The following is a 57,671-nucleotide window of genomic DNA, read 5'->3' as shown; positions in this document are numbered from 1 at the left end:
CACCAGCGCCAGCGTCTCGCCGGCGCGGATGGAGAAGCTCAGGCCCTTCACGGCCTCATGCGCGCCGAAGGCCACTTTCAGGCCCTCGACGGCCAGGACCGGCTGTGCCTCCGGCGCGGCGGTCATGCTGCGGTCCGCCGGCGGGCGGCAAATTCGGGCAGGCTGTCGAACACCGGCATCACCGGCGTCCAGCGGTCCGCCGTCGGCGTGAAGGCAAAGCGCATCGGGTCCTTGCCCTCGACCTGCCAGGAGACGGTGTCGCCAAGCTCCAGGAGGCCGAAGGCCCCGGCCGGCTCTCCGGACGTGGTGAAGCTCTCGGTCAGCGACTGCTGCGTCATGTGGACGATGCCGTCGACCTTCGTGACCGTGTTCCAGTGCACATGGCCAGCCATGCAGACCACCGGCACCCGGGCCTGGGCCAGCGCCGCGCGGGCGCGCTCGGCATGGAGATAGGTCGAGGCGGACGGGTTGTTCTGGAAATAGTAGTTGCCGGTCTGGGCATGGCCGGAGATCGGCACGTGGCTCAAGACGAGCAGCGGCCGGTCGGCCGTCTGCGCCACGCGCGACAGCCACAGGAGATCGGCTTCCTTCAGCACGAAACCGGAGTGCTCCGGCGTGCGGATGATGCGGCTGTCGGCACGCCACAGCGCGATGCGCCAGCCGCCGATGTCGAGGGTCTCGTTTGCAAGGCTCTGGCCGAGGATCGCCTCGTTGTCGGCAACCTCCAGATGGTCGCGGTCATGGTTGCCGCAAATGTGGCGTACCGGCGCGGTGATCGGGGCGAAGGCTTCGGCCACCTCGCGCTCCAGCCGCAGGTCGGTATCGCGGTCTATGTCGGAAATCCGGTCGCCGAGATCGATGACCAGATCCGGCCGTGCGGCGTTGGTGAAGCGGGCGAACTCCTCCATCAGGCCAAGGGCGGTGTCGCCGCGCTTGGTGGCAGAGGGCGCGCCATGATGGATATCGGCAACGAGGGCAAGACGGACGGTCACGGCAAGGGATCCTTTTGGCATTGGGGGAAACCGGAGCGCTGCGAGGGGCAGCGCTCCGGCTTGATGTCAGGCTCAGTTGAAGGAGATGGAGCCGGCGCGGAAGTCGAGCACATACGGAATGTGGCCCGGCTTGGTCTGCCAGTTGACCGCGTTCTTCATCGCCCAGGCTTCATAGGGACGATAGAGCGGCAGCAGGGCCGGATCGGCCTTCACGCGGTCCATCAGCTCGGCATAGGCCGCGCGGCGCAGCTCGACGTCGCCGGAGAAGCGGAACTTCTCCCAGGCGGCGGCATAGGCGTCATCCGTGTTGAAGCGGCCTTCCGACTGCGACGGGCCGCCCGGCGCCCACATCACGCCGAAGGAGCCGAACGGATCGGCGAAATACATCGGGTTGGACCAGTTGCGGACCATCAGGTCCGGCGAGTTGCCGGTCCACTTGTCACCGACGTTGATCTTGCCCTTCACACCGACTTCGGCCCACATCTCCATGATCGCCTGGGTCGACAGCAGACCGTTGGTGTAATAGCCGGCCGCCGTGTCGAAGGTGATCTCGGAGCCGTCGTAGCCGGCTTCCTTGAGCAGTTCCTTGGCCTTCTCCGGGTTGTATTCGAAGGTCTTCAGCTCCGGCATGTAGAGTTCGCCGAACTCTTCCATGGTGTGCGACGCCGGAACCACGGCCTTGCCGAGCCACAGCGCCTCGTTCAGCGCGTCACGGTCGATCGCCAGCGACAGCGCCTGGCGGATGCGGGCATCCTTCAGCTTCGGATGGTTCTGGTTCATGATCATGACGTGGAACAGGGCGGTCGGCGCGCCGAAGGCCTTCATGTCCGGGTCCTTGTCGATCATGTCGAGCTGGTCCGGGGCGATGTTCGTCACGATGTCGGCTTCACCGGTCTTCAGGGCGGTGATGCGCGAAGCGGTTTCCGGCATGTGCTTGACGGTCACCTTGTCGAGCGGGGCCTTGTCGCCCCAGAAGTCGGCGAAGCGCTCCCAGACGATGGTCTGGCCCGGAACGAACTCGGACACCTTGTAGGGGCCGGTGCCGACCGGCTTCAGCGAGAAGGCTTCAAAGTCGTCGTGTTCCAGCTTGGCCGGGTCGCCGGCAAGGCTCATGGTGTAGGCGGCGGGGATGATCATGACCTGCTGCAGGTTCAGCAGCGTCTCCCACAGCGGCTCGGCGCGCTTGGCCTTGACGCGGATGGTCAGGTCATCGACCTTCTCGGCTCCGGCGAAGTTGGAGAAGCGGTCGCGGGCGCGCACCTGGTAGGGCGGGAAGTCGGCCTGGAACATGCGGTTCAGCGAGAACACCACGTCATCGGCGGTCATGGCCGCTCCGTTGTGGAACTTCACGCCGTCGCGCAGCTTCAGCTCCATCGTGGTGTCGTCGATCAGCTTCCACGAGGTCGCCAGCGCGGGAACCCATTCGGTCTTGGTGGTGTCGTGGTTGCGGCCGATCAGCGTGTCGAAGCTGTTGTAGTAGAACTGCGAGCCCACGTTGGAATGGTCGCGGCCCGGATCCAGGTAGGACGACACGTTGGCCGCGCCAACGGTGATCTCGGCGGACAGGGCGGAGCCGGCGAGAGCGGCGCTGATCAGGGCAGTGCTTGCAAGAAGTCTCAACATGAATGCCTCCACAAGAGGGGTGAGGTTAGGGAGTAGGGACGTCGGCCGTTCCGGCTTCTGTTGTTTCAGCGGCTGCGCAGGCGCACGTCGGCGCGGTCCCGGAGCCAGTCGCCCAGGATCTGCACGGCAAAGGTCAGGAGAAGGATCACCGCCGCCGGGGCGAGCACGATCCAGGGGGCGGTCGGCAGGTAGTCGCGGCCGATGCCGACCATCGACCCCAGCGTCGCGGTGGGCGGCTGCACGCCGAGCCCGAGGAAGGACAGGGTCGATTCCAGCAGCACGATGTTGGAGAAGCTCAGGGTGAACTGCACCACCAGCGGCGAGACGATGTTGGGCAGGATATGCCGGCGGGCGATACGCCAGGGGGAAGCCCCTGCGGCCCGCGCGGCCTCGATGAACGGCATTTGCTTGAGCTTGCGGACTTCGCCGCGGACGATGCGGGTGTATTGCTCCCAGCCGTAGAGACCGAGCACCAGGATCATCACGTCGAGCCCGGAGCCGAACACGGCCAGAAGCAGTAATGCCACCAGCGTGAAGGGAATGGCGATCTGCGCATCCACCAGCCCCATGATGAAGTCATCGATTGCTCCGTCGGCAAGGCCTGAGAACATTCCAAGAACAAAGCCGATGGCGAGGCCGATCACGGCACCGCAAAGCGCCAGAAGGAAGGTCAACCGCAGTCCGTAAAGACAGCGCGACAGGACATCCCGGCCCAGTTCGTCCGTGCCCAGCAGATAGGCGAGCTTCGCCCGTTCAAAGCCCACCGGTGGTCTCAGCCGGGACATCAGGCTCTGGGCATTGGGATCGAACGGGGCGATGAGCGGTGCAGCCAGGGCTGTCACCAGCAGCACCAGGGCCAGGATCATGGCCACTCGCTGCACGCCGTTCGCCTCCCGCCAGAAGGTCACAGCGAAGTCGAGGCGGGGCAGGGGGAACGGCAGCCGGCGTGGCTGGTTCCGGCCCGATGCGGCAATCGCGTGATCGGTCATGGGCTTATCCTTTCGCAAGGCGGATGCGCGGATCGGCATAGGCATAGGCAATGTCGATCACGGCGTTGATGACGATGACGGCGATGGCAACGGTGAGAACGCCGAACTGCAGCACCGGGTAATCGCGCAGGATCGCCGAGCGCACGAGCAGCTGGCCGATGCCGGGCCAGGCGAAGATGCTCTCGATCACCACGCTGCCGGCCGCGGCGAGCCCCGCCACCTGCAGGCCGATGACCGACAGCAGCGTGATCGAGGCATTGCCGAGGCCGTGCTTCAGGATCACCCGCCGTTCCTTCAGCCCCTTGGCCCGGGCCGTGCGCATGTAGTCCTGGCTGAGCACATCCAGCATGGCGTTTCGGGTGAAGCGGGTGAGGGCGGCGATCAGCAGGCCGGAGAGGGCGATGGTCGGCATGATGAAATGCGCCGGCGTGCCATTGCCCACGATTGGCAGCCAGTTGAGCAGATAGGCAAAGACCAGCACCAGGAGCGTCGCCAGCACGAAGTTGGGCACCGCCAGCCCGAGGAAGGCCACCGTCATCACGGCGCTGCCCACCCAGGACTTGCGCTTCAGCGCGGCCAGGATGCCAAGGGGGATGGACACCAGCAGCGTGAAGGCAGTTGCGCTCAGGATCAGCTGGGCCGTTGGCCACAGCCGCTCTGCCACCACATCGGCGACCGGCCGCCGTTCCAGGAAGGAGAGCCCGAACTGGCCGTCGACGAAGGCCGCCAGATAGCGCAGGTACTGCGTCCACACGCTGCCATCGAGCCCGTAATAGGTCGTCAGCAGCTCCCGGTCTTCTCTGGTAATGCCATCACCCAGGACGAAGTCGATGGGATTGCCGGAGAGGCGCGTGGCAAAGAACACCAGGGTCACGATGGCAAAAAGCGTAATGACCATCTTGATGAGGGTTCGTAGGGCATAGGCCAGCATCGGTCAGTCTCCCGTCTGGATGGCTGGTGCCAGCGATGCCACCGGATCGGCGGGGCCGCGTGGCACCGGGGGCAGCACATGCAGGAAGGCAATCCCGGCGCGCTGGGCGGCAAGTCCGTCAGTCAGCGGATTGTCGCCGACGAAGAGGGCATCTGCTGCAGAGACCCCCGCCCGGCGCAGGGCTTCACTGAGCAGTGCGGTCTGCGGCTTGCCGATGGTCTGGTAGGCGAGTTCCGGCCAGCAGGCGGACAGCGCTGCCAGCAGGGCTCCGGTCTCCGGCTCCGGCAGGCCGTCTGCGCCCGGATGCACCAGATCCGGATTGGTCACCACCAGTTCAGCGCCCGATGCCAGAAGCCGCACCATCTTCGACAGCCGGCCCAGCCCGAAGTCCGGGTCCCGGGCCAGCATCACCACATCCACATCGTTTGCCCGCTCCGGCGCCCGGAGGGGGATCAGCCCCAGTGCCCGCGCCCGTTGCTCCAGCTGGGCCGAGGCGGCAAGAAAGATCCTTGCCCCCGGCCGGCGCTGGGCGATGTCAAGGAGTGCATGTTCCCCGGCCAGCAGGATCCGATGCGCCGGGATCTGGAAGCCGAGCCTGACCAGCCGCTCGGACAGGCTCTGGCCTGTGTCTCCAGAGTTGTTCGAGACGATCCAGAGCCGGTCGCCGCAGGAGCGGGCGAAATCGAGGGCACCGGGCAGCGCCGTTTCACCGGAGACAAGGCAACCATCGAGATCGCACAGCACTGCGGCATAGGCATCCGCCAGTCCGCTTTCCAGTCTCGCTACGGTGATCGGTCCGGCTGCCTGCGTCACAGTCTGTGTTCCTGTCGGGTAAAGGCTCCCCGTTCACACGCGGAATACCGGTGCGGCCGTGGAAACCCTGAAGTCTTGTTTGAAGCGGCTGCCGGGGAGCGAGCCAGCCGCGTTGAGACAGACAGTGCCCGGCCACTGTGACGTGGCCGTTACAGACGAAGCTTAAGGTATGAGCCGATCAAACATCCGGTTTGGTCATGCGGATCTTGGAGCGATATGCCCTATGCCTCTTGTTATGCTCATGTGTCCGAAGCAGGTGCCTGACCAATGAGCCTCAGTCTTTCCTGCATCCGGGCCGTCAATGCGGTGGCCGCCGGCGGTTCCTATGCCGCCGCCGCCCGCGCGCTGGGCCTGTCCCAGCCGGCCATCTCCCGCCATGTGCGCGATCTGGAGACCGAGTTCGGCGTCCGCCTGTTCGACCGCAAGAACGGCCTGCTGCAGGCCACCCCTGTCTGTCTGGAACTGTGCGACGTGGCCGAGCGCATGGCCGAGGCCGAGCGCCACGCCATGCGCATCCTGATGCGCCACAACACGCTGCTGAATGGCCGCCTGACCATCGGCCTCGGCAATTCCATGCCCGGCATGGCGCTGATCGCCGCCTTCCACAAGCGCCACCCCAGCATCGAGATTGCTGTCGAGACCGGCTCGCACGAGGCGATCACCCGGGCCGTGCTGACCCGCGCCGTCGACATCGGCATCCTGCCGGACGTGCCGCGTGATGGCCGCTTCCGGCATGACCTGCTGATGCGCCAGAATGTGGTCGCCATCGTGCATCCCGCCAGCCCTCTGGCGGGCCTTGACAGCGTCAACTGCCAGCGCCTGTTGCAGGAGCCGCTGATCTTCCGCACACGCGGCTCCTCCACCCAGCGCGTCGTCGACCGCGCCTTCCGCGCAGCCGGCGTCGAGCCGGTACCGCTGCTGACGCTGGACACCCGCGATGCGGTCTATGAGGCGGTGGTGAACGGTCTCGGTGTCGGCTTCATGTGGCGCAACGGCACGGGCCGCACCGACATCGTCCGCCGGCTGACGGTCACCGAGATGAGCCGGGAATATGACGAGATGGTCTTTGCCCTGTCCGAGGAAAAAAGCGTCCTGCACGACGCCTTCTTCGCCACCGTCTCCGCCTTCCGCGCCGAACAGGACGGCGGGGCGGCGCTTGCCGTCTCGCGAAGGACGGTCAGTCCTGCCCGTTCAGGAGCATCGGGGCGATCAGGTGGCCGGTGGTCTCGCAGGCGGCGTCCGTGAGGACGACGCGGTTGCCCTCGAGCCGCGCCGTGCCCGAGGCAATCAGCGCCAGGGCTTCCGGGTAGATCCGGTGCTCGACCTCGAGCACGCGGGCGCCGAGCGTGTCCGGCGTATCGCCATCCAGGACCGGCACCGCCCCTTGCATGATGATCGGTCCGGCATCCATTTCGCTGGAAACGAAGTGAACGGTCGCGCCATGCAGTTTCACGCCGGTTTCCAGCGCCCGCTCATGCGTGTCGAGGCCCTTGAAGGACGGCAGCAGGGCGGGATGGATGTTAAGCATGCGTCCGGCCCAGCGCTCCACCAGCCAGGGCGACAGGAGCCGCATGAAACCGGCCAGCGCCACCAGCTCGATGCCGGCCGCCTGCAGTTCGGCGTCGACTGCCTTCTCGAAGGCATCGCGGTCGCGGCCGAAGGACTTGTGATCGACCACCGCCGTGGCAATGCCGAAGGCGGCTGCCCGCTCCAGTCCGCCGGCGTCCGGCCGGTTCGACAGGACCAGCGCGATCTCGGCCGGATAGTCAGGTGCCTGCGCAGCCCGGATCAGCGACAGCATGTTGCTGCCGCGACCCGAGATCAGCACGCCGACCTTCTGGCGATGGCTCATGCGCCGAGGTCCAGATGGTTGGTGTAGGCGACATGCGCCTCGCCGTCGCCCGAGCCGGCCTCGATGCGGCCGAGGGTGAAGACGGTCTCGCCGGTCGCTTCCAGCGCGGCCCGCACGGCGGCTTCCGCGCCGGCCTCGACCACGACCACCATGCCGACGCCGCAGTTGAAGGTGCGCAGCATTTCGCTTTCCGCCACGTTGCCGGCCCTTGCCAGCCATTTGAACACGCCCGGCACCGCGATCTTCGCGAGGTCAATGCGGGCAACGCTGCCCTTCGGCAGCACGCGCGGCAGGTTCTCGGTCAGGCCGCCGCCGGTGATATGCGCCAGCGCCTTGATGCCGGAGGTCGCCTTGAGGGCGGCAAGCAGCGGCTTCACATAGATGCGCGTCGGCGTCATCAGCGCCTCGCCGAGCCTGGTGCCGCTCTGGAACGGTGCGTCGGCCTCATAGGTGAGCCCGGAGACCTCGACGATCTTGCGCACCAGCGAATAGCCGTTGGAATGGACGCCGGAGGAGGAGAGGGCTAGCAGCACGTCGCCCTCCGTCACGTCGGGGCGCGGCAGCAGGTTCTCGCGCTCGACCGCGCCGACGGCAAAGCCGGCAAGGTCATAGTCGCCCTTGGAATACATGCCCGGCATTTCCGCCGTCTCGCCGCCGATCAGCGCGCAGCCTGCGATCTTGCAGCCCTCCGCGATGCCGCCGACGACGGCCGTGGCCGTGTCCACGTCCAGCGCGCCGGTGGCGTAATAGTCGAGGAAGAACAGCGGCTCGGCGCCCTGCACCACCAGATCGTTGACGCACATGGCGACGAGGTCGATGCCGACCGTGTCATGGCAGCCGGTGTCGATGGCGACCTTCAGCTTGGTGCCGACGCCGTCGTTGGCGGCCACCAGCAGCGGATCGGAGAAGCCGGCCGCCTTGAGATCGAAGATGCCGCCGAAGCCGCCGATGGCGCTGTCGGCGCCGGATCGGGCCGTCGCCTTGACCAGCGGCGCGATGCGCTTGACGAGCGCGTTGCCCGCGTCGATGTCCACACCCGATTGGGAATAGGTGAGGCCGTTCTGCCCCCCGCGGTCCTGCGCGCTCATGGGTCACGTCTCCGTAAGCCGGTTATGTCTGATGCCGCAGGGCAATGCCTCATTTTGTCAGGCCATGCAATCGGGAACGGCCGCCGGTGCCGCTTTTCCGGCGGATCTTGCCAGGGCGCTTCACCTGTCTGCCCTCCATTCGTCATGCCATGGCTCGACCATGGCATCCATGCCGTTGCCTTTCCGAGCGGTACTGACTGACAAGGGGGGCAACGGCTGCCGGCCGGAACGTGAGGTCACGGCATGACGAAGGAGGGGGTATTGACGACGGAGCCGGGAACGATGAAATCCCGCAATGAGCCCCCCACAGCTTCGGCACCCCATCCTCACGACTATTTTTCAACACTTTCGTCATGCCATGGCTCGACCATGGCATCCATGCCGTTGCCTTTCCGAACGGTACGGACTGACAAGCGTGCGTCCAATTACTGCCGGCTGGACCGTAGGGTCGCGGCATGGATGCCATGATCAAGTCATGGCATGACGAAAGAGAGGGGCATGACGGGGGGGAAATCGTAGAGCGAATGACCCGCTCCAGCGCTTTCGAGTTCAGCAAAAAGACCCAATGGCGCGGACCGGACGCAATGATGCGCGCTTGACCATGACGCTCGCGCGCTCCTATCTGGCAGCGAAGGGCCCAAGGGCCGCCCGTGGAGACCTCGCATGACCCTGCGCCGCCAAGTCCAGTTCTGGCTGCTGTCCCTGATTGCCTTCATCCTGTTCATGACGGTGTTCAGCGCGGTGCTGTTGCCCTTTGTCGCCGGCATGGCGCTGGCCTATCTGCTCGATCCCGTCGCCGACAGGCTGGAGCGCATGGGAATGAGCCGGCTGGCGGCAACCCTGTCGATCCTGTTCGCCTTCGTGCTGGTGCTTGGCATCGTCCTGATCCTGCTGGTGCCGGTGCTCGGCAACCAGATGCTGGGCTTCATCGACCGGTTGCCCGGGCTGGTCCGCTCGCTGCAGAGCCTGATCACCGAAAATCTCGGCGACCGGCTGACCAAGGTGTCCGGCCTCTCCGTCGCCGACCTGCAGTCTTCGCTCGGCGACATCATGTCGAAGGGGGCGTCCTGGCTTGGCGGGCTGCTCAATTCGGTCTGGAGCGGCGGACAGGCGCTTCTGTCCATTCTGTCGCTCTTCGTCATTACCCCGGTCGTTGCCTTCTATCTGTTGCTGGACTGGGATCACATGATCGAGCGCATCGACAGCTGGCTGCCGCGTGAACATGTCGACACGGTCCGCAAGCTGGCCGGTGAAATGGACCGCGCTGTCGCGGGCTTTGTCCGCGGGCAGGTCTCGGTCTGTGTCCTGCTCGGCCTGTTCTATGCCGTCTCGCTGGTGCTGCTGGGGCTCAATTTCGGCTTGCTGATCGGCATCGGCGCGGGGCTCGTCAGTTTCATTCCCTTTGTCGGCGCGGCGCTTGGCCTGGTCGCCTCCATGTCGGTGGCCATCGTCCAGTTCTGGCCGGACTGGCCCTGGATCGTTGCCGTTGCCGTGGTCTTCGGCGTTGGCCAGTTCATCGAAGGCAACATCCTCCAGCCCAAGCTGGTCGGGGCGAGTGTCGGCCTGCATCCGGTCTGGTTGATGTTTGCGTTGTTTGCCTTTGGATATTTGTTTGGATTTGTGGGTATGCTGGTGGCAGTTCCCGCTGCTGCCATTGTGGGCGTGCTTGCGCGCTTCGCCCTGACGCAGTACCTAGCAAGCTCATTGTACCGGGGGACTGGCGACGGCGACAGTCAGAGGTCCAGCACCCAAACCGACGAGTAACGGCACCTGCCATGGCCGAGTTCCCGCGCCAGCTTCCCCTGATCCTGCCGCATGAGCAGGCGCTTGGCCGCGATGACTATCTTGTGGGCGAGGCCAACCGCGCGGCGTTGGATATGATCGAGAGTTGGCCCGCCTGGCCGGCCCCGGTCACGATCCTCGCCGGGCCCGTCGGCAGCGGCAAGACGCATCTGGTCGAGATCTGGCGTCGCCTGTCCGGCGCGACGGTCCTGGAAGCGCGAGAGCTGACAGAAGACACGGTGGACCGCCTTGTCGCCGCCGGACCGGTCGCCTTGGAAAATGCCCATCGCGGCGTCAATGAAACGGCGCTGTTTCACCTGATCAACGCCCTGCGGCAGGCGGACAGCAGTCTGTTGATCACCAGCCGCACCTGGCCGGCGGCGTGGAACCTGACGCTGCCAGATCTCATCTCGCGCCTGCGTGCGGCAACGCCGGTCGAGATGCCCGAGCCGGATGATGATCTCCTGCGCCGTGTGCTGGTGAAGCTGTTCTCCGACCGCCAGGTGATGATCGATCCATCGGTTGTTGATTTTCTTGTGGTACGCATGGAACGGTCACTGGGTGTCGCCGGCCGGGTTGTAGAGGCGCTGGATGCCGAGGCTCTGGCCGGAGGCTCCCGAATCACGCGTTCTCTGGCGGGTCGTGTGCTGGAGCGGCTGGAAAGCGGTGCCGAGTGACGTACAAGTTGAGGCTCTGGGCCTGCCCGGCCGATGATGAGGCGGCCGCCTGATGGCCATCGATAAGGAGACTGCCGTGCAGGACAAGTTGGAGGTGTCGCAGATTGGCGCCGGAGTTGCGGTTTCCGCCGGCATTGCCCCCGAGGTCAAGCTCGGTGACCCTGTAGCTGTGCTCGAACCGGCTCCTGCCGTAGCTGTGAACCATGAACTGATGCAGTCGCCGGCCCGATTCATGAACCGGGAACTGTCCTGGCTGCAGTTCAATCACCGGGTTCTTGAAGAGTCCGTCAACAAGGATCATCCGCTGCTCGAGCGGCTTCGCTTCTTGTCTATTTCCGCCAACAACCTCGACGAATTCTTCATGGTCCGCGTCGCCGGCCTGCGTGGTCAGCAACGCGCCGACGTGACCCTGCGGTCTGACGATGGCCTGACGCCGAGCGAACAGCTCGAGCGCATCACCTCCGCCTGCCAGCGCCTGCAGAGCGAACAGCAGCGACTGTGGCGGCAGATCCGCTCCGAGCTGGTCCAGACCGGCATCCGCATCTTGCTGGCCCAGGATCTGACGGCGGACGAGCGCGCCTGGCTGGAGAACCACTTTCTCGGCCATATCTTCCCGGTGCTGACGCCGCTGGCCATTGATCCGGCCCATCCGTTCCCGTTCATCCCGAACCTCGGCTTCTCGGTCGTTTTTGAACTGGCCCCGATCCGCGGCGGGCGCGGCATGACGGCGCTCCTGCGTGTGCCAAGCCACATGGACCGCTTCATCCGCCTGCCGGACATGGGACAGGGCGAGGTCCGCTTCATTACCATTGAAAAGGTCATCAGCCTGTTCGTTGGCCGGTTGTTCCCGGGCTACGAGATCAAGGGCAAGGGCGCCTTCCGCGTCATCCGCGACAGTGACATAGAAATCGAGGAAGAGGCCGAGGATCTTGTTCGCCTGTTCGAAAGCGCGCTCAAGCGCCGCCGGCGCGGGTCGGTGATCCGGCTGGAAATCGACGGCGCCGCGCCGGCCTCGCTGCGCGCTTTCGTGACCCATGCGCTCGGCGTGACCGATGCCGAGACATTCCTGGTGGATGGCCTGCTCGCCCTCGACAACCTGTCACAGCTGGTGGGGATCGACCGGGACGACCTGAAATTCGAGCCCTACACGGCCCGCTTCCCCGAACGCATCCGCCAGCATGGCGGCGACTGTCTGGCCGCGATTCAGCAAAAGGACCTGATCGTCCATCACCCTTACGAATCCTTCGACGTTGTGGTGCAGTACCTGCGCCAGGCCGCGCAGGATCCCGATGTCGTCGCCATCAAGCAGACGCTGTACCGCACCTCGAAGGACAGCCCGATCGTCAAGGCGCTTGCCGAGGCGGCGGAAGCCGGCAAGTCGGTCACGGCCCTGGTCGAGCTGAAGGCGCGGTTCGACGAGGAAGCCAACATCCGCTGGGCCCGCGATCTGGAACGGGCCGGTGTTCAGGTCGTCTTCGGCTTCATCGAGCTGAAGACCCACGCCAAGCTGTCGATGGTGGTCCGGCGCGAGAACGGCGAGCTCAAGACCTATGTTCACATCGGCACGGGCAACTATCACCCGATCACCGCCCGCGTGTACACGGACCTGTCCTATTTCACCGATGATCCGGACATCGCGGCCGATGCGGCACGGGTCTTCAACTTCATCACCGGCTACGCCGAACCGGCGGAGCTGAAGCGGCTGGCTGTCTCACCGATCAGCATGCGCAGCCGCATCATCGAGCTGACCGAGGCCGAGATCGAGCACGCCAAGGCTGGCCGTCCGGCCCAGATCTGGATGAAGATGAACTCGCTCGTTGATGCTGGCGTCATCGATGCGCTTTACCGGGCGAGCCAGGCCGGCGTGCAGATCGATCTCGTCGTGCGCGGCATCTGCTGCCTGCGGCCGGGCATACCGGGTCTGTCGGAGAACATCCGCGCCAAGTCGATTGTCGGCCGTTTCCTGGAACACAGCCGCATCTTCTGCTTCGGCAATGGTCACGGGCTGCCGTCGCCGCATGCCCATGTCTATATCGGGTCGGCTGACATGATGCCGCGCAATATCGACCGCCGTGTCGAGATCCTGGCGCCGATGATCACCCCGACCGTGCACGAACAGGTTCTCGACCAGATCATGGTCGCCAATCTCAAGGACAACCAGCAAAGCTGGCGCATCCTGCCCGATGGCTCGCACGAGCGCATGGCGCCAGCTCCGGGCGAGGAACCTTTCAATGCCCATCGCTATTTTATGACAAACCCGTCCCTGTCCGGGCGCGGCAAGACGGTGACCACCGAAAAGCCCCGCCACTTCAAGGAGCGACCGCAGCGTGCCTGACGCCAGCGCCAAGCATCCCCCCGCCCGGGGCCGCCTCAGCGGGTCCGGGCCTATCGCCGTCATCGACATCGGCTCAAACTCCGTGCGCCTTGTCGTCTATGAGCGCGAGGCCCGTGCGCCGACGATCCTGTTCAACGAAAAGATCCTCGCAGGGCTCGGGCGAGGTCTCGCCACGACGGGCGAGTTGATGCAGGAGCCGGTCCAGGCCGCGCTTGCCGCCCTGTACCGGTTCCGCTGCCTGTGTGAGCATATCGGCGTCCGGGCCATGCATGTGCTGGCAACCGCCGCCGCCCGCGATGCCAGCAACGGGGCCGCCTTCGTTGCCGAAGTTGAGCGTGTCACCGGCGTGCCGGTTCGCATCCTCAACGGCGCCGAAGAGGCCTACTACTCCGCGCTCGGCATTGTCTCTGGCTTCTGGAAGCCCCAGGGCATCGTCGGCGATCTTGGCGGCGGCAGCCTCGAGCTGGTGACCATCGGACCGCGCGGTGTGGGGCAGGGCGAGACCTATCCGCTTGGCGGCCTGCGCCTGCAGGAAGCCTCGGGCGGCAAGATCGCGCGGGCGCAGAAGATCGTCGAGGACGCGCTCGCCACTGCCAAGTGGCCGACGCGCGTGGCCCGTCATACCTTCTACGCCGTCGGCGGCACCTGGCGGTCACTGGCTCGGCTGCATCTCTTCGAAGCCGGCTACCCGCTGCATGTGATGCATAATTACGAGATCCCGGCGGAAGAGGCGATCGAGTTCTGCCGAATGGTCGCTCAGCGCGACGTGGAAAGCCTCGACTTCATCGAATCTGTTTCGCGGCAACGCCGTGCCTTGCTGCCTTTCGGGGCAATCGTCATGGAGCGGGTGTTGCGCCTGATGAAGGCCGAGAGGGTGGTGATGTCCGCCACAGGTGTCCGCGAGGGGCTTCTCTACGATTTGCTGCCGCCTTCGGTGCGCAAGCAGGATCCGCTTCTGGAGGCCGCGCGCGAACTGGCATTGCTGCGTGCGCGTTCGCCGGAACACGCCGAGGAACTGATCGCCTGGACCGATCGGCTCTATCCGCTGATCGGCATCGACGAAACCGAGGAAGAGCGCCGGCTGCGTCATGCCTCCTGCCTTCTGTCCGATATCGGCTGGCGCGCCCATCCCGATTATCGCGGTGAGCAGAGCCTCAACATCATCTCCAACGCGGCCTTCGTCGGCATCGATCATCCGGGCCGGGCGTTCCTGTCGATGGCGGTGTTCTATCGCCATGCCGGGCTCAACGATGATGCCTTGTCGCCGCGCCTGCGCGAACTGACGCCGACCCGGCTGAAGGAACGCGCCCGCATCCTGGGTGCGGCCCTGCGGGTGGCCTCGCTCGTCTCCGCGTCCATGCCCGGCGTGCTGCTCGACACCGAGTTCCTGCGCACCGAGGACGAGCTGATGCTGAAGCTCCCGGCCAAGCTCGCCTATATGGACGGCGAACGCCTGCGCAAACGCGTATCCCAGTTCGCCAAGCTGATCGGCTCCAAAGGCAACGTCCTGCCGCTTCCCTAAGCTGCAACAAAAAAGCCCTGCTGTCGGGCTCAGGGTCTGCAGAGGTTATCCCGCTCCGCGCTGTCCCGGCCTTGTGCCGGGACCTGGTGGGATGGCGAGGTGCGTGCCTGACAGGTCCCGGCACAAGGCCGGGACAGCGCGGGAAAAAATGACTTTCGCCGCGTACAGGCATCATTCCGGCGGTTCGCGGCAGTCCGGAATAGCAACAGAGACTGCGTCAGTACCCAGCCCCTCCGGCCAACCACAGGGGCTCACATCCCGGAAAATTGCCGACCGCGGGGTTGCCGAAAGACTATTCTGCAGCGGCAGAGTTCTGCTTGCCCTGATCAAGGGCGATGACCTGGCGTCCGTCGAAGGCAAGCGCAATCTTGCCGCGCTTCAGCTTCAGCGCCAGTTCCCCGAACATCTCGCGCCGCCAGCCGGACAGGGCCTGCACATCGGCATGATCGTCTGCTGCGATGCGCTCCAGGTCCTCGACTGTCGCAATCACCTTGGCGGCAACGCCCTGCTGCTCGCTGACGAGCTTGAGCAGGACCTTCAACAGGTCAACAGCGGCGGCGGAGCCGTCCGGCGCCTGCTTTCCCTTTGGCAGTCTCGGCAGCTTGTCCTTCGGCAGGGCCAGCGCCGCATTGACGGCCTTCAGGATATCTTCGGCCGGTTTTGACCGCTCGAACCCGCGCGGGATCGTCCGCAGGCGTCCGAGAGCTTCCACATTGGCCGGCTGCTGCGCCGCGATCTCGTAGATGGCATCGTCCTTGAGCACGCGCGAGCGCGGTACGTCACGGGCCTGCGCCTCGCGTTCGCGCCAGGCGGCCACTTCCATCAGGACGGCCAGCTCGATCGGCTTGCGCACGCGCATCTTCAGCCGCTGCCAGGAATGCTCCGGCTCTGTGTAATATGTCCCCTCGGACGTGAGGACCTGCATTTCGTCCTCGACCCAATGTGACCGGTTCTGTTCGGCGAGATTGGCTTTGAGGAACTGATAGACATCGCGCAGGTAAGTGACATCCGCCAGCGCATATTCGAGCTGCTTCTGGGTCAGCGGCCGGCGCGCCCAGTCGGTGAAGCGCGAGGACTTGTCGATATGCGCCCCGGTGATGCGCTGCACCAGCTGGTCGTAAGAGACTGAGTCGCCAAAGCCGCAGACCATCGCCGCCACTTGGGTGTCGAACAGGGGATGCGGGATCAAGCCACCCAGATGATAGACGATTTCGATGTCCTGCCTTGCAGCATGGAACACCTTTGTCACGCGCGCGTCGCGCATGAGGTCGAAAAAGGGAGCCAGATCAAGCCCGTCGGCCAGCGCATCGACAATGTAGGCATCGTCGGGCCCGGCCAACTGGATGACGCAGAGCTTCGGCCAGAAGGTCGTTTCACGCAGGAATTCCGTATCCACGGTTACATACTCGTGGGCGGAAAGGCGGGTGCAGGCTGCGGCGAGCGCTTGGGTCGTGGTAATCACATTCATGGTAGGCCCGGTCTATACCGCAGTCTTGCCATCTTGTCGCCATCAAACCGTCAGCCTCGCTTTGCGAGGACCTGTGAGGTTGCCGGCGAGGTTGCATGCGGTAACGACCTGCGCAAGGCTCAGGTACCGGAGGGAAGTTTCATGCGCAGGATTCTCATCGTCAACGGCAAGGGTGGCTGCGGCAAGACGACCTTCGCCACAACGCTTGCCGCCGCTTTTTCCGCGCAGGGCAAGCGCGTGTTTCTCGCGGACGCCGACCGGCAGCGCTCGTCCCTTGGCTGGCTGAAGCGGAGGCCGCAAAGCTTGCCGGTGATCCACGCGCTCGATTGGAGCAAGGGCAGCCATGACATGCCTGATGGCAGCCAGGGCTTCATCTTCATCGATGGTCCCGGCGGCCTGCGCGGTGAACGGGCGAAGGATCTGGTGGCCGAAGCCGATGACATCGTCGTCCCGCTCATGCCGTCCGCTTTTGACTGGGAAGCAACGGATTCTTTCCTGCGTCGCCTCTCGCAGCTGAAGCGGATCCGCAAGGGCAAGGCGGAAATCCTGGTTGTGGCCAACCGGGTCCGGCGCGGCCGGGCGGACCTGACCCTGCTGCAGCAACAGGCACAGGTAGCCGGCTATCCGCTGGTAACGGAAGTTGCCGACCGGGTGACCTATGCCCGCCATGCCGCCAGTGGTTCAAGTGTCTTCGATCCGCCAGCGGCTTCGGCTGACGTTCTGGCGCAGTGGCATCCGCTCATTCAGGCACTGGATTGATCACTCGGGCGCATCTCCCCCTCACGGCTTCTCCTTTGTGTGCCCTGATCCTGCCAGTTTCGCGAAGAAGGCGGAGGTGCGCAGGAGCGAATGGAAGCGGCTGCGGCGGCCCTCTGCCGGAATGCCTTCCCTCTGCATCATCCGCAGCACCGTGTAGATCATGAAGAGCCCCTGCACGGCGGCTGTGTACCAGAACAGGGAATGCGGCCCGTAGTGCCCCATCAGGATCGAGGCAAACAGCGGCCCGGCTATGGCCCCGACAGACCAGAAGAACAGCGTTCCCGCCGAGACCAGCGCATGCTGCCCGGGAGCCGCGTGGTCGTTGGCATGGGCCGAACACAGGGAATAGAGCGGCATGGCGAAGGCACCGAAGGCGAAGATGCCCAGGTAATTCAGCCAGACACTGTCGCCGGCAACGTGGGCAAGAAAAATGCCGGCGACAAAGGAGCCGAAAGTGGCGATGAGGATGATGAGGCGCCGGTCCAGCTTGTCGGAATAATGCCCCAGCGGATATTGCAGCACGACACCGGCAAATATGCCCGCGCTCATGAACGTTGCGATGGAGGTGACGGTCATGCCGATCCCGTCCGCATAGACAGGCCCGAGCGAACGGAAACTGGCATTGGTGAAGCCAACGACAATGCAGCCGACGGTCGCCAGCGGCGACACCTTCCACAACACCCGCACATCAAAGCGCACATGTTCCGGAGCTGCCGGGCTCGTGCGGTCGGTCAGGGAAATTGGCACAAGCGAGAGCGTCAACGCCATGGCGATGATGACGAAAAGCTCAAACCCGCTGACCCCGACGGCCGGAATGATGTACTGCCCCAACGTGACGGCGCCCAGGTCGACGAACCGATAGATCGAGAGGGTGCGGGCGCGGTTGGCATTGGTGACACGTGCGTTGAGCCAGCTCTCCACGACGGCAAACAGGCCGGCAATGCAGAGCCCCTGGACGAGGCGCATCAGGAACCAGGGCAGGGGCGCGATATAGAGCAACATCAGCATGGACGCGGCTGCGGCGATTGCCGCAAGCGCGCAGAAGGCCCGAATGTGCCCGATGGCCCTGATGATGCGCGTGATGTAGATGCAGCCGAGCGCAAAGCCGATGTTGTAGCCCGTGCCAATGAAGCCGATGACCTGCGGCGAAAATCCTTCCTCCAGTGCCCGCAGCGAAATGAAGGTTCCCTGCAGCCCGTTACCGCCGATGAGAATCCCGGCAGTGGCAAGGAGGGGAATGAGCGGACGGATTGTCGACATGCGGCTCTCTGGAAGGCTTGTGGATTGCGGTCAGGCGTGTCGGATCTTCGCGTTTTTGCGGCTCGCCCATTGTCCTGCCGGTCGGTTCAGCAGCCGACTCAGGTTCCCCGGAAGCCTGCAGGTCCCTTGTGTGCCTTTTTAGCTTGCGTGAGCCTGCGAAAAAAATTCAAGCGGTGAATGGACAGTTCACCAAATGTGATTGGTCAGTCCACGAGGCCCCGGCGTGGCGAGGCCTGGGGCGATCCGTGAATGCCTGCAGCGGGGGAGCGGCCCCGCCTGCGTCTTGACTTTGGCGGCGTGACGTGGCTTGTCCCCCTCAAACCTCCGTCCACATTCGTGGCTGGAACCCTTGTCATTTTCGCAAGACATCGAGGACTGCATGCACCGTTACCGGAGCCACACCTGCGGGCAATTGCGCGCGAGCCATGTCGGGGAAACCGTTCGCCTGTCGGGCTGGGTGCACCGCGTGCGAGATCACGGCGGCCTCTTGTTCATCGACCTGCGCGACCATTACGGCATCACCCAGTGCGTCGTTGATCCGGACAGCCCGGCCTTCAAGCTGGCCGAGACCGTCCGCTCGGAGTGGTGCATCCGCATCGACGGCGAGGTCAAGGCCCGCACCGGCGACACGATCAACGCCAACCTTCCGACCGGCGAGATCGAGCTGTTCATCCGCGACCTGGAAGTGCTGGGCGCGGCCAAGGAACTGCCGCTGCCGGTGTTCGGCGAGCCGGACTATCCGGAAGATGTGCGTCTGACCTACCGCTTCCTCGACCTGCGCCGCGAGACGCTTCACCGCAACATCGTCAAGCGCACCGAAGTCATCGCCGCCATGCGCCGCGAGATGACCAAGGGCGGCTTCACCGAGTATTCGACGCCGATCCTGACCGCGTCCTCGCCGGAAGGCGCGCGTGACTTCCTCGTGCCGAGCCGTATCCATCCGGGCACCTTCTACGCCCTGCCGCAGGCGCCGCAGCAGTACAAGCAGCTCCTGATGATGGCGGGCTTCGACCGCTACTTCCAGATCGCCCCGTGCTTCCGCGACGAGGACCCGCGCGCCGACCGCCTGCCGGGCGAGTTCTACCAGCTCGACCTGGAAATGAGCTTCGTCACCCAGGAAGACGTCTGGAACACCATGGAGCCGGTGATCCGCGGCATCTTCGAGGAATTTGCCGAAGGCAAGCCGGTCACCCAGACCTTCCGCCGCATCGCCTATGACGATTCCATCCGCATGTATGGCTCCGACAAGCCGGACCTGCGCAACCCGATCGTCATGGAAGCCGTCACCGGGCATTTCGCCGGCTCCGGCTTCAAGGTCTTCGCCAACATGATCGCGGGCAACCCCAAGGCCGAGGTCTGGGCAATCCCGGCCAAGACTGGCGGCAGCCGCGCCTTCTGCGACCGCATGAACTCCTGGGCCCAGTCCCAGGGCCAGCCGGGTCTCGGCTACATCTTCTGGCGCACCGAGGGCGACAAGCTCGAGGGCGCCGGTCCGATCGCCAAGAACATCGGCGAGGAGCGCACCGAGGCCATTCGCCAGCAACTCGGCCTTGGCGATGGCGATGCCGTCTTCTTTGCCGCTGGCGATCCGTCGAAGTTCTACAAGTTCGCCGGTGAGGCCCGCAACCGCGCCGCCGACGAACTGAACCTCATCGACCGCGACAGGTTCGAGCTGTGCTGGATCGTCGACTTCCCCTTCTACGAGTGGAACGAGGACGAGAAGAAGCTCGACTTCGCCCACAACCCCTTCTCGATGCCGCAGGGTGGCATGGACGCGCTGGAAAACCAGGATCCGCTGACGATCAAGGCCTTCCAGTACGACATGGTCTGCAACGGCTTCGAAATCGCCTCGGGCTCGATCCGTAACCAGTCGCCGGACCTGATGGTCAAGGCCTTCGAGAAGGTCGGCCTGTCGGCCCAGGACGTGGAAGAGCGCTTCGGCGGCCTCTACCGCGCCTTCCAGTACGGCGCGCCCCCGCATGGCGGCATGGCCGCCGGTGTCGACCGCATCATCATGCTGCTGGTCGGGGCCAAGAACCTGCGTGAAATCTCGCTGTTCCCGATGAACCAGCAGGCGCAGGATCTCCTGATGGGCGCCCCGACGCCGCCGAGCACGCAGCAGCTGCGCGAACTGCACCTGCGGCTGAACCTTCCGGCCAAGTGATCCGGTTCGGCGGCGGTGGGCCTGTGCTTCACCGCCGCTGACCCCGGCCCGGATAGAGGGCCGTGATTCCGGCCCAGCCCGCTGGCTGTGCCGGCCCCCGACAGAAAGGCTGCAAGTTGAGCCTCACGCGCTGGTTTTCCGATCCCGACGGCTCCTACGTCCTCATTCGCCGCCTGATTGCGGAAAACGCCCGCGAGCATCTGCCGGGCTATGCGCTGACCATCGTCTTCATGGCCCTGATTGCCGCCTCGACTGCGGCCAGCGCCTGGATCATGCGCGATGTCATCAACGAGGTTTTCATCAACCGCGACAAGGAGATGATTGCCCTCATCTCGGTTGCGGTGATGGGCATCTTTGCGGTCAAGGGCTTTGCCACTTTCGGCCAGCAGGTGCTGATGAGCCGCATCGGCAATGCCATCGTCGCCCGCATCCAGAACCGCCTGTTCAAGGTTATCACCCGGCAGGACATGGCCTTTTTCGATCATACCCCGCTCGGTGACCTGACAACCCGTCTCGCCCACAACTCCCAGGCGGCGCGCGGCGTCATCGACATGGTGATCCTGTCGCTTGGCCGCGATGTGCTCAGCGTCATTGGCCTTGTCTCGGTCATGGTGCTGCAGGATCCGGCGCTCAGCGTCGTCGCCCTCCTGATCATGCCGCCGGCCGTGTTCGGGGTTTCGCTGCTGGTTCGCCGTGTGCGCAAGCACGCCAGGTCGCAGTTCGTATCCACCACGCGGATCGTCTCTGCCATGCAGGAGACGACCATCGGCATCCGCGTCGTCAAGGCATTCCGGGTCGAGGAGCGCATGCGCCAGGAGATGGGCAAGGCCATCCGCGATGTCGAGCACCGCTCCAACCGCATTGCCTCGCTGACGGCCCGTACCTCGCCGCTGATGGAAACGCTCGGTGGCTTCGCCGTCGCCATGGTGATCTTTTACGGCGGCTATAGCGTCGTCGAGCGCGGCCAGGATCCGGGCGCCTTCTTTGCCTTCATCACGGCGCTGCTCCTGGCCTATGAACCGGTGAAGCGTTTGGCGCGATTGCAGGTCAACCTCAACACCAGCCTCGTCGGCGTGCGGTTGATGTACGAGATGCTCGACCGCCCGCCGTCCTATGCCGACCGTCAGGGCTCTGCGGAACTGCTCGTGCCCAAGGGGGAAGTCCGCTTCGAGGGCGTGGCCTTCAGCTATGGCGATGCGCCGGCGCTGAATGGCCTGAATTTCACTGCCGAGGCCGGCAAGGTCACGGCTCTGGTGGGTGGCTCCGGGGCTGGTAAGTCGACCACCTTCAGTCTGATCGAGCGCTTCTATGATGTCACCGGCGGCCGTGTGCTGATCGACGGGCAGGACATTCGCGATGTGACGCTCGCCTCGCTGCGCGGTCATATCGCTCTGGTGACCCAGGACACCTTCCTGTTCGACCTGTCGATCCGCGACAACATCGCGCTCGGCAGGCCTGGTGCCAGCGACGGCGACATCATCCGCGCCGCCATGGACGCCAATGCGCATGAATTTATCGAAGCGCAGCCGCAGGGCTACGACACACTGGTGGGCGAGGGCGGTAGCCGTCTTTCTGGCGGCCAGCGCCAGCGCATCGCCATTGCCCGCGCCATGCTGCGCAACGCGCCGATCCTGCTTCTCGACGAGGCAACCTCTGCCCTTGATGCTGAATCCGAGGCGAAGGTGCAGGTGGCCCTCAAGCGCCTGATGCAGGGCCGCACCACCCTCGTCATCGCCCACCGACTGGCGACCGTGCGCGACGCGGACTGCATTCTTGTCTTCGACAAGGGACAGGTGGTGGAATCCGGCACGCACGGCGATCTTGTCGCCCGCGATGGCCTCTACCGCCGCCTTGCCGATCTTCAGTTCCGCGACATGCCCGACCGCGCCGGCTGATCCCGCCGCTTGAGCAACGCGGGCGGATCAAGATCATACCAACGCAACAAGGCCCCGGATCGCTCCGGGGCCTTGACGTTGATATGTTTCCAATGGTCATCCCGGACGCAGCGAAGCGGAGATCCGGGACCGGAGAGCCTAAGCCTCTCAGATATTAAACCAGCGAATTCTCGATACCTCGACCCTCCGGTCCCGGCTCGGCGCTTCGCTTGGCCGGGATGACGAGGGTGAGGTCGAGGCCTGTCATCAAGCTCCGGCCCCGGATCGCTCCGGAGCCTTGCTTTTCTGCGGTTACTTGCTGCGGACCCTGGCGTTCAGGAGGTCCGGGATCGCGTTCGGGCTCGCCATCATGCCGATGAGCTGGGTCACCGGGACCGGTTTCTCCGGAGCGATCTCGATGACGATCTCCTTCGGGTCCATCAGGAAGACGCGCAGGGCCTCGACCAGTTCCTTGCCGAAGCGGGTGGCGGCGAGCGGACCCATGTCGTTGGCCGCGGTGTCGGCAAGGCCCATGGCCAGCGTGTCGGCGGACAGCTTGGCGTCCTTCGCTTGCTTCTCCAGCATCGCCCGGACGATCTTTGCATCGCTGGAGCGGACCATAGCGGACTTCACCGTTGCGCCGGCAAGTGCCAATTGCGCCATTTCCGGCGTCTCGAACAGGGCGCGGGAGACGTTGCCCAGCACGAAGTTCATCTTGAACGATCCGCCGTCCTTCAGGGTGACGCTGAGATCCTCAAGGGCAAGGTCGCCGGTCGCCTCGTTCCAGGTCACCTTCAGGTTCTGGTCAATCACCACGTCGGTCAGGTTCATGGCCTCGAAGACCGAACGTGCTTCCGCCTCCTCGATGAGAGAGACCGGGAAGCGGATGCCGCGCATCGACAGGCCGATATCGGTCGGAATGCGGTTGATGTGGCCCCGTTCGGTCTGGCGGTACTCATCGATATTGATCTCGCCGCCAAGCGTAGCCGCGTTGAGGTTGAAGCCAACGATCTCGAACAGGCCGATCAGCGGCCGCGCGGCCAGTGTCTGGGCGAAACTGGGCTCACCTCCAATCATGCCGATCTCGATCAGGGCCATCAGGCTCGGGAACTCGAGGTCAGCGATGGCAATCCGGTGAAGCTTCAATTTCCCCTGGGCTGTGACTTCGCCAGAGAGACCGTCGATGGAGAACTCGCCAAAGCCCTTGGAGGAGAGTTCCCGCAAGGTGGTGCGAGTCAGCTCGCCGTTGACCTCTGGCGCTGTCACCTTGACGCCGTTGACTTCCATCTTGCCAAAGCGGAACACCCCGACAGCTTCCATCGCCGCCATGCCGATTTCCATCTCGTCCGGCGCCTGGTCCAGCGCGGCCGCATCCAGCATCGGCAGGATCTTCAGCGGGCTGGTGTCGCTGACGCCGATGTCTTCCGCCGTCAGGCTGGCAATCGAAACCTCGAAGCCGTCGCCCTTGACACGGAAGTCAACGGCATCCTGTTCCGCCATCAGGGTCTTGCGGCTGGGGTCAGTGCCCTGGCCCAGAAGCGACAGCAGGGGCATCAGGTCGGTGCCACGGGTCACGGTGCGACCGAGGGTCATTTCCACGGTCTGGAAGCCGTCGCCGGTAAAGTTCGGCAGCATTTCGGTCTGGACCATCCGGTCGATCGAGTTCTCCTCGATCCGGCCGTCAGCCTGATTGCGGATGACATAGTTTTCATACCGAACCGAGCTGTCCATGCCGGGAATGCCGGTCTGGCGCGTTTCGATGCTGGCGGCCGCCATCCGGTCGGCCTTGACGTCGAGCAGCAGCTTGGCGAGCGGAAAATATTGCGTCACCGGCTTCTGCGGATCATTCGGCAGCGCTGGCAGTGCCGGCCAGGCAAGGCCGGTGGCCTCATAGCCTTTCTGGACAATGACCATCTTTACATTGGGCTGGTCTGCGGCCGGGTCGGCCGTCGCCTCTCCGCCATTTTCTGCGCCATCGGCGTCTTCGTCCGTTGCCTCATCGTCCTCGGCTTCCGCGTCCTCGTCGCTTGTGGCATCTGCCAGTGAGGCCGAACTGTTGAACAACTCGCCCGGGAGTTCGATTTCCATCGTCAGGTCGCCCGGGATTGCGATGCTGTCCGCGGTGTATCCTGTCGCCGAGCGCGTCAATCCGGTGAGGTTCATGGCGCCATAGGTGACGCGCACATCAATCGCATCGCCATCCTGGCCCGGCATCGGAATCGAGAACACGACCTCACCGTCATGCAGCGTCACATCGCGTTCGCTGAGGCCCGGCTCGATACGGCCATAGCGGGCTACGGTCGCGCCCCAGGCCTTGTACTGCTCGTTCCATTCCTTGACGATGTCGGATGCCGTCTCGGCGTGAGCGGCAAAGGGCAGGCTCATCACACAGGCAATGAGTGCGATGCGCAGGGCGCCCCGGCCAGGTGCGGGGCGGGCGGCTGTGCGGGCGAACATGGAGCGCCTCCAGTTTGGTGTGCGCAAAAAATGCGCGGGTCAAAGACAGGTGCCGGTTGTCCGGCTCAAAAAACCAGACGCGGCCGAAGGGTGCCGGCCGCGCCTGTGGTGACTTGGGTTCAGGCCGGGCCGATGATCAGTTGCCGTTGGCCGTGATCGCCACGCCCAGAACCTGCGGCAGTGTCTGCGGTGCCAGCATGGCTGTGCCCATGATCTGCGCAACCGGGACTGGCTGCCCCGGCTTGGCTTCAAGCTTCAGTGAGCCGGGCTTGTCGAGGAAGGACGACAGCGCCGTGCTGACCGAGGTCTGGAACTCCGGGTTCTGCAACAAGGACAGCATCATCGGCAGGCCTGCCTTCAACTGTGTGACAAAACCTGCCCGGTCGGTGCCGGCGCCCTTGGCCTGCTGGTCGAGGACCCGTTCGACCAGGCTGTTGTTGTCGAACCGCACGCTGATCGTGTTGACCGTCAGGCCCTGCAGCAAGGCCAGGCTCTGCTCGCTGTTGTCCTTGGCCGCTTCCAGCTGGGTGACGACATCGCCGGTCAGGCCGCCGATTTTCAGCGCCATCGCCCAGGTGCCCATGTCTGCACCGGTGATGTCGAGCTGCGGAATGTCGAGATCGCCGCTCTGCGGCGACCAGGTGAAGCTGGTGGCGATATCCAGTGACAGCTTGCCATAGCCCAGATCGGTAAAGGTCTTTGCGCCGTCGTCTTCATATTGGGCGGGATCGATGACTAGGCCAGTCAGTTGCAGTTCCCCTGCTGTCGGCCATTTGCCTTCGTTCGCGCTGGTTGCGAGATAGACGGAATCGACGGTGACTTCCTTCTTGTTCTCGTCCTGGATGTTGATCCCCTCGATCTCGACGGTGCTGTAGCCGGGCGCCGAGGAACTGTCCGCCTTGGCGAGGTCTGCGGCAGAGGGAATGATGACTTCGGTGGCGACCAGTTGCGCGATGGCGATGACGCTCTTGTCTGCCGTGAGGGTGAGTTCCTCCAGCGCCAGTCCTTCCAGCGCGAGAGTGCCGTCAGCCTTTTCCTCAGCCCCCGTCAGCGTGATGACGCCGATCTCGAGCTTGCCAGCTTCCGGAGCCTTGCCCTCCATCACGATCGCTTCGATCATGACCTGGCCGCCATCTTCTGAAACGTCACCGACCGATAGGATTTTGCTCTCACCCGTCTCGATTCGCTTCAGGAAAGCGTCGGCAACTGCGTTGCCGGTCGGATCAAAGGCGAGGGCACCATGGGTCAGGAACAGGCCAACAACGGCAGCGCTGACACCGCGCAGGAGAAAGGATCGCATTCGAAAAACTCCAAAACATGACGATAGGGAACCTGCCGGCTGGCACGATGCGCCAAGCCAATTCCCGAGGCAAGCAAATTGAGCCCGGCTCGACCAGGCTAGAGAACTCGGGCCGGATCTGGCCGATGGCGAGTGACCGCAAGCTTCCGCGCCACCGCGTCGGCCGGTGTGACCGGAGCAATCGAGAAGAGATCGGCGGCGAAATTATGACCACAAGCTGGTGCCGGGCTTGAGCTGGGGGCGTTTGGGTGACGATCCACACCCTTGTCAGGCTTGACAGGGGCGGAAACAGTGGGGGCTCGATATCAGTCTGCGATGTCGGACAGGTCCGGAGGGATCGCCGGATGGCAAATACCCGAACGCACCGAAGTTCAGGCTTGCCGTTCCGGGAAGGTGGCAATGGCTGCAGCGATATCGGCGCGATCCGGCAGGCTGGCTTCATTGCCGAGGTGTTGCACCGCATGGGCAGAGGCGGCCCGGGCGAAGTGGAAATGCTCGGTCCAGGCACCGGTCCGGTTGGACAGATAGGATGCCACATAGGCCCCATGGAATGTGTCGCCGGCGCCGTTTGTATCCACCACCTTGTCTTTCGGCACCGCAAGGGAGGGCATGTGCTGCACGCCGCCTTTGCCCTCATACCAGTACATGCCACGCTCGCCGACCGTTACGCCGCCGACCGGGCAGCCCTTGGCCTTGAGGTAGTCGAGCGTCGCCGGCACGGAGAGGTTCAATTGCTCGCAGAACCGTTCGGAGACAATCGCCACATCGATGAAACCCAGCAGCTCGCTGGTGTTCTCACGCACGGCGCCTCCATCGAGCGAGGTCAGGATGCCGGCGTCCCGGCAGGCCTTGGCATAATGAAGGGCGGCATCGGGCATGTGGCCGTCCAGATGCAGAGCCTGGCAGCCCGTGAGGGTGAGGGGCGGGAAGGGGTGCAGGAAGTCGTTGTCGCGGCAGCGCACGATGGCGCGCTTGCCGTCCTTCGGCATGATGAAGGACAGGGATGATTCGCGCACCTTGCGCCCATGCACAGAAATCCCGTAGCGCGCCGCCATGTCGAGGAACATACGCGCCAGCCAGTCGTCTGCCAGCGAGCACAACAGGTCTGGGCGGGCACCGAGCTTGGCGCAGGCGAAGGCCGCCGTGACGGCGTTTCCGCCAAAACTGACGGAATAATCATGCGCAATCGCCTTCTCGTCTCCGGTTGGCAGAACATCCGCGAGGAAGGTGATGTCTATGTAGGACTGACCGATGAACAGGGCACGCATGCCAATCTCCCAGCGACAAACGTCAAATCATGTATAGTTCTGCGAGTCTCGACCCGCGCCGTTCAAACGATGTTTACGTCTGTGGCGCAAGGTCGCAAGGACCAATCAGAGGTGTAAGCTGCGCCGTGTCCCGTCGCTACATGATCTTTCTTCGGGCTGTCGGGGTGTCCCTTTTGTTGGCGCTCGCGCCTTTGCTTGCGGCAAATTTTGTCCTCGACAACTATGCGCTGACCAATGCCCGCACCGAAATGACGGCGATGGCCGAACGCTACGTTGCCCGTGGTGAGAATGCCATTTCCAGTGCCGTCGCGATTCTGCAGAAGCTGCACCGCAACACAGCCGTCACCTGTTCGCGCGAGGACCGGCAGATATTCATCGCTGCCATCAGCGAACTGGGCTACCTGCAGCGGATCGGCCTTGTTGATCACAACGGCGTGCGCATGTGCATCGTGCCCGATGGTCCGATTGGCGGCGAGGCGATCCTTCCGGCCTTGCGGCCAGATGCGCCTCTGGTCGGCATCGGCATGCTGGAGCAGCAGTTCCTCGGCACCCATGTTGCCGTGGTCAGCTGGAACCTTGGCAATTCCAACCGCCTGTTTGCCGAAGTTTCCCCCGCCGCGATCGCCATCGACGCCGGGCCGGAATACCTGCGTGCTTTCCGAAGGGCGGAGTTGCGGCTGGGCAATGACGTGCCCTGGATGTCTGTGGGTGGTTACAGTTCCGAACTGGCGGATCCCGACCAGGTGATCACGGTGGAATTGTCCTCCGCGCGGTACCCGCTCAAAGCCGTTGTGGTGGCCCCGCGCACGGCCGCAATCAGCCTGGTAAAGGACCTGAAGATGATCGTGGCCACCGCCAGCGCCGGCTTTGCCTTGGTCTTCATCGGCATTGGCGTCTGGTTCTCGTGGCGTCCGGACAGCGAGGCGGATGACGAGTTCATCGCGGCCATCAAGCGCAAGGAATTCATTCCCTATTACCAGCCTGTCATGGACATCGAGACCGGCCGGTTGCGCGGCTGCGAGGTGCTGATGCGCTGGCGCCGGCTGGATGGTACCATGGTGTCGCCTGGCCAGTTCATGCCCTATGCCGAGACCACAGGCCATATCTTCGAAATGACCCGCCTGTTGATGCGCCAGACCGTGACCGAAGTCGGCGAACTCTATGCCGAGAATCCGGATCTGAAACTCTCCGTCAATCTCTTCGCCGGGCACTTCGATGATCGAAGAATCATTGAGGATATCAAGGAGATATACGGAAAATCTCCGATTGCGTATCAGCAGATCGTGGTTGAGGTGACCGAGCGTCTGCCCTTGCAGGATCTTGAACTTGCCCGCAAGCTGATTGCCGAGATGCAGGCCCTTGGCGTCCGCGTGGCCCTTGATGACGTCGGCACCGGTCACGGCGGCATGGCCTATCTGCAGAAGCTCGGCATCGACATCATCAAGATCGACAAGATGTTCATCGACGCTCTTGGCACGGATGACAGCTCCACCACCATCGTCGATTCCATGGTGGAACTCGCCGACAATCTCGGCATGGGCATCATCGCCGAAGGCGTGGAGCGCATGGAGCAGGTCGAGCGCCTGCGCGAACTCGGCGTCACCGCAGCCCAGGGCTATCTTTTCGCCCCGCCGCTTCCCGGCAAGCTTTACATCGATCTCGCCAATGCCCTCACCGCTGGCGGCACCATCCGGTCGGCCAGTGAGGACGACGAGGAAGCCGCCTGACCATTGGCCAGACCATTAGCGCCGGCAGGCGATGCCCGGGAAGGCCCGGGAAGGCCCGGGAAGGCTTGAGCGCTGTTCTGCAACGCCTGCGCTGCGGGCCTTATCTGACCTAGCGGAAACTTCATCCTTTTCAGTCAAGTTATTGATCTGATTTTGAAAAATATGAACCTCCGGATCCGCAATCCGTGAGTTGGATGCGGCTATTCGGCGTTAGGAAATTGTTAAGCGTTCCATAACCCGGAAATATGAGCTCGCGGACTGTCCCGGCGCAGCATTGCAGGCCAGGCGCGCCGGCGGCAGGAACTGCCCCGCTCAGCCGGTGGCCATCCGATCTGCCCGCCGCTCCGCAATGTTCCGATCCGGAGCGGTGACGAACAGCTCCGCGATCGGATCGGCATGGGCCCCGCCCACTGACAGAGGCTGCGACAGCTTGGAGCCATCACGGTAGAGCGCGATCGCCTTGAGCCCCAGGTCAAAGGCCAGCCGGTAAGCCGCCTCGCAGTCCGCAACGCTCGCCTGGCGGGGCAGGTTGACCGTCTTGGAGATGGCGCCGGACAGGAAGGGCTGCGCTGCCGCCATCATCCGAACATGCGCCTCCATCGTCAGCCAATGTGTGCCATTGCGACCGCAGGCCGTGGCGCAATCAAAGACTGGCAGGTGCTCGGGCCGCAGGTGCGGCGCGCCCTCGACGGTCTGCAGGCCGCAGGCATGGGCGCTGGCAACCTCCAGTTCCATCCGGCTGAAGCCAAGGGCTTGCGGCAGGTCGAAGTCCGGCCGGGGCACCGCCTCTGGCGCGAGGCCAAGCGCCGCAGCCGTTGCCTCGACGCCGAGCACCGTCGGGGTCAGCACATCGCGCAGATGTGACGCACTCGGCAGGGCGGCCTCGAGCGCATCAAGGCTGTCCTGCGGCACGCCCTTGGCTGCCAGCGCCGCCAGGTTGATCGCAGGCGCCTGGACCAATGTACCATGCCCGACCACATGGGCGACAATGTCGCGAACCTCATGTTCGGGATATCCGAGCTGGCGCAGCGCATCCGGGACCATCGCATTGATGATCTTGAAGAACCCGCCGCCGGCCAGGGTCTTGTATTTCACCAGGGCGAAGTCCGGTTCAATCCCGGTCGTGGCGCAGTCCATGACAAGGCCGATGGTGCCGGTCGGCGCGATCAGGCTGACCTGTGCATTGCGCCACCCGTGCTTTGCCCCCTCTGCCAACGCGGCGTCAAAGGCAGTGGTCGCCGCCTCTGCGAGGCCGGTATCCTCAAGGGACGCAAGATCCAGCGCCAATGGCGGCTTGTGCAGGTCCTCATAGGCCTCAAGGCTGGTTTCCCCGCGTGCTGCCTTCTGGTGGTTGCGCAAGACCCGCGCCATGGCCGCCGTGTTGCTCGCCAGCCCCGGGAAGGCGCCGAGGCGTTCGGCAAGCTCCGCCGAGGTCGCATAGGCGGTTCCGGTCAGGATGGCCGTGAGCGCAGCCGCCGTGGCCCGCGCCCGGTCGCTGTCATAGCCGAGCCCCAGCGACATCAGGAGACCGCCGAGATTGGCATAGCCAAGGCCCAGCGGCCGGAATGCATGCGTGTTCTGCGCCACCGCCCGGGAGGGGTGTTGCGCCATGCTGGTCGAGATGTCGAGGCTGATGGTCCACAGCCGCACCGCATGCCGGTAGGCCCTGATGTCGATATGGCCGTCGGCCTTGCGGAAGGCCATCAGGTTGAGCGAAGCCAGCACGCAGGCACTGTCATCGAGGAACATGAACTCCGAGCAGGAGTTGGATCCGTTGATCCGGCCGCCGTTCGGGCAGGTGTGCCAGTCGTTGATGGCGGTGTCGAACTGCAGCCCCGGATCGGCCGAAGCCCAGGCCGCCCGCGTGATCCGCTGCCACAGCGCCCTGGCCGAGATCGCGCGGCCCTGGCCTGGTCCGGTCCGCCCGGCCAGATGCCAGGGCGCGTCCGCATCCACCGCCGCCAGAAACCTGTCCGGCAGGCGAACCGAGTTGTTGGCGTTCTGTCCGGCGACCGTACGATAGGCCTCTGAATCCCAGTTGATGTCATAGGTCTTCATCTCGAGCGCATCCCCGCCCTGCCTTGCATATTGCAGGATGCGCTGGATGTAGCTGTCGGGAATGAGGGCCGACCTGGCATCGGCCAGCGCCTGGTCGAGGTCCCGCTTGAAGGCCGCATCGGCAAAGTGGCGTTCATGCAGCTGGGTGATGAGGTCATTGAGCCGGGTGAGGCACTGTTTGGCGAGCTTTGAGCCGGCGACCAGTGCAGCGACTTTCTCTTCTTCCTGCACCTTCCAGTCGATGAAGGCCTCGATATCCGGATGGTCGATGTCGACCACCACCATCTTGGCGGCCGCACGGGTGGTGGCTCCGGTCCGGAGGCTGCCGGCTGCCACGTCGCCCACTTTCAGGAAGGACAGGAGACCGGCCGAGCGTCCGCCATGGTCCAGCGGTTCGCCGGCCCCGCGCAGGCGCGAGAAATTGGAGCCGACGCCAGACCCGTACTTGAACAGCCGCGCCTCGCGGACCCACAGGTCCATGATGCCGTTTTCCTTCACCAGATCGTCCTCGACCGACAGGATGATGCTGGCGTGCACTTGCGGCCGTTCATAGGCGTTGGGCGAGGGGATCGCCGTGCCGGTCACAAGGTCTATCGTCCAGTGGCCTTGCGCCTCGCCGGCAATGCCATAGGCCCAGTGCAGCCCGGCGTTGAACCACTGCGGCGAGTTGGGCGCGGCGACCTGCAGCGCCATCATCGCCCGCATCTCGTCGTGGAAGGCGCGCGCATCGTCTTCGCTGGCAAAGGTTCCCGTCTTCCAGCCCCAATAGGTCCAGGCTCCGGCCAGCCGGTCGAAGGCCTGCCGGGCCGATGTTTCCCCGCCCGACCGCAGCGCCTCAGGCAGGTCCGCCAGCGCCGCCTCGTCTGCGACCTGGCGCTGCAGCCACTCCGGCACGCCCGCCTCAGCCACCCGTTTCAGCCGCGCCGGGACGCCGCGCCGGCGCAGGTATTTCTGGCACAAGACATCGGCCGCCACTTGCGAGAACTGGGCTGGAACCTCGATGCCCTCCATGCGTGACAGCACCCGCCCGTCCGGACTGCGCACTTCACTGGTGTGGGTCCGGAAGCTGATGTCGCTGTAGGCGCAGTTTCCCGCGCGGGTGAAATGACGCTGGATCCGCATGGTTTACCCCTCACGCATAACCTGGCCCGGGTCAGGATTCGGTGCCGTCGCAGGGGATGTTAATCTTTTGTTAACCCATGACAATCATTGCAAATGCAATGAATGCGCGCCAAGCGGGAGTTCCGGTTGCGAAATCTGCGTGTACGACGGTTGTGATCCGGTAAGCCCTTGTGCGCGCTTGGGCGTGCCGCTGTTAACGATATTTCATGAATCTTGGAGGGGAGGCTCGCCCGGGCAGGGACGGTTGCCGGAGTTCCAGAGGCTGCCGTTCAGGCCACCCGGCCAGAAGCCGGAACAGTGAGGGATGCGGAGGTCTGCAGGCTATAGGCGAGGCTGCCCAGTTGGGGCGAAACGTCAGCGGTCACCGGCTCCGAGGGGGCATCCGGCTGTGTCCCAAGGGCCGATCTGGCCGCGATGGCGCCATCAATCGCGCGGATGACTTTCGGGTCATTCAGCCTGTCGATGCCATCCTCCAGGGCGTCCAGCACGCCTTTTCGGTCGCGGCGGATCTTGTCATCCCTGTCGCCCTTGCCAAGCTTGTGCAGGAGTTCAATCTGACCGGCGAGATACTTGATCTCCTTGCCGATCTTTTCAAACTCGTCCCGTTCCAGCTTCATCGCCTCGGCCCGGCCGCCGGCGACCATGATCTCCTCGCGCATCTGTTCGCTGACATAGGACAGCACCGCCTTGCGCAGGTCCTGTTGCCGGTCGGCCTGCGGGTCCGCCGCATCCGCGCCTTCCGGATCGTCGGCGTCGGCCGTCTTCGTGGGGTCTGGCTGGCGGGCAGGATCGGTCTGGTTCACCGGTGCGGCTCCCGCCAGCATCTCGGCAGTTGCGGCGCCGCCATCGGGCTGGATCAGCCCGGAACCGGCAGCGGCGGCGGCGGGGGAGGCGAGGGACTGGGCCTCGCTGCCAAGCTCCTTCGCTGCGCCCTTGAACTCCTTGGCGAGCTGCTTCAGCTCCTTCATCAGCGCTTTTGCCTGTTGCGGCGAGGCAAAGCGGATGCGCTCCTTCAGTTGCTCGATCTTTTCCTTCAGCCGTGCGACCTTCTCGCCGCGCGCGCCATCCCTCGCACTTTCCATCGAGCGCTGCAGGCTCTGGCTGGTCTCGACGCTTTTCTTGATGTCCTCGACCAGCTCGTCGCTGAGGGTCAGGCCGGGCAGGGGGCCCTGTGACTTGCCGCCTGCACCCGACAGCCCGCCGCTGTTGCCAGTTCCAGTGCCAGTGGCACGGGTCATCCCGCCGCCGGCAAAGCTCATGGCTGTCTTCAGGCTGTTCAGGATCATCATCGGCTGGCTCCTTGGCCGAGACCTTCGGAATCACCGTTGCAAGGATTCCCTTTCCAGAAGGTTAACTTCGCTGGCGGCGCGGTGCCAGGTGTCGATACGCACCGTGCCGCCGCCAGGCCTTGTCCCGGCCCTCCTGGCCTAGATCCACCAGCTGTAGGGCAGGACCGGTGACGACGCACCACCTGGCAGGGTTTTCCAGGCGATGCTGGAGCCGAACCCGGAATCTCCCGGTTTCTGGAACACCCAGGCTCCCGGAGGGGTGCTGTTGCCAAACCGGATCGTGTAGGTTGCCCCGCCCGAGGCTTGGTCCAGCTCCGCCAGCGACAGCTCGTCCTGTGCGGCCGGCAGCACCAGCACCACTTCGCCCGGTTGTTCCTCGACAATTGTGAAAGTGAGCCCGGCCTTTGGTTCAACGCGGAACAGTTCGGCGATCGCCCCGCGCGGATCCTCTATCAGCTTGGCGCGGAAGGCCGCGTCCGTCTCCGCCTGCGTGCGGATGACATCCTCCACATCGGCGCGGTTCCAGGAGGTTTGCTCTGTCATGGCAGGGTCCTTTGTGTGGGATCAGAACGGAAAGAACGGACGGCCCGGCCGCAGGAACACGTTGCCCATGGCATTGGGGCCGCCGGGCATCTTGGTGTTGGCCCAGGTGACGGAATCAACGATCTGGCCATTGACGCCGGTAAAGCCGCCGGACGCTTGCGCCAGCTCTGCCTCGGAGAGCTCGTCGGTCTCCATCGCGCCCGCCCGCGGCAGCACCAGCACCACCTCGCCCGGTTGCTCCTCGATCACCCGCAGCTTCAGCCCCGGCAGGGGCGCCAGCCGGAACGCCTCGGCAATCGCCGCCAGCGGATCGGCCACAAGCGCTGCCCGGAACACCGGATCCACCGCCGCCCTGTCCTGAATCACCCGCTCAAGGCTCTGGCCTGCGGGCGTCTCCTGTGCCGGCTGGGTCTGAGGCATCGGGTGAATGTCTGTCGCGTCACGCATCTAGGGTCTCCTGTCGTCAGCCAGACCGTTTGGGTCTTGCCGCTTCATGACCCCACACTGCCCGACCTCGCCGCCCTTGCGGGGATTGGACCTTGAAACTTTCAGGGTCGGAAGATGGATGCCCCACCCACCGCGCCGCCCCGGCCCAGATCGCAAACAGAAGCCCGGGGGCCCGTTCCCTGTCCTCAAGCCCAACCCCCTCGTCGCTCCTGCGCAGCCAGGAGCCCAGTAACCACCGGACTGTGTTGCTGAAATTCAGATCCCCACCACACACCACCAGCCCCGATTACTGGGCTCCTGCCTTCGCAGGAGCGACGAGACTGGCGGGTGTGCGCCCCTGACAGGTCCCGGCACAGGGCCGGGACAGCGCGTTGGGTAAGATGGGCAATCGGATCGTGCCTCACCACCGCGCCGCCCCGGCCTTGAGCCGGGGCCTGTTCCGTGTCCTCAAGCCCAACCCCCATCGTCGCTCCTGCGCAGGCAGGAGCCCAGTAACCACCGGAGTGTGTTGCTGAAATTCAGATCCCCACCACACACCACCCGCCTCGATTACTAGGCTCCTGCCTTCGCAGGAGCGACGAGACCGGCGGCTGTGCGTCCCTATATCGTAAATAAGTAAGATGAAATAGTAGCTCAAGTAGCTACAATACGGCAACGAAAATGAATAAGTGATGAAAGCGATTGAATTAAAAATTTTACTTTAGAGACTTAAATGAGATATCTGATTGATAATAACTAAGCAATTGAAATCATTGAAAAAATCTCCATCTCATCGATCCAAGATTTCCAAAGAAAATCTCTCGTATTTGGGTCTGTCCAATACATCATATCTGTCGGATGGTGAAACTTGGAATCTAAGTATCGAACTCTTGTGCCGCGGATGGCTTGAAGTGTAGTGGCATTTATGTGTGCAGAAGAGTTTCTACAGATTTGTAAGTCTTTTATTCGTTGACAAACCGATAGTGCTGACAAGATGACTTTATCGTTACTGCATCCAATGCTTGAAGTTACGAGGTGCATTTTCACCACGTCTCCCCAAGTGTGTTCTAGGTGGCTTCCGCTTAGTGAGTGGATTTTTTTAATTTGTTCTCCTTTGGAAAGCCGTTGCGCTATGTAAGCAATCTCCATTTCTTGGCGACCGACATACGGGGAAGTCGTAAGGTTGCCTGCTTTAGTTATTGCTCCTTGAGCCGACTGAACAAGCAAATCGCGGCAAAATTTACACCAAACCTGCCATAACGATGAGATATAACCTTCTTGTAGAGCAAGTTTGTCAAGCCGATACGTAAGTTTCGAACTATAAACATGGCGATCAAACCCCGCATCAAGGGTTCGAACGCGCGAGTGGAACTTCTTTTGAGTTATCTCAAGAGAGGTCGGCATCCACTGAATCCGGAACATCAACTCCAAGAATGCGAAGGATCGCCGCAACCCGAGCAGTTCGACGCGCTTTTCTGTCAGTAGTGCTCAAGCATCCCCAGACATATTTTGCGTGTCTTCCATCGGTCTCTTTTGCTTCGTGTGCTCGTGCAAGTTCGCTCAGTTGCTGGCATGCATGATCAGTGTTGAATGCAAAACTCCCAATGCAGTGAGCATTCCATTCCTCGGTTATACGTTTAATTCCAAAGCGACTATGCATCAAAGCAGTAATCAATGAGTGAAGAGCGTAGGGTTTCATAATGAATGTTCTACGTAGCTCGCTAAAATTTTCAATAATAAAATTAATGGTATCTGTGAACATTTCCCTGTACAGGGCGGCTTGTATGAAATTCTCATCATACTCGCGATAGAGGTCGCGCAAATCTTTCGGGGCGGCGCTAACAACACCCTTTTCGATCGCTACGACGCAATCTGCTAACAATGCGGCATCAGACATGCGGACAATTTGTCTGTTGGTGAAAACGCCAAACTCCACAAAGAACTCATTAAAATGATCAGAGACTTCATTTATAAACCACTTGAAATTTCCTTGGAACGACGAGTGTCTTTTTTCGGCTTCGTTCAGTGGAAGAGTGTAAGCGTTCATTCGACGAAACATTTGCAATATTTCAGAATGATTAGCGTTCCGTATAACATCTACAGACACGGCATAAGAAAGAAATCTTTGTTGATCTTCTTCATCCAAATCTTGAAATCGCATACCTGTGCGGGCAGCGTCTGCACTCAGTGCGAATTGGTTCGCATAGTATCTTTGTATTGCGCTGATGCGCTGTTGTCCGTCGACAATTTCCTTGCGCACAGAGCGCTCTTTTCTATCGAAAAATTCATACATATAAATTTTAGGGAAAGGAAAGCCCTGTAAGATCGTATCGATGAAATAACTACTTGCACCAATTGGCCACAGTTCAGATCCGCGCTGATAATCACGATTGACAATCAACTCGCGGCGGTCAAGCATTTGTATGATTTCAATTATGCTGTAATTGTTGTTTACAATCTGCACTGTGCTTGGCTTTCGTAATATAGAGAACCCGAAGGCTCATTCGGCGCTGCATGCATCACATGTTTAAAATTGACACCGATTCTTTATAAGATCAACTTAGATTTGAATGTTGATGAAAATTGTAGAATTGATCAATGTCGGCAGTGTTGTATTGTGATGCAACTAAGATAGTGATTTGACGAAATAAGAATTTCATTGAAAATATATTAGGGTTCATTTCGGAGAATATTTGATTTTTCGAAGTTGCTATGACTGGTAATAAACTTGCCAATTCATAGATATTTTATGCGCCAAACAAAAACCCGCCCATCATCCCTGACAGGCGGGTTTTTCCGTTTTCAGATTTCCCCCGAGCCGCCCGCTGACCGTTTCAGCCGGGGCGGCTCAGGATCACCTCAAACCCTCAACTGCACCCGCTCGTCGAGCCACAGGTGTCGCATTTCAGGCAGGTGCCGTTGCGGACCATGGTGAAGTTGCCGCATTCCGAGCAGCTTTCGCCTTCATAGCCCTTCATCCGGGCCTGGGCGATGCGCTCGGCGGCGGAGGAGGGGGCGGCCTGCGGGGCAGGGGCGGTTTCCAGTTTCAGGGCCACTTCCGTGTTGCCCGAGCGGGCAAAGGCGGTGGCGACGGCCGAGGTCTGGGCGACCGGCTGGGTGGCCGCCTTCACCGGAGCAACCGACAGTGATCCTGCCAGTGAACCGGCCGGCTCGCCGCCGGCCGGGACCAGGCGGAAGCGTTCGGTCTGGCCGCGCACGAGGCCGTGCGAGACGACGCCCGGTTCGCTGCCACGGCCCTCGTTCGGGCCCGAGCTCATGGCCGTGTTGCCGATGGCCTCGGGGGCCACATGGGCAAGGTCATGACGGCCGAGGTAGGACACGGCCAGCTCGCGGAAGATGTAGTCGAGGATTGAGGTCGCGTTCTTGATCGCCTCGTTGCCCTGCACCATGCCCGCCGGCTCGAACCGGGTGAAGGTGAAGGCGTCGACATATTCCTCCAGCGGCACGCCATATTGCAGGCCGAGCGAGATGGCGATGGCGAAGTTGTTCATCAGGGAGCGGAAGGCGGCGCCTTCCTTGTGCATGTCGATGAAGATCTCGCCGAGGCGGCCATCCTGGTATTCGCCGGTGGTCAGATACACCTTGTGGCCGCCGACGCGGGCCTTCTGAGTGTAGCCCTTGCGCCGGTCCGGCATCTTCTCGCGCGAGCGGATGGTGCGCTCGATGATCCGCTCGACGATGCGTTCGGCGATGACTTCCGCCTTGGCGGCCATCGGCTTGGCAGCGATGGCTTCGGCGGCCTCTTCCGCGTCCTCGTCCTCGTCGGCGATCAGCTGCGAGTTCAGCGGCTGGCTCAGCTTGGAGCCGTCGCGGTAGAGCGCATTGGCCTTCAGCGCCAGGCGCCAGGACAGCATGTAGGCTTCCTTGGCGTCCTCGACGGTGGCGTCATTCGGCATGTTGATCGTCTTGGAGATCGCGCCGGAAATGAACGGCTGGGCCGCCGCCATCATGCGGATGTGGCTTTCCACCGACAGGTAGCGCTTGCCGATCTTGCCGCAGGGGTTGGCGCAGTCGAAGACGGCGTAATGCTCCTTCTTCAGGAACGGCGCGCCTTCCAGCGTCATGGCGCCGCAGACATGGGTGTTGGCAGCCTCGATCTCGGCCTTGGAGAAGCCGAGGAAGGCGAGCAGCTCGAACGCCGGGTCGTTCATCTGCTCGCCCGAGACGCCGAGCGCAGCCATCTGCTCGTCGCCAAGCGTCCAGCGGTTGAAGACGAACTTGATGTCGAAGGCCGACTTCAGCGAGCCCTTCAGCTTGGCGATGCTCTCGTCAGTGAAGCCCTTGGCCTTCAGCGCTGCCGGATGGATGCCGGGCGCCTGGTCAAGCGAGCCGTGACCGACCGCATAGGCCTCGATCTCGGCGATTTCGCTGGCGCGGTAGCCGAGCACTTCGAGCGCTTCCGGCACGGCGCGGTTGATGATCTTGAAGTAGCCGCCGCCGGCCAGCTTCTTGAACTTCACAAGGGCGAAGTCCGGCTCGATGCCGGTGGTGTCGCAGTCCATGACGAGGCCAATGGTGCCGGTGGGGGCAATCACGGTCGTCTGGGCGTTGCGGTAGCCGTGCTTCTCGCCGAGCTCCAGCGCGCGGTCCCAGGCGAGCTTGGCGCGCTCGATCAGGATCTGGTCCGGGCAGTTGGCATGGTCCAGCGGCACCGGGTTGGTGGAGAGCAGCTCATAGCCGGCTGCCTCGCCATAGGCGGCGCGGCGGTGGTTGCGCATGACGCGCAGCATGTGGGCGGCGTTGTCGCCATAACCCGGGAAGGCGCCGAGCTCGCCGGCCATTTCGGCTGAAGTTGCATAGCACACGCCGGTCATGATCGCGGTCAGCGCGCCGCAGAAGGCGCGGCCCTCGTCGCTGTCATAGGGAATGCCGGCAGTCATCAAGAGGCCGCCGATGTTGGCATAGCCAAGGCCGAGCGTGCGGTAGCGGTAGGAGAGTTCGGCAATTTCCTTGGACGGGAACTGCGCCATCAGCACCGAGACTTCCAGCACGATGGTCCACAGGCGGACGGCATGCTCGTAGTTCGTGACGTCGAAGGAGCGGTCCGGCCGGCGGAACTGCAACAGGTTCAGCGACGCCAGGTTGCAGGCCGTGTCGTCGAGGAACATGTATTCCGAGCAGGGGTTGGATGCGCGGATCTCGCCCGAGGCCGGGCAGGTGTGCCAGTCGTTGATGGTGGTGTGGTACTGGATGCCGGGATCAGCGGACGCCCAGGCGGCATAGCCGATCTGCTCCCACAGCTCCTGCGCCTTCAGGGTCTTCATCACCCTGCCGTCCTTGCGGGCGGTCAGGTCCCAGGTGCCATCGTCCACCACGGCCTTCAGGAAGCCGTCGGTGACGCGTACGGAGTTGTTGGAGTTCTGGCCGGCCACGGTCAGATAGGCTTCCGAGTCCCAGTCGGTGTTGTAGACCGGGAATTCGATCGAGGTGTAGCCCTGGCGGGCGAACTGGATGACGCGGCGGATGTAGTTTTCCGGCACCATCATCTTCTTGGCAGCGCGGATCTCGCGCTTCAGCGCCGGGTTCTTGGCCGGGTCAAAGCACTCGCCATTGTCGGCCTCGCAGTTGACGCAGGCCTTCATGATCGCGGTCAGGTGCTTCTGGCAGATCTTGGAGCCGGTGACGAGCGCGGCCACCTTCTGCTCTTCCTTCACCTTCCAGGAGATGTAGTCCTCGATGTCCGGGTGGTCGACGTCGACCACGACCATCTTGGCCGCGCGGCGCGTGGTGCCGCCAGACTTGATGGCACCGGCTGCCCGGTCACCGATCTTGAGGAAGCTCATCAGGCCGGAGGAGCGGCCGCCGCCGGACAGCTTCTCGCCTTCACCGCGCAGGCGCGAGAAGTTGGAGCCGGTGCCGGAGCCATACTTGAACAGGCGCGCCTCGCGCACCCACAGGTCCATGATGCCGTTCTCGTTGACGAGATCGTCCTCGACCGACTGGATGAAGCAGGCATGCGGCTGCGGGTGTTCATAGGCCGAGGTCGAGCGGGTCAGCTCGCCGGTCTGGAAGTCGACGTAATAGTGGCCCTGGCCGGGACCGTCGATGCCATAGGCCCAGTGCAGGCCGGTGTTGAACCACTGCGGGCTGTTCGGCGCCACCTTCTGGGTCGCCAGCATGAAGCGCAGCTCGTCAAAGAAGGCGCGGGCGTCGGCTTCGCTGTCGAAATAGCCGCCCTTCCAGCCCCAGTAGGTCCAGGTGCCGGCGAGACGGTCGAAGACCTGGCGGGCGTCGGTCTCGGAGCCGAAACGCTCCTTCTCGGGCAGGCCGGCGAGGGCAGCCATGTCGGCTTCCTGGCGCCACAGCCAGGACGGAACGGTGTTTTCCTCGACAGCCTTCAGGCGTGCGGGCACACCGGCCTTGCGGAAATACTTCTGGGCAAGAATGTCGGCCGCGACCTGCGAAAACTGCGCCGGAACTTCAATGTTTTCCAGGCGGAACACGATGGAGCCGTCCGGATTGCGGATCTCGCTCGTGGTCGTCGTGAACTCGATGTCAGCGTAGGGTGACTGTCCGTCCCTGGTGTAACGCCGCTCAATCCGCATTCCCATGCCCCCTTCGCTACGCCATATGGGACGCCCTCGGGCGTCCATCGAGGCAAACAGAACCTGAGCCTGGACAGCATATGCTTCCAGACGGTGACCTGTCGCCGCCCTGTTTCATGGGGCCCCGGTCTTGTCGCGGGGCCTGCCAGTTGTTCAATTCCGGCTGCAGTTCAAAAGCTGCAGCTGCCACAGCCACACACAGCACCTGCGGCCAGCTTCCAGTCCGGGTAGGCCGGATAACACGGCAAACATGGGTGATCCGCCTGGTCTGGGATCGACCGGGCGACGACGCCATATCAACTTGTTACTGGAGGGGGGCAGGAAGACATCCGGCCCCGGTTACGCACACTTGATGTTTGCGACATTAGTGTGAATCGTTCGTTACCGTCAAGCTGCGAAGGGCTATCCATTGTGTGTTAGCCGGCCACTCAATCTAAATATTGTGGTGGCTGTGGAAATCGGGGAGTTTGGTGGACAACTCTCTGCAAGCCGCCCGACGAACCGGTTTTGCAGCCGGATCAGGGACTTCGGCGCCACTGCTTGCTGGCGATGCTAGCTTCATCCGTTTTGGTGACAATTTGACGAAAACCCGTGCGGCGCAATTGAACGGGGTTTAAGTGCCACCATGCGATGCGTAGGGCCTCGGTCTGTGTTGGGGGCCCGCAAGCGCAAATGAAATATCATCATGCCGCCTATGGCTTGCCGCTGGAAGCGCTCGACGTGGTCATCGTCGAGGACTCGCGCCAGATGCAGGCGATCCTCAGATCCATCCTGCTCAGCTTCAAGGTGGAGCGTGTCCGCGTCTTCGACACGGTTGATTCGGCGCTCGAGGCCATGCTGACCGAGCCGCCCAATCTCATTCTGGCCGACTGGAAAATGGAACCGGCCAGCGGATACCAGTTGTTGCGCCTGATCCGGCACAAGAACATGGCGCCCTTGTGCTTCGTCCCGTTGCTGTTCATCACGGCGCACGGCACGCGGGCCCTGGTCGACAAGGCCTTGCGTGCGGGTGCGCATCATCTTCTGGTGAAGCCTGTGTCGCCTTCGATGCTGTATTCGCGCCTGCGCTGGCTTTTGAACGACAGCCGCGAGTTCGTGCCGGATCGCCACGGCTTCTATACCCTGGACGGGGTCGGCGACGTGCTTGATGCCCAGGCAGGGAAACTGCAGACGCTGGACAGTGCCCGCGCCTATCACGAGCGCGCCACGCGCAAGTATCAGGAAGCGCTGGAGGCGGTGGAACTGGTGTTCAACGCTGATCTGCAGCAGCAGACTGATTCGCCCAAGGCGCGGCAACCCGCTCGCCAGCCTGCGGCCCGGCCCGTTGCCACGATCCCGGCGACTGGTTTGACCAGCACGGTCAAGCGCCCTGACAAGGTCGAGACACCTGCTGCCCGCCGCATCAAGGCTGCAAAGCTCGAAGCATTTGCCGCATTGAAGCAGGCTAAGGCTGACGCCTGAGCCCGCACGAAACCACGGCGGCCCGGTACCCTTGCTAGAAGTGTCACCAGGATGCGGCACTTGACCCGGTTCACCCCAAGCCGCTGGACAGGGGCAGAAACTCCCGTCATATTCCGCGCAAATTTGGCGCAGGCTTGGGCAGTCTGGCCGTCATCCGCAACGCCGGGCCACCGGCCTTTGACAATTGCCGGGGATCCGGCAGGGAGCGCAGACCATGAAGCAGCTTCTGCTCGAGCTTTTCACCTGGTGGAACGGCCAGACCATGGGCACCCGCTTCTTCACCTGGCGCAAGGGTGAGTATGTCGGTGCGGACGAATTCGGCAACAAGTACTACCGCGAGCGTGGCGGCAAGAAGCGCTGGGTCATCTACAACGGCCTGGCAGAAGCCTCGACCATTCCTCCTGGCTGGCATGGCTGGATGCATCACCGCGTTGATGTGGCCCCGACCGAGGAAGCTTATCACCCGAAGTCCTGGCAGGCACCGCATCAGCAGAACCACACCGGCACGCCGGCGGCCTATCGCCCGAAGGGCTCGATCCTGGCCGACAACAAGCGCCCGGAAGTAACCGGCGACTACCAGCCCTGGACCCCGGGCCAGTAAGCGGTCAACGGCGGTCGGCAGCGTTCAAGATCAGACGCTGGATTAAGAAAACCCGCCGATATGGTGGTTCCAGGCTGTTGGCAAACCTGAAGCCTTTCCATCGTCATCCTCGGCCTTGTGCCGAGGATCTATGCAAATCAATGGCTTGCAGATGGTCGGGACAAGCCCGACCATGACGAAAGTGAAATATGCCTGCTTTGTCATTACGCTCAACCCGCCGGACAGGCGGGTTTTTTGTTCTGTCTTGATGCCGCAAAACTTGATGCGCAACGTCAGCGTTTTTCCGACATTGCTTGAGGCATCGAGTACCGCGATTTGCACGACCAGATATCCGAAGGCCTGCCCGCGCCCGTTCGGCCCAAGGCCGCCAGCGATGCGGTGGACAGATCTGACCCAACGGAAGCACAAGGCCCGCGTGAGCGGGCCTGAGGTTGATGACAAACCCGCTTTCGTCATCCAGGGCGCAGCGAAGCGGAGACCCGGGACCGGAGAGCCAAGGTCTCTCCGTCTTCGACCTCTTGAAACATCGATGCCTCGCCTCTCCGGTCCCGGCTCGGCGCTGCGCTTGGCCGGAATGACGAGGCTGAGGTCGAGGTTTGTCAGCAGTTTGAGGCCCGCGTGAGCGGGCCTTTGGCGTTTTCAGGTCGACGGTCCCGATCAATCCTCGTCAGACGACGGGGCCGCGAGCAGCGGCGGCGGCATGTCGAGGCCGAGGCGCTTGTCGAGATAGGTGCCACAGCGCAGCATCAGGTCGTCGATGCTGTTCTCGAAGAAGTGGTTGGCGCCCGGGATCGTCTCGTGATCGATGATGATGCCCTTTTGCGTCTTCAGCTTGTCGACGAGGTTCTGCACGTCCTTCTGCGGCACCACCTTGTCATTGTCGCCATGGACAATGAGGCCCGAGGACGGGCAGGGGGCCAGGAACGAGAAGTCATGCAGGTTGGCCGGCGGCGCCACCGAGATGAAGCCTTCCACTTCCGGCCGGCGCATCAGCAGCTGCATGCCGATCCAGGCGCCGAAGGAGAAGCCGGCGATCCAGCACGCGCGCGCATCGGGGTGAACCGTCTGCACCCAGTCCAGCGCGGCGGCGGCATCCGACAGCTCGCCCTGGCCGTGGTCAAACGACCCCTGTGACCGGCCAACGCCGCGGAAGTTGAAGCGCAGGACGGCGAAGCCGCGCTGCGCGAACATGTAATACATCTGGTAGACGATCTGGTTGTTCATGGTGCCGCCGAACTGCGGGTGCAGATGCAGCACCAGAGCAATCGGCGCATTCCGCCGCTTGGCGGGATGGAAACGGCCTTCCAGACGTCCGGCCGGGCCGTTGAAGATCACCTCGGGCATGAAGCGCGATGTCCTTTTAATTTTCCCGGAGCCAGATCCGGTTCAATGCGGCTCAAGATACGTGAAATCCCGGAGGTCTAAACTTGACTTTCGGGTTCCGAGTTTCTAGAACCTTCTTTAGAATGGTTCAAACTCGGACCGGCGGGCAGGTCGCCTTGCGGTCCGTGTTCGAGCGCTCGGCGCACTTATCATCATCACGGCATGGAAGATCAAGTTTTCCGTTGCCGGTGACGTAATTTGGTCGCGATTCGGACGCTTGGCCCTGAACGCCCCGCTAAAGGATCTTTGGCAAACGGCAATGACCACCGCTGGACACCGCCTGTATCTGGATCACAATGCCTCTGCACCGCTCAGGCCGCTGGCGCGTGCGGCCATGCTCGCGGCCCTGGATGTGTGCGGCAATCCGTCGTCGGTCCATGCGGACGGGCGGCACGCGCGCGGTCTGGTCGAGGCGGCGCGTGAGGCGCTGGCGGCGGCCTGCGGCGTCAAGGCACGTTCCGTGATCTTCACCAGCGGCGCGACCGAGGCCAACACCTTGGCCCTGTCGCAGGCCTGGCAGGGCGCGGACGGCCCGATCTATCCCGAACGCCTGCTGATCTCGGCCGTGGAACACCCGAGCGTCCGCTCCGGCGGCCGCTTTTCGCCGCGCCAGATCCGCACGATCGAGGTTGATGCCGGCGGCCGCATCCGGCTTGACCATCTTGACCAGCTTCTGTCCGAGGGCGGCCCGGCGTTGGTCAGTGTCATGGCCGCAAACAACGAGACCGGGGTGATTCAGCCGCTGGCCGAGATCGGCACCCGCGTCGCTGCCAGCGGCGACCTGTTCCATGTCGATGCCGTCCAGGCTGCGGGCCGTCTGCCGGTCGCGCCGAAGGACTGGCAGGCCCATGCCATCAGCCTTTCGGCGCACAAGGTTGGCGGGCCGCAGGGCATTGGTGCGCTGGTCCTGGCTTCCTCGGCGGTGGCCCCGTCGGCGCTGCTGGTGGGCGGCGGACAGGAGCATCATCGCCGCGCGGGCACGGAAAATGTGGCAGCGATCGCCGGGTTTGGCGCCGTCGCCCGCGAAATTGCCGACTGCCATGCGGAAAGCGCAGAGCTTTTGCGCCTGCGCAACCTTTTCGAACAGGGCCTGCACCATATATGCAGGTCTGCGGTGGTGTTTGGCGACGCGGCCTTGCGCTTGCCCAACACGTCCTGTTTTGCCGTTCCGGGCGTTCCTGCCGAACTGGCACTCATTGCCTGCGACCTCAAGGGCGCGTCGGTGTCCTCCGGCTCCGCCTGTTCGTCCGGCAAGGTCGGGGTGTCGCATGTTCTGGCCGCCATGGGCGTCGACGAGACCCTGGCGCGCTGCGCCATTCGCGTCAGCTTCGGCTGGACGACAACCGAGGCCGATGTTGCCCGGTTTCTTGATCTGTGGGGAGAGGTAGCCAGCCGGCTGAACCCGGCTGCGGTGCAGCATGCCGCCTGAACCGGCCGCATCAAAGCCCGCCCGACCCTGATCCGGGCCTGCAGATGCAGGCCTTCCGAAAGCGCCGCAGACCGCGGCAAAACCAGACGAGCCGGCCCTTGAAGCCGGTGCCATGGAGAGTAGAAATGCCCGCTGTGCAGGAAACAATCGACCGGGTGAAGGCGATTGACGTCGACCAGTACAAGTATGGCTTCGTCACCGATATCGAGTCGGAGACGGGCGCGCGCGGCCTCAGCGAGGAAACCGTCCGCTTCCTGTCGGCGAAGAAGAACGAGCCGGAGTGGATGACCGAATGGCGCCTCGATGCGCTGCGCCGGTTCCAGACCATGACCGAGCCGACCTGGGCCCGCGTCGACTATCCGCCGGTCGACCTGCAGGATCTCTACTACTGGTCCGCGCCGAAGAGCGTTGTCGGCCCGGCAAGCCTCGACGAAGTCGATCCGGAACTGCTGAAGACCTACGAGAAGCTCGGCATTCCGCTACGCGAGCAGGAAATCCTTGCCGGCGTCGAGCCGAAGAACCGCGTCGCCGTCGATGCCGTGTTCGACAGCGTCTCCGTCGTCACGACCTTCAAGGACGAGCTGAAGAAGGCCGGCGTCATCTTCTGTTCCATCTCCGAAGCCCTGCGCGAGTACCCGGACCTGGTCCGCAAGTATCTGGGCTCAGTGGTTCCGGTCACGGACAACTACTACGCCACGCTGAATTCCGCCGTGTTCTCGGATGGCTCCTTCGTCTACATCCCGGAGGGCGTGCGCTGCCCGATGGAACTGTCGACCTATTTCCGCATCAACGAGAAGAACACCGGCCAGTTCGAGCGCACGCTGATCATCGCAGAGAAGGGCGCCTATGTGTCCTATCTTGAGGGCTGCACCGCACCGCAGCGCGATGAAAACCAGCTGCATGCCGCCGTGGTCGAGCTGATCGCGCTCGATGATGCCGAGATCAAGTATTCCACCGTCCAGAACTGGTTCCCCGGCGACAAGGACGGCAAGGGCGGTATCTACAACTTCGTCACCAAGCGTGGCGACTGCCGTGGCAAGAACTCAAAGATCTCCTGGACCCAGGTGGAAACCGGCTCGGCCATCACCTGGAAGTACCCGTCCTGCATCCTGCGCGGCGACAACTCGCGCGGCGAGTTCTACTCGATCGCCGTCTCCAACGGTCACCAGCAGGTCGACAGCGGCACCAAGATGATCCACCTCGGCAAGAACACGTCGAGCCGCATCATCTCCAAGGGCATTTCCGCCGGCAAGTCGCAGAACACCTATCGTGGTCTCGTCTCGGCGCACCGCAAGGCCTCGAACGCGCGCAACTTCACCCAGTGCGACTCGTTGCTGATCGGCCAGGACTGCGGCGCACACACGGTGCCCTATATCGAGAGCAAGAACGCCACCGCCCAGTTCGAACACGAGGCAACCACCTCGAAGATCTCCGACGATCAGATGTTCTACTGCATGGCCCGCGGCCTGTCGCAGGAAGAGGCCGTCGCCCTGATCGTCAACGGCTTCGTCAAGGACGTGATCCAGCAGCTGCCGATGGAATTCGCCGTCGAGGCCCAGAAGCTGATCTCGATCAGCCTTGAGGGCTCGGTCGGCTAAAAACGCTCCGCTCGTCATCCTCGGGCTTGCCCCGAGGATCTGCGGCGGCAACGGGAAGGCCACATGTCAGGCTACGTCTACATGATGTCCGACAAGCCGCGAGGGGTGATCTACACCGGCGTGACCAGCGACCTGCCGAAGCGTATCTGGGAGCACCGGGAAGGAACAAGGAAGGGTTTCACGTCGCAGTACAAGGCGAAGAACCTCGTCTGGTTTGAAGTCCACCCCAGTATCGTTCTGGCAATCCAGCGGGAGAAGTCCCTGAAGCGCTACTTGCGAGACTGGAAAATCAGGCTGATCGAGGAACTGAACCCGACCTGGCTCGACCTGTACGAGCGAATGGAAGAAATCGAGAATGTCTACAAGCCGCATGAAAACACGAAGATGTGGGATGACTACAATTAGTCGCAACCATCTTCGGGCCGATGGCTCTGTAGATCCTCGGGACAGGCCCGAGGATGACGAAAGTGGAAGGTTTCGTGGGAATGTTGATGTGGGAGAACCGGTGCCATCGTAGCTGCTGAACAGTTGATCAAGGGTTGTCTGGAAGGGCGCGTTTGCTGAACCGCAGTCTCTCCCTTCGTCATCCTCGGGCTTGTCCCGAGGATCTGCAGAGTTTGATCGAAATGTAGGTACTAGGACGATATCGAGACTTCCAAACGACTGAGCCAGAACACGAGAAAGCGGAATGACTGCAGTTGGTCGTAGCGATCTTCGGTAGGAAGGCTCTGTAGATCCTCGGGACAGGCCCGAGGATGACGGAGTAGACATTTGCTGTCTTCGTGTTGAGCCTGACTTAGGCTGACGCAATTGAACGCCGGAGGCGGGCAGCTGTCCGAATTTCGGCTCTGATACTGATGACGCACGCCGGACCTTGAATCCGGACAGATATGAGGACTATCTCAATGCTTGAGATCAAGAACCTGCACGCCCGCATCGCCGAAGACGGCACCGAGATCCTGCGCGGCATCAACCTGACCGTCAATCCGGGCGAGATCCATGCCATCATGGGGCCGAACGGATCGGGCAAGTCCACCCTGTCCTACATCCTCGCCGGCAAGGAAGACTATGAAGTCACCGAAGGCGAGATCCTGTTCAACGGCGAGAACCTCCTCGACATGGAAGCCGATGCCCGCGCCGCTGCCGGCGTGTTCCTGGCCTTCCAGTATCCGATCGAGATCCCGGGCGTTGCCACGATGGAATTCCTGAAGACGGCCCTCAACGCCCAGCGCAAGGCGCGCGGCGAGGCCGAGCTGTCGATCCCGGACTTCCTGAAGCTGGTCAAGTCCAAGGCGGCTGACCTCAACGTCACCATGGACATGCTGAAGCGCCCGCTCAACGTCGGCTTCTCCGGCGGCGAGAAAAAGCGCTCGGAAATCCTGCAGATGGCGCTGCTGCAGCCCAAGCTCTGCGTCCTCGACGAGACGGACTCCGGCCTCGACATCGACGCCCTGCGCATCGTTTCGGAAGGCGTCAACAAGCTGCGCTCGCCGGAGCGCTCGATGATCGTCATCACCCACTACCAGCGCCTGCTCGACCACATCGTGCCGGACGTCGTCCATGTCCTGTCGAAGGGCCGGATCGTCAAGACCGGCGGCAAGGAGCTGGCGCTGGAGCTGGAAAAGAACGGCTACGCTGACTACGTCGGCGAAGCAGCCTGAGCGGGGCCGGAGAGATGAACGTGACCACACCGATCACTCTGACGCAGGCAGAAACCGGTCTTCTGGACCGGTTCGATGCCGCGCGGGCGGGTCTTGCCGGGTCCGCGCCGGTGGCAGCGCTTCGGGCTGAGGCCGCCGCGCAGCTCCGGGCCAAGGGCCTGCCGCACCGCCGGGTCGAGGAGTACAAGTACTCTGACCTGCGCGCCTTCCTGAAGTCGGCTGCCCCGCTTGCCGCCGCTGTCACCGAGGCCGAGGCGAAGGCCGCCCTCGCGTCGGCCGGTCTCCTGGGCAACCTCGACCGCTTCCGCATTGTCATCGCCAACGGCACCTTCCTGCCTGGGCTCAGCGACGTGGCGGCGCTGGCCGCTGAAGGCGTCAGCGTCACGGATTTCAGCACGGCCCTGGCCGGTGAAGGTGGCGCTGCGCTGCTTGCCCAGCCGAAGTCGGCCGGGTCCGATGGCGTGCTGGCGCTCAACACCGCCTTCGTCCAGGGCGGCGTCGTCTTGTCCGTGAAGGCGGGGGCCGAGATCGCAAAGCCGGTCGAGCTGATCCAGATCGCCGTCAGCGAAGGCGCTCAGGTCACCCGCTGCCGCGTCGAGCTGGCTGAGGGCGCGCAGCTGCGTCTGATCGAGACCTTCGCCGGCAACGCCGGGGCAGGGGAGATCAACGCCGTTTTCGACTACGTCGTGGCCGACAAGGCCAAGCTTGCCTCGACCCGTCTTCTGACCAGCGAAGCGGCGGGCGCCGTGCTTGCCACCACCCTGTCGCGTCTTGGCGCGGAAGCCGAGCTGAAGACCCTCGGCTTCATCGCCGGTCCTGAGTTCGCCCGCAACCAGCAGTTCGTCGCTTTTGCCGGTGAACACTCCGAGGCCAAGATCTACGGCGTCTCGATGGCGCGCGGCAAGGCGCTCGCCGACCAGACCCTGATCGTCGACCATGCCGTGCCTCACTGCAACAGCCGTGAGTTCTTCAAGACCGTGCTCGACGGTGAGGCGCGCGGCGTCTATCAGGGCCGCATCAACGTGGCCCAGCACGCCCAGAAGACCGATGGCGAGATGATGACCCAGGCTCTGCTCCTTTCCGAAGGCGCGGAAATGGCCAACAAGCCTGAACTGGAAATCTTCGCCGACGACGTTATCTGTGCTCACGGTGCCACCTGCGGCCAGATCGACGAGGACCTGCTGTTCTATCTGCGCGCCCGTGGCATTCCGGAAGCGGAAGCCCGCACCCTCCTGGTGCTGGCCTTCCTGTCGGAAGCCATCGAGGAGTTCGGCGAGGACGACGTGACGGACGTTCTGGAACAGCGCGTGCGCGACTGGCTCGCAGTCGCCTGAGGCGCCGCAATCGCCCGTCCCGGCATCCGGCCGGGACAGGTTGGCTGAAACGATATCCGCTCCCGGCAGACGGCCGGGACGGGGGCTGGCAGGCAAAGCTCGCCCCACAAGAACCCTGGAGCAGGCGGCATGACGGTCGCGACGGCAACACTCGACAAGGCCTATGATGTCGAGACTATCCGCAAGGATTTCCCGATCCTGTCGCGGCAGGTCTATGGCAAGCCGCTGGTGTATCTCGACAACGGCGCCTCGGCCCAGAAGCCGCAGGCCGTAATCGACGCGATGGTGAAGGCGTACTCGAGTGAATATGCCAATGTTCACCGTGGCTTGCACTTTCTTTCAAATGCCGCGACTGAAGCGTATGAGGCCGCGCGCGAGACTGTCCGCCGCTTCCTCAACGCCGGCAGTGGCGACGAGATCATCTTCACCCGCTCCACCACCGAGGCGATCAATCTGGTCTCCTACGGCCTTGGGCCGGAGACATTCGGGCCGGGCGACGAGATCGTCCTGTCGATCATGGAGCACCACTCCAACATCGTGCCTTGGCACTTCCACCGCGAGCGCCATGGCGCGGTGCTGAGGTGGGTCTATGTGCGCGAGGACGGCTCCTTTGACCTCAACGCCTTCGAGGCGGCGCTGACCGACCGGACGAAACTGGTTGCCATCACCCACATGTCCAACGTGCTGGGCACGGTGGTGCCGGTGAAGGAGATCTGCCGGATCGCCCATGAGCGCGGCATCAAGGTACTGGTCGACGGCAGCCAGGCCGCCGTGCACATGCCGGTCGACGTGCGCGACATCGACTGCGACTTCTATGTCTTCACCGGCCACAAGGTCTACGGCCCGACCGGCATCGGTGTGCTCTACGGCAAGATGGATGCGCTGAAGGCCATGCGTCCGTTCTGCGGCGGCGGCGAGATGATCGCCGATGTCACCGAGGATGCGATCAGCTATGCCAATCCGCCGCATCGCTTCGAGGCCGGCACGCCGCCGATTGTCCAGGCCATCGGGCTGGGTGCCGCGCTGACCTACATGGAAAGCGTCGGCCGGGCCCGCATCGCCCGGCATGAGGCCGCGCTCCTCGATTATGCGACGGAGCGGCTGTCCGCGCTCAATTCCTTGCGCATTTTCGGCAGCGCGCCGGGCAAGGGCGCGATCATCGCCTTCGAAATGGAAGGTGCCCATGCCCATGACGTGGCCACGATCATCGACCGCTCCGGCGTCGCGGTCCGGGCGGGCACCCATTGTGCCCAGCCCTTGCTCGCCCGTTACGGCGTGACCTCCACCTGCCGCGCAAGCTTTGGCCTCTACAACACGTTCGAGGAAGTCGACGTGCTGGTCGAGGCGCTGCTGAAAGCCCAGAAGTTCTTTGCCTGAGGGACCCCCAATGGACGACACCTCCGCCGCAAGGCTTGACGCCTCGACCACCGCCGCAACGGCGCTGGACCTGACGACCGCCGGCATCCCCGAGGACGAGCTGGCGCGCCTCACCGACGATATCATTGCCGCCCTCAAGACGGTCTATGATCCGGAGATCCCCTGCGACATCTACGAGCTGGGCTTGATCTACAAGGTCGATATCGAGGATGACCGCTCGATCAAGGTCGACATGACCCTGACGGCACCGGGCTGCCCGGTCGCGGGCGAGATGCCGGGCTGGGTCGAGAACGCCATCGGCGCCGTCCCTGGCGTTGGTGCCGTGTCCGTGTCGATGGTCTTTGATCCGCCCTGGACTCCGGACCGCATGTCCGAAGAGGCGCGCGTAGCCCTGAACTGGTATTGAGACAGGTCTTTTGCATCCCGGCCAGCATCCCCATATACTGAGCCAGGACGCATGACAGAGGCGCAAGGCGCCGAAGGAAAACGGACGATGGCATCGGCCCGCAAGTTTCAGATCATGAAAGTCACCCCAGCTGCCGCCGGCCGCGTGCTGGAGCTGATGCAGGATGCAGACACGCCCAAGCTCGGCCTGCGCGTCGGCATCAAGAAGGGCGGCTGCGCGGGCATGGAATACACCATGTCGATGGTCGAGACCGCCGATCCGCGCGATGATGTCGTCGAGAGCGACGGGGCCCGGGTCTTCATCGATCCCTCGGCGGTCCTGTTCCTGATCGGCTCGGAGATGGATTTCGAAGTGACGAAGTTCCGTGCCGGCTTCGTCTTCCGCAATCCCAATGAGGTCTCTTCCTGCGGCTGCGGCGAATCCGTATCGCTGAAGGCGGCTGACCCCGCCGCGCTCGCGCTGTCCTGACGCTCCGGCCTTTTGCCTCTCCCTCTCGGACCTTTCCCATGTCCTTCTTTGACCGTCTGAAGTCGGCTGCACCGGATGACTGGTCAGCCTATGTTGACCATGCCTTTGTCCGCCAGATGGGCGACGGCACGCTGCCACAGGCGGCGTTCCGGCATTATCTGGTGCAGGACTACCTGTTCCTGATCCAGTTCGCCCGTGCCTATGCCCTCGCAATCTACAAGAGCCCGACGCTCGGTGACATGCGCCAGGCCCTCGGCGGGGTCAAGGCAATCCTCGACATGGAAATGGACTTGCATGTCGAGCTGTGTGCCGGCTGGGGCCTGTCGCGGCAGGATCTGGAGGCCGCCCGCGAGGAACGCCAGACCATGGCCTACACCCGCTTCGTGCTGGATGCCGGCGGGCAGGGCGATCTTCTCGACCTGATGGTCGCGCTGGCACCTTGCGTGCTGGGCTACGCGGAGATCGGGCGGACGCTGGCATCTCGCGCCGGCGGCGTTGATCCGGCCAATCCCTATGGCCGCTGGATCGAGGAATATGCCTCGGATGCCTATCAGGAGGTGGCGGCGGGCTTTGCCGACTGGCTCGACCGGATTGCCGGCCAATACGAGACACCGGCACGGCTCGCGAGGGTCACCCATCTCTTCGCACAGGCGAGCATTCTGGAAGCTGACTTCTGGCAGATGGGTCTGGATGCGGCCTGATCAGGCGACGCGCGTATCGTCCACGACGCCCTCATCGGCCTCGGACTTGACCCGGTTGCGCCCTTCGCGCTTGGCGGCATAGAGCGCCAAATCGGCGCGCGCGATCACGGTCTGCGACGAGTCGCCGGCCCGGAACTCGGACACGCCGATGGACATGGTAATGCGGCCGAGGTTCTCGCCCGTTGACCGCTTCACAAGTTCCTTCGAATAGACGGCCTTGCGGATATTCTCGGCTACTTCAAGAGCTGTCGTCATCGACGTGTTGGGAAGGATGATCGCGAATTCTTCGCCGCCGTAGCGGCACGCACAATCCTGACCCTTGACGTTCTGCTTCACAGCGAGCGCAACGAGACGAAGCACCTGGTCGCCGGTCTGGTGGCCATAGGTGTCGTTGAACTTCTTGAAATGATCGATGTCCGTGACAAGCAGCGCAAAAGGTTCGCCGCTGTCGGCAGCCGACGATACCGCTTTCTCGATCATCATGTCGAAATGACGCCGGTTGTTCAGCGTCGTCAGATCGTCGGTCAGCGACTCGTAGCGGATCGCTTCGAGATTTTCCTTGAGGGATTCGATCTGGCGCCGCGAATCGGTCAGCTGGCTTTCGAGGTTCTGGTTGGCAGCAACGGCTGCATGGGTGGCCTTTATCATGTGCGAGACGACAACCCGCAGCTTTTCCGGATCGGAAAGGTCCTTGAGCTTCTCGCTGGCGGTCTCGAGCGCCTCGCTATAGTCGGCGGTCGCATCGGTGCTGATGCGGATGGCGTCGACCAGATCCTGGACTTCCTCGGCAACCTTGGCACCGACCTCATCAATCCGGTCGCCGAGGCGATTTGGCGACAGGAACTTGGCATAGACTTTCTGCAGGTCATCGCTGCTGACACCACCCTTCAGAGTGATGATGTCATTGATTGCCCGGTTGAGCCCGTGATTGAAACCGGCTGAGTACGTGTACCAGAGTTCATAGTTGCGCGGGTAGGCCGGCAAGGAATTACGTCGGATATAGGAGAGCGCAGAGTCACCATACGCAATGGTGCGCTTGAAATCCTCATGATCCGACATGCCGAAATCCCGCATCTGCCATACCAGGCCACGCGACTGCGTAACCTGCCCACGCGCACAGCTTAACGTTGCAAGGTTTAAAGAGCCGTAAACCTAGGCGTTTTTATCAATGTTTGATACAAAACGTCGCGGCAGCTGGCAAGTAAACCTTGAGACGTCAGGAGGCCTTCTTGGCGCGAGGGTCACGCAACAAAAATGCAGGAACGTGATCACCAAGACCAATCACGGGTTCGTCATGGTCCTGGGACCGTTCCCGGCGGGGATTGCGGTCGCGCGGCGACCGTGACTGACGGGCCTGATAGTCGTCGCGAGGCTGCCGCTCTTCACGAGGCTGCCTGTCTTCACGTGGCTGCCTGTCTTCGCGTGGCTGCCGCTCTTCCCTCGGCTGGCGATCCTCACGCGGCTGGCGCGTCTCGGTCGCCCGTGCTTCGCGCGGTTGCCGTGCCTCAAACATGGGCTGCTCGTCGACACTTGCATCCTCTGCGGCAGCGTCTGTCCGAGGCTCGCTGCGGGGCTTGCGCACCCGTTCGCGGCGCGGCTTGGCCTCGGCCCCTTCTTCGCCCTCGACTGCCTTGCGAATGCGCGGCGTGCGTTCACGCAGCGTGCCGCGCTTCGGCTTTTCGCCACCACCGGCGCGGGCCGCCTTGCGGCGCTCCTTGCGTTCGGCGATCGCGGCTTCGAAGTCGAGCGGTTCGCCGAGCCAGTCGATGCTCTTGTCGATCAACTTCTCGATGGCAGCCAGATACTTGGCGTCATCTCCGCTGACCAGCGTATAGGAAACGCCAGTTCTGCCGGCGCGGCCGGTGCGGCCGATGCGGTGCACATAGTCTTCGGCATGGATCGGCACGTCAAAGTTGAAGACATGGCTGACGTCCGGAATGTCGAGACCACGTGCGGCAACATCACTGGCGACCAGCAGCTTCAGATTGCCCTTGCGGAAATTGTCGAGCATGGTCATGCGGGTACGCTGGTCCATGTCGCCATGCAGGGCGCCGACGTTGAAACCGTGCCGTTCCAGCGAGCGGAACAGGGTGGCGACATCGACCTTGCGGTTGCAGAACACGATGGCGTTCTGCAGGTCTTCCGCCTGAGCCAGCAGGTCGCGCAGTGTCTGGCGCTTCTCGTAGTCTTCGCCGCCGGTCGCCACCAGATACTGGGTGATTGTCGAGGACGTGGACGAGCGGGTCGAGACCTCGACCTTGGCCGGGTTCTGCAGGAAGGTTTCCGTCAGGCGCTGGATTTCCGGCGGCATGGTGGCCGAGAAGAACAGGGTCTGGCGCGTGAAGGGGATCAGTTTGCAGATGCGCTCGATGTCCGGGATGAAGCCCATGTCGAGCATGCGGTCGGCTTCGTCGATGACGAGGATCTCGACGCCCTGCAGCAGCAGCTTGCCGCGCTCGACGTGATCGAGCAGCCGGCCCGGAGTGGCGATCAGCACGTCGGCGCCGCGGTCAATCTTCTTGTCCTGGTCGCCGAAGGAGACGCCGCCGATCAGAAGGGCAACGTTCAGCTTGTGATTGACGCCGTATTTCTCGAAGTTTTCCTGCACCTGCGCCGCCAGTTCGCGCGTCGGCTCAAGGATCAGCGTGCGTGGCATGCGGGAGCGGGCCCGGCCCTTTTCCAGCTTGGTCAGCATCGGCAGGGTGAAAGAAGCCGTCTTTCCTGTCCCCGTCTGGGCGATGCCAAGGACATCCCGTCCTTCCAGGACGTAAGGGATGGCACCCTTCTGGATCGCGGTGGGCTCAGTATAACCGGATACGGCGACTGCCTGGAGAACTTTCTCGCTGAGGCCGAGCGTGTCGAAAGACATAAGTGAGTATGTCCACTTCTGGATCGCTAAGGAGGAGGGGAGACGTGGCTTGCACAAGTCTCCGCAATTGGCGCCAACCTACAGCCATGGCCCGGAGTGTCAATGTTTTCCTTGTGTTTCGGAGCGATTTGCCGCGCTTAAAGCTAACAGGACGCAACAACCTGGCCTCAGGCGAGGTCTTGCACTTCACCCTCACCAAAGTACTGGCGCAGATCCTGCGCATAGCGGCGCGCCAGCCGGTCGGCAAGAAGCCCCTGGGCCAAGTCCGCTGCCGCAGGCGGGGGGGCGGGAAAGTCGGGCAGGGGCGGCAGGACAGCGGCTGAGCCGGCTTTCTCCGCGACCAGGCTTTCCAGGCGCGGCCAGTCCCGGGCCAGTTGATCCGTTCGCAGGATGAGAGCGGTTCTTGTCTTGGTTTGCGCCAGGATGTCGGCCTGCGAGCGGAACAGGTTGTCGGCGCGCAGGTCACCGATCCTGCAGATCCGGTGCACGAACTGGGACAGGCCCATGCCGGGCGTAAACCCATGCCGGACATAGAAGGTTGGCAGGGGCTTTTGCGACCCAATCAGCAGGTCATAGGCGGCCGCAATCCGTTCAGCGGGCCGCTGCACGAAGGCGAAAACGACAATATCGGGATACCGGCGGTGCAGTTCCCGGCCGGTCAGGAGTTCGACTTCGTCAAACCAGCCGCTGTCCTCGCTGCCGCCGCCAAGGGCGGCAAGCACCGGGCGTGCGATCATCTGCGGCAAGCCCGGAACCCTCGCATAGGCGAGCCGGGCGCCCGGCAGCACAAGGTAATGGTGGTTGCGCAGGGGACGTCGTACCCGGTCATAGACGGAATAGACGCTTTGCAGCATGAACACACACTCCCACCCCGCAGCCACACACAGTGGTCCGCATGCAAGGCGGTAGCGGATCGCCTCCCTCCGGTCAATCCGGATAACTCGAGATGCGTCGTTCCGAGCCCAGCCAGGCGGATCGTCAGATATCCAGGTCCTGGGCGAATTCCGCCCGGTCCTGGATGAACCGGAACCGCGCCTCCGGCTTGTTGCCCATCAGCTGTTCGACGGCCTCGCGCGTGCCTTCCTCATCGCCCTCGACCACGGCGACCTTGAGGAGCGTGCGCTTGGACGGATCCATGGTGGTCTCTTTCAGCTGGGACGGCAGCATTTCACCAAGGCCCTTGAAGCGGCCGACTTCTACCTTTCCCTTGCCCTTGAACACGGTGGCGAGCAACTCGTCCTTATGCGCATCCGTTCGGGCGTAGATCGTCTTGCCGCCCTGGGTCAGCCGGTAGAGCGGCGGCACCGCAAGGTACAGATGCCCGTTGCGGATCAGCTCCGGCATTTCCTGATAGAAGAAGGTGATCAGCAGCGAGGCAATATGGGCGCCGTCGACGTCGGCGTCGGTCATGATGATGATCTTCTCGTAGCGAAGATCCGGATCCTTGTAATGCGACCGCGTGCCGGCACCCAGCGCCTGCACGAGGTCGGCCAGTTGC

General features: G+C 63.2%; 46 protein-coding genes (2 of these 46 only partly in view). 20 read left to right on the top strand and 26 right to left on the bottom strand.

Features of this window, described 5'->3' with window-relative positions; genetic code table 11:
- From C8348_RS10250 to C8348_RS10225, 6 genes are all read right to left on the bottom strand, one after another.
- Positions 1-126, bottom strand: partial view of an ABC transporter ATP-binding protein gene (locus tag C8348_RS10250; RefSeq protein ID WP_106753234.1) — the start only. Its footprint begins 1,635 nt before the window's first position; only the first 126 of its 1,761 coding nucleotides appear in the window; its start codon is at positions 124-126; its stop codon lies beyond the left edge, outside the window.
- On the bottom strand, positions 123-992 hold the full coding sequence (locus tag C8348_RS10245; RefSeq protein ID WP_106753361.1) for a metallophosphoesterase family protein: 870 nt from the start codon (positions 990-992) through the stop codon (positions 123-125). The genes C8348_RS10250 and C8348_RS10245 overlap by 4 nt, the downstream gene beginning before the upstream one ends.
- Before the next feature lie 72 nt (positions 993-1,064).
- On the bottom strand, positions 1,065-2,615 hold the full coding sequence (locus C8348_RS10240) for an ABC transporter substrate-binding protein (protein WP_106753233.1): 1,551 nt from the start codon (positions 2,613-2,615) through the stop codon (positions 1,065-1,067).
- A 65-nt stretch (positions 2,616-2,680) separates the two neighbouring features.
- Positions 2,681-3,604, bottom strand: a complete 924-nt coding sequence (locus C8348_RS10235) for an ABC transporter permease (RefSeq protein ID WP_106753232.1) — start codon at positions 3,602-3,604, stop codon at positions 2,681-2,683.
- A 4-nt stretch (positions 3,605-3,608) separates the two neighbouring features.
- On the bottom strand, positions 3,609-4,535 hold the full coding sequence (locus C8348_RS10230) for an ABC transporter permease (protein ID WP_106753231.1): 927 nt from the start codon (positions 4,533-4,535) through the stop codon (positions 3,609-3,611).
- 3 nt (positions 4,536-4,538) lie between these two features.
- Complete coding sequence (locus C8348_RS10225) at positions 4,539-5,348, bottom strand: HAD-IIA family hydrolase (protein ID WP_198646999.1); 810 nt, start codon at positions 5,346-5,348, stop codon at positions 4,539-4,541.
- 267 nt (positions 5,349-5,615) lie between these two features.
- On the opposite strand from C8348_RS10225, the gene C8348_RS10220 reads away from it, so the two are divergent.
- Complete coding sequence (locus C8348_RS10220; RefSeq protein WP_106753230.1) at positions 5,616-6,593, top strand: LysR family transcriptional regulator; 978 nt, start codon at positions 5,616-5,618, stop codon at positions 6,591-6,593.
- Here the strand turns inward: C8348_RS10220 and purN are convergent.
- Entirely contained in the window at positions 6,526-7,200 is a 675-nt protein-coding gene (gene purN / locus C8348_RS10215; RefSeq protein WP_106753229.1) for a phosphoribosylglycinamide formyltransferase, read from the bottom strand. The two genes, C8348_RS10220 and purN, sit on opposite strands and share 68 nt — an antisense overlap.
- Positions 7,197-8,288, bottom strand: coding sequence for a phosphoribosylformylglycinamidine cyclo-ligase (gene purM / locus C8348_RS10210; protein WP_106753228.1), 1,092 nt, complete (start codon positions 8,286-8,288; stop codon positions 7,197-7,199). Before purM ends, purN begins: the two co-directional genes overlap by 4 nt.
- A 663-nt stretch (positions 8,289-8,951) precedes the next feature.
- Between purM and C8348_RS10205 the strand changes: the two genes are divergently transcribed.
- The 4 genes from C8348_RS10205 (at position 8,952) to C8348_RS10190 (ending at position 14,604) form a co-directional block, all read left to right on the top strand.
- Positions 8,952-10,052, top strand: a complete 1,101-nt coding sequence (locus C8348_RS10205) for an AI-2E family transporter (protein ID WP_106753227.1) — start codon at positions 8,952-8,954, stop codon at positions 10,050-10,052.
- An 11-nt stretch (positions 10,053-10,063) separates the two neighbouring features.
- Positions 10,064-10,747 (top strand): P-loop NTPase family protein, encoded by a 684-nt coding sequence (locus C8348_RS10200; RefSeq protein WP_106753226.1) that lies wholly within the window; start codon positions 10,064-10,066, stop codon positions 10,745-10,747.
- Positions 10,748-10,958: 211 nt separating this feature from the next.
- Complete coding sequence (locus tag C8348_RS10195; protein WP_106753359.1) at positions 10,959-13,082, top strand: RNA degradosome polyphosphate kinase; 2,124 nt, start codon at positions 10,959-10,961, stop codon at positions 13,080-13,082.
- Complete coding sequence (locus C8348_RS10190) at positions 13,075-14,604, top strand: Ppx/GppA phosphatase family protein (RefSeq protein WP_106753225.1); 1,530 nt, start codon at positions 13,075-13,077, stop codon at positions 14,602-14,604. Before C8348_RS10195 ends, C8348_RS10190 begins: the two co-directional genes overlap by 8 nt.
- 292 nt (positions 14,605-14,896) lie before the next feature.
- Here the strand turns inward: C8348_RS10190 and rnd are convergent, their stop codons facing one another.
- Complete coding sequence (gene rnd, locus C8348_RS10185; protein ID WP_106753224.1) at positions 14,897-16,072, bottom strand: ribonuclease D; 1,176 nt, start codon at positions 16,070-16,072, stop codon at positions 14,897-14,899.
- A gap of 141 nt (positions 16,073-16,213) precedes the next feature.
- Here rnd and C8348_RS10180 point away from each other — a divergent pair, with 141 nt between their 5' ends.
- Positions 16,214-16,831 (top strand): ParA family protein, encoded by a 618-nt coding sequence (locus tag C8348_RS10180; RefSeq protein ID WP_106753223.1) that lies wholly within the window; start codon positions 16,214-16,216, stop codon positions 16,829-16,831.
- Positions 16,832-16,852: 21 nt separating this feature from the next.
- Here the strand turns inward: C8348_RS10180 and C8348_RS10175 are convergent, their stop codons facing one another.
- Complete coding sequence (locus C8348_RS10175; protein ID WP_106753222.1) at positions 16,853-18,091, bottom strand: MFS transporter; 1,239 nt, start codon at positions 18,089-18,091, stop codon at positions 16,853-16,855.
- A gap of 379 nt (positions 18,092-18,470) precedes the next feature.
- On the opposite strand from C8348_RS10175, the gene aspS reads away from it, so the two are divergent.
- Positions 18,471-20,255: an aspartate--tRNA ligase gene (gene aspS / locus C8348_RS10170; protein ID WP_106753221.1), complete on the top strand. Its 1,785-nt coding sequence runs from the start codon at positions 18,471-18,473 to the stop codon at positions 20,253-20,255.
- 116 nt (positions 20,256-20,371) lie between these two features.
- Positions 20,372-22,150 (top strand): ABC transporter ATP-binding protein, encoded by a 1,779-nt coding sequence (locus C8348_RS10165; protein ID WP_106753358.1) that lies wholly within the window; start codon positions 20,372-20,374, stop codon positions 22,148-22,150.
- 291 nt (positions 22,151-22,441) lie between these two features.
- On the opposite strand, the gene C8348_RS10160 is transcribed toward C8348_RS10165, so the two are convergent.
- From C8348_RS10160 to C8348_RS10150, 3 genes are all read right to left on the bottom strand, one after another.
- A complete protein-coding gene (locus tag C8348_RS10160; RefSeq protein WP_106753220.1) occupies positions 22,442-24,586 on the bottom strand; it encodes a hypothetical protein in 2,145 nt (714 codons plus the stop codon).
- Positions 24,587-24,722: 136 nt separating this feature from the next.
- On the bottom strand, positions 24,723-25,886 hold the full coding sequence (locus C8348_RS10155; protein WP_106753219.1) for a hypothetical protein: 1,164 nt from the start codon (positions 25,884-25,886) through the stop codon (positions 24,723-24,725).
- Between the two features lie 371 nt (positions 25,887-26,257).
- Positions 26,258-27,154: a sugar kinase gene (locus tag C8348_RS10150; RefSeq protein ID WP_106753218.1), complete on the bottom strand. Its 897-nt coding sequence runs from the start codon at positions 27,152-27,154 to the stop codon at positions 26,258-26,260.
- Positions 27,155-27,279: 125 nt separating this feature from the next.
- On the opposite strand from C8348_RS10150, the gene C8348_RS10145 reads away from it, so the two are divergent.
- The gene (locus C8348_RS10145) at positions 27,280-28,881 is read left to right on the top strand and encodes an EAL domain-containing protein (RefSeq protein ID WP_208983695.1); all 1,602 of its coding nucleotides are present in this window, start codon (positions 27,280-27,282) and stop codon (positions 28,879-28,881) included.
- Positions 28,882-29,193: 312 nt separating this feature from the next.
- Here C8348_RS10145 and C8348_RS10140 read toward each other — a convergent pair whose 3' ends face one another.
- The 7 genes from C8348_RS10140 to C8348_RS10115 form a co-directional block, all read right to left on the bottom strand.
- Positions 29,194-32,061: an adenosylcobalamin-dependent ribonucleoside-diphosphate reductase gene (locus C8348_RS10140; protein ID WP_106753216.1), complete on the bottom strand. Its 2,868-nt coding sequence runs from the start codon at positions 32,059-32,061 to the stop codon at positions 29,194-29,196.
- A 269-nt stretch (positions 32,062-32,330) separates the two neighbouring features.
- Complete coding sequence (locus C8348_RS10135) at positions 32,331-33,350, bottom strand: hypothetical protein (RefSeq protein ID WP_106753215.1); 1,020 nt, start codon at positions 33,348-33,350, stop codon at positions 32,331-32,333.
- Between the two features lie 138 nt (positions 33,351-33,488).
- Positions 33,489-33,893, bottom strand: a complete 405-nt coding sequence (locus tag C8348_RS10130; protein WP_198646998.1) for a hypothetical protein — start codon at positions 33,891-33,893, stop codon at positions 33,489-33,491.
- A 21-nt stretch (positions 33,894-33,914) separates the two neighbouring features.
- Positions 33,915-34,340, bottom strand: coding sequence for a hypothetical protein (locus C8348_RS10125; protein WP_106753214.1), 426 nt, complete (start codon positions 34,338-34,340; stop codon positions 33,915-33,917).
- 735 nt (positions 34,341-35,075) lie between these two features.
- Positions 35,076-35,723 (bottom strand): hypothetical protein, encoded by a 648-nt coding sequence (locus tag C8348_RS21945; protein WP_157950416.1) that lies wholly within the window; start codon positions 35,721-35,723, stop codon positions 35,076-35,078.
- Positions 35,707-36,738 (bottom strand): DUF262 domain-containing protein, encoded by a 1,032-nt coding sequence (locus C8348_RS10120; protein WP_106753213.1) that lies wholly within the window; start codon positions 36,736-36,738, stop codon positions 35,707-35,709. Before C8348_RS10120 ends, C8348_RS21945 begins: the two co-directional genes overlap by 17 nt.
- Positions 36,739-37,186: 448 nt before the next feature.
- The gene (locus C8348_RS10115) at positions 37,187-40,885 is read right to left on the bottom strand and encodes a vitamin B12-dependent ribonucleotide reductase (RefSeq protein WP_106753212.1); all 3,699 of its coding nucleotides are present in this window, start codon (positions 40,883-40,885) and stop codon (positions 37,187-37,189) included.
- A gap of 672 nt (positions 40,886-41,557) precedes the next feature.
- Between C8348_RS10115 and C8348_RS10110 the strand changes: the two genes are divergently transcribed.
- The gene (locus tag C8348_RS10110; protein ID WP_106753211.1) at positions 41,558-42,346 is read left to right on the top strand and encodes a response regulator; all 789 of its coding nucleotides are present in this window, start codon (positions 41,558-41,560) and stop codon (positions 42,344-42,346) included.
- Positions 42,347-42,560: 214 nt separating this feature from the next.
- The gene (locus C8348_RS10105; protein ID WP_106753210.1) at positions 42,561-42,947 is read left to right on the top strand and encodes an NADH:ubiquinone oxidoreductase subunit NDUFA12; all 387 of its coding nucleotides are present in this window, start codon (positions 42,561-42,563) and stop codon (positions 42,945-42,947) included.
- A 42-nt stretch (positions 42,948-42,989) separates the two neighbouring features.
- Here C8348_RS10105 and C8348_RS10100 read toward each other — a convergent pair whose 3' ends face one another.
- Both C8348_RS10100 and C8348_RS10095 read right to left on the bottom strand, forming a co-directional pair.
- On the bottom strand, positions 42,990-43,268 hold the full coding sequence (locus C8348_RS10100) for a hypothetical protein (RefSeq protein ID WP_106753209.1): 279 nt from the start codon (positions 43,266-43,268) through the stop codon (positions 42,990-42,992).
- A 336-nt stretch (positions 43,269-43,604) separates the two neighbouring features.
- Positions 43,605-44,291, bottom strand: a complete 687-nt coding sequence (locus C8348_RS10095) for an alpha/beta hydrolase (protein ID WP_106753208.1) — start codon at positions 44,289-44,291, stop codon at positions 43,605-43,607.
- Positions 44,292-44,589: 298 nt separating this feature from the next.
- Here C8348_RS10095 and C8348_RS10090 point away from each other — a divergent pair, with 298 nt between their 5' ends.
- From C8348_RS10090 to tenA, 9 genes are all read left to right on the top strand, one after another.
- On the top strand, positions 44,590-45,759 hold the full coding sequence (locus tag C8348_RS10090) for a cysteine desulfurase family protein (RefSeq protein WP_106753207.1): 1,170 nt from the start codon (positions 44,590-44,592) through the stop codon (positions 45,757-45,759).
- 125 nt (positions 45,760-45,884) lie between these two features.
- Positions 45,885-47,357 (top strand): Fe-S cluster assembly protein SufB, encoded by a 1,473-nt coding sequence (sufB, locus tag C8348_RS10085; RefSeq protein WP_106753206.1) that lies wholly within the window; start codon positions 45,885-45,887, stop codon positions 47,355-47,357.
- Positions 47,358-47,420: 63 nt separating this feature from the next.
- A complete protein-coding gene (locus tag C8348_RS10080; RefSeq protein ID WP_106753205.1) occupies positions 47,421-47,762 on the top strand; it encodes a GIY-YIG nuclease family protein in 342 nt (113 codons plus the stop codon).
- 500 nt (positions 47,763-48,262) lie between these two features.
- The gene (gene sufC / locus C8348_RS10075) at positions 48,263-49,018 is read left to right on the top strand and encodes a Fe-S cluster assembly ATPase SufC (protein ID WP_106753204.1); all 756 of its coding nucleotides are present in this window, start codon (positions 48,263-48,265) and stop codon (positions 49,016-49,018) included.
- Positions 49,019-49,032: 14 nt separating this feature from the next.
- Positions 49,033-50,352 (top strand): Fe-S cluster assembly protein SufD, encoded by a 1,320-nt coding sequence (gene sufD / locus C8348_RS10070; RefSeq protein WP_106753203.1) that lies wholly within the window; start codon positions 49,033-49,035, stop codon positions 50,350-50,352.
- 129 nt (positions 50,353-50,481) lie between these two features.
- Positions 50,482-51,729, top strand: a complete 1,248-nt coding sequence (locus C8348_RS10065) for a cysteine desulfurase (RefSeq protein ID WP_106753202.1) — start codon at positions 50,482-50,484, stop codon at positions 51,727-51,729.
- Positions 51,730-51,739: 10 nt separating this feature from the next.
- A complete protein-coding gene (locus C8348_RS10060) occupies positions 51,740-52,135 on the top strand; it encodes an SUF system Fe-S cluster assembly protein (protein WP_106753201.1) in 396 nt (131 codons plus the stop codon).
- 87 nt (positions 52,136-52,222) lie between these two features.
- A complete protein-coding gene (locus C8348_RS10055; RefSeq protein ID WP_106753200.1) occupies positions 52,223-52,603 on the top strand; it encodes a HesB/IscA family protein in 381 nt (126 codons plus the stop codon).
- A 38-nt stretch (positions 52,604-52,641) separates the two neighbouring features.
- Positions 52,642-53,304, top strand: a complete 663-nt coding sequence (gene tenA / locus C8348_RS10050; RefSeq protein ID WP_106753199.1) for a thiaminase II — start codon at positions 52,642-52,644, stop codon at positions 53,302-53,304.
- Here tenA and C8348_RS10045 read toward each other — a convergent pair whose 3' ends face one another.
- The 4 genes from C8348_RS10045 to parE all read right to left on the bottom strand — a co-directional run.
- Positions 53,305-54,363 (bottom strand): GGDEF domain-containing protein, encoded by a 1,059-nt coding sequence (locus tag C8348_RS10045; protein ID WP_106753198.1) that lies wholly within the window; start codon positions 54,361-54,363, stop codon positions 53,305-53,307. It lies immediately after the preceding gene.
- 157 nt (positions 54,364-54,520) lie between these two features.
- A complete protein-coding gene (locus C8348_RS10040) occupies positions 54,521-56,173 on the bottom strand; it encodes a DEAD/DEAH box helicase (protein ID WP_106753197.1) in 1,653 nt (550 codons plus the stop codon).
- A 167-nt stretch (positions 56,174-56,340) separates the two neighbouring features.
- Entirely contained in the window at positions 56,341-57,027 is a 687-nt protein-coding gene (locus tag C8348_RS10035) for a sulfotransferase family protein (protein WP_106753196.1), read from the bottom strand.
- Between the two features lie 124 nt (positions 57,028-57,151).
- On the bottom strand, positions 57,152-57,671 hold the end of the coding sequence (gene parE, locus C8348_RS10030) for a DNA topoisomerase IV subunit B (protein ID WP_106753195.1). It continues 1,586 nt past the right edge of the window; 520 of the gene's 2,106 nt are visible here — the last part of the coding sequence; its start codon lies beyond the right edge, outside the window; its stop codon occupies positions 57,152-57,154.

The sequence above is a fragment of the Pannonibacter carbonis genome (assembly GCF_003012935.1).
Lineage (GTDB): Bacteria > Pseudomonadota > Alphaproteobacteria > Rhizobiales > Stappiaceae > Pannonibacter > Pannonibacter carbonis.
Note: the sequence above shows the minus strand (reverse complement) of the source record. Positions and strands in the feature narration are given on the sequence as shown.

Bases quoted from the DNA above. Each gene is read 5' to 3' on its own strand.
- purM (WP_106753228.1), bottom strand. From the start codon at position 8,288: ATGAGCGCGCAGGACCGCGGGGGGCAGAACGGCCTCACCTATTCCCAA.
- rnd (WP_106753224.1), bottom strand. From the start codon at position 16,072: ATGAATGTGATTACCACGACCCAAGCGCTCGCCGCAGCCTGCACCCGC.
- C8348_RS10105 (WP_106753210.1), top strand. From the start codon at position 42,561: ATGAAGCAGCTTCTGCTCGAGCTTTTCACCTGGTGGAACGGCCAGACC.
- purN (WP_106753229.1), bottom strand. From the start codon at position 7,200: ATGAGCCATCGCCAGAAGGTCGGCGTGCTGATCTCGGGTCGCGGCAGC.
- sufC (WP_106753204.1), top strand. From the start codon at position 48,263: ATGCTTGAGATCAAGAACCTGCACGCCCGCATCGCCGAAGACGGCACC.
- C8348_RS10180 (WP_106753223.1), top strand. From the start codon at position 16,214: ATGCGCAGGATTCTCATCGTCAACGGCAAGGGTGGCTGCGGCAAGACG.
- C8348_RS10090 (WP_106753207.1), top strand. From the start codon at position 44,590: ATGACCACCGCTGGACACCGCCTGTATCTGGATCACAATGCCTCTGCA.
- C8348_RS10230 (WP_106753231.1), bottom strand. From the start codon at position 4,535: ATGCTGGCCTATGCCCTACGAACCCTCATCAAGATGGTCATTACGCTT.
- C8348_RS10130 (WP_198646998.1), bottom strand. From the start codon at position 33,893: ATGACAGAGCAAACCTCCTGGAACCGCGCCGATGTGGAGGATGTCATC.
- C8348_RS10115 (WP_106753212.1), bottom strand. From the start codon at position 40,885: ATGCGGATTGAGCGGCGTTACACCAGGGACGGACAGTCACCCTACGCT.
- C8348_RS10160 (WP_106753220.1), bottom strand. From the start codon at position 24,586: ATGTTCGCCCGCACAGCCGCCCGCCCCGCACCTGGCCGGGGCGCCCTG.
- C8348_RS10195 (WP_106753359.1), top strand. From the start codon at position 10,959: ATGCAGTCGCCGGCCCGATTCATGAACCGGGAACTGTCCTGGCTGCAG.
- C8348_RS10045 (WP_106753198.1), bottom strand. From the start codon at position 54,363: ATGTCGGATCATGAGGATTTCAAGCGCACCATTGCGTATGGTGACTCT.
- C8348_RS10150 (WP_106753218.1), bottom strand. From the start codon at position 27,154: ATGCGTGCCCTGTTCATCGGTCAGTCCTACATAGACATCACCTTCCTC.
- tenA (WP_106753199.1), top strand. From the start codon at position 52,642: ATGTCCTTCTTTGACCGTCTGAAGTCGGCTGCACCGGATGACTGGTCA.
- C8348_RS10065 (WP_106753202.1), top strand. From the start codon at position 50,482: ATGACGGTCGCGACGGCAACACTCGACAAGGCCTATGATGTCGAGACT.
- C8348_RS10095 (WP_106753208.1), bottom strand. From the start codon at position 44,291: ATGCCCGAGGTGATCTTCAACGGCCCGGCCGGACGTCTGGAAGGCCGT.
- C8348_RS10175 (WP_106753222.1), bottom strand. From the start codon at position 18,091: ATGTCGACAATCCGTCCGCTCATTCCCCTCCTTGCCACTGCCGGGATT.
- C8348_RS10040 (WP_106753197.1), bottom strand. From the start codon at position 56,173: ATGTCTTTCGACACGCTCGGCCTCAGCGAGAAAGTTCTCCAGGCAGTC.
- C8348_RS10200 (WP_106753226.1), top strand. From the start codon at position 10,064: ATGGCCGAGTTCCCGCGCCAGCTTCCCCTGATCCTGCCGCATGAGCAG.
- aspS (WP_106753221.1), top strand. From the start codon at position 18,471: ATGCACCGTTACCGGAGCCACACCTGCGGGCAATTGCGCGCGAGCCAT.
- C8348_RS10110 (WP_106753211.1), top strand. From the start codon at position 41,558: ATGAAATATCATCATGCCGCCTATGGCTTGCCGCTGGAAGCGCTCGAC.
- sufB (WP_106753206.1), top strand. From the start codon at position 45,885: ATGCCCGCTGTGCAGGAAACAATCGACCGGGTGAAGGCGATTGACGTC.
- C8348_RS10060 (WP_106753201.1), top strand. From the start codon at position 51,740: ATGGACGACACCTCCGCCGCAAGGCTTGACGCCTCGACCACCGCCGCA.
- C8348_RS10205 (WP_106753227.1), top strand. From the start codon at position 8,952: ATGACCCTGCGCCGCCAAGTCCAGTTCTGGCTGCTGTCCCTGATTGCC.
- C8348_RS10140 (WP_106753216.1), bottom strand. From the start codon at position 32,061: ATGCGGATCCAGCGTCATTTCACCCGCGCGGGAAACTGCGCCTACAGC.
- sufD (WP_106753203.1), top strand. From the start codon at position 49,033: ATGAACGTGACCACACCGATCACTCTGACGCAGGCAGAAACCGGTCTT.
- C8348_RS10035 (WP_106753196.1), bottom strand. From the start codon at position 57,027: ATGCTGCAAAGCGTCTATTCCGTCTATGACCGGGTACGACGTCCCCTG.
- C8348_RS10220 (WP_106753230.1), top strand. From the start codon at position 5,616: ATGAGCCTCAGTCTTTCCTGCATCCGGGCCGTCAATGCGGTGGCCGCC.
- C8348_RS10240 (WP_106753233.1), bottom strand. From the start codon at position 2,615: ATGTTGAGACTTCTTGCAAGCACTGCCCTGATCAGCGCCGCTCTCGCC.
- C8348_RS10055 (WP_106753200.1), top strand. From the start codon at position 52,223: ATGGCATCGGCCCGCAAGTTTCAGATCATGAAAGTCACCCCAGCTGCC.
- C8348_RS10080 (WP_106753205.1), top strand. From the start codon at position 47,421: ATGTCAGGCTACGTCTACATGATGTCCGACAAGCCGCGAGGGGTGATC.
- C8348_RS10155 (WP_106753219.1), bottom strand. From the start codon at position 25,886: ATGCGATCCTTTCTCCTGCGCGGTGTCAGCGCTGCCGTTGTTGGCCTG.
- C8348_RS10135 (WP_106753215.1), bottom strand. From the start codon at position 33,350: ATGATGATCCTGAACAGCCTGAAGACAGCCATGAGCTTTGCCGGCGGC.
- C8348_RS10235 (WP_106753232.1), bottom strand. From the start codon at position 3,604: ATGACCGATCACGCGATTGCCGCATCGGGCCGGAACCAGCCACGCCGG.
- C8348_RS10125 (WP_106753214.1), bottom strand. From the start codon at position 34,340: ATGCGTGACGCGACAGACATTCACCCGATGCCTCAGACCCAGCCGGCA.
- C8348_RS21945 (WP_157950416.1), bottom strand. From the start codon at position 35,723: ATGCCGACCTCTCTTGAGATAACTCAAAAGAAGTTCCACTCGCGCGTT.
- C8348_RS10120 (WP_106753213.1), bottom strand. From the start codon at position 36,738: ATGCTTGACCGCCGCGAGTTGATTGTCAATCGTGATTATCAGCGCGGA.